Origin of the sequence: Streptomyces albidus (ex Kaewkla and Franco 2022) (assembly GCF_013870515.1) — a bacterium.
Taxonomy (GTDB): Bacteria; Actinomycetota; Actinomycetes; order Streptomycetales; family Streptomycetaceae; genus Streptomyces; species Streptomyces albidus.
Map to the genome: position 1 here is coordinate 1 of NZ_JACBXA010000023.1, position 45,097 is coordinate 45,097.

The window sequence follows — 45,097 nt, forward strand, 5'->3', positions numbered from 1 at the left end:
ACGCCCGCGGGGAGGCGCGCAGCGGCGGGCTCCTCATGGCCACCGAGGACATCAAGCCGAGCCCGAACACGGTGCTCAGCAAGGACGCCAACACCGAGTACCACGGCAGTGACCTGTTCGGGCGGCTGTTGAAGCCAGACGGTTCCAGCCCCACCGTGCCGCCCGGCGTGCGGGCGATACCGGCCCCGGGAGAGATGGTCGTCTCGCCGGCGCTGAAGGACCTGCTGGAGTCCCCGGAGGGCGAGCACCTCAAGGAGCGGCTCGACGGCAGGGTCGTCGGAACAATCGGCGACGCAGGCCTGCTGGGGCCGAGGGAACTGGCCTTCTACAAGGGCGCGGACGAACTCACCGTCAAGACGGACGCCCAGCGGCTCAGCAGGTTCGGCGGTCCTCAGGACGAGGACCCGATGGACCCGGTACTGCTGCTGCTGGTCGTGGTCGCCTGCGCGGTGCTGGTGATGCCGGTGGCCATCTTCATCGCCACGGCCGTGCGCTTCGGCGGCGAACAGCGCGACACCAGGCTCGCCGCTCTGCGGCTCGTGGGCGCCGACGCGGCGATGGCCCGGCGGATGGCTGCGGGGGAGTCGCTGGTGGGCGCCCTGCTCGGACTGCTGCTCGGCGGCTGGTTCTTCCTGCTGGGGCGCGTCTTCATCGGCAGGGTCGAGCTGTTCGGCATGAGCGTCTTCCCCGCCGACGTCTCACCCGGACTCGGCCTCGGTCTGCTGATCGTCGTCAGCGTCCCGCTGACGGCCGTGGCCGTCACCATCTTCGCGCTGCGCGGCGTCGCCATCGAGCCGCTGGGCCTTGTGCGCAAAGCCGAACAGCGGCCCAGGCGGCTGTGGTGGCGGCTGCTGCCGCCCGCCGCAGGTGCGGCGCTGCTCGCTCCGCTCGCGGGTTCGGTGGCCGGGGAGACCCCCGCCGTCAACGAGGTGCAGATCACCAGTGCGGTCGTGCTGCTCCTCGGCGGCATCGCGCTGCTGCTGCCGTGGCTGGTGGAGCGGATCGTGAGCCGGCTGCGCGGCGGACCCGTCTCGTGGCAGCTCGCCACCCGGCGACTCCAGCTCAGCAGCGGCAACGCCAGCCGTGCGGTCAGCGGCATCACCATCGCGGTGGCCGGGGCGATCGCGCTGCAGATGCTGTTCGCCGCCGCGGAGAAGGACCAGGCGGGGCTCCTCCTGGCGGAGAGGGGAGACAGGTCCACGACCAGCGTGTACGGGGGTCACGCGACGCTCGCCGGGGCGGAGGCGCTGACGGAGAGGCTCAAGCGGACGCAGGGCGTACACGACGCGGCGGGCCATCTGCAGACGTGGGCGATGCCCAAGGGCTCCGACGAAGAGGTCTCCATCACGGTCGGGAGCTGCGCCACACTGCGCGACGTGGCCCACCTCGGCGACTGCCGCGACGGAGACGCCTTCCTGGCCCGGCCCGAGAAGGGGGAGAGCGCCAACCCCGAGCCCGGAACGAGCCTGATCCTCGGTGAAGAGTCCGAAGAGGGCGGGTCCTCCTGGCGGCTGCCCGGCTCGGCCCGTACGGTCACGGGCGTCCGGGGGCCCGAGGGCGGCAGGATGGAAGGCATCCTGGCGACACCCTCCGCGCTTCCCGCGCAGCAGCTGCAGGACGCCATGTACCAGGGCTGGGTCGCCACCGACCGGTCCGAGGCGGTGATGGAGAACCTTCGCACGGTCGTCTTCCACGTCGACCCCTCCTACTCCCTCTTCGAGACCGGCAGCGGGGACGCGATGAAGGAGCTCGTGACCGTACGGCGCGCGGTGCTCGCGGCGGCGGTGGCGGTGCTGCTGCTGATCGGGGCCAGCATGATCGTCTCGATGCTGGAACAGCTGAGGGAGCGCAAGCGGCAGTTGTCGGTCCTGGTGGCCTTCGGAACCAAGCGCTCGACTCTGGGCGTCTCGGTGTTGTGGCAGACCGCTGTGCCGGTCGTGCTGGGAATCGGGCTGGCGACGGTCTTCGGGCTGGGCCTGGGCTGGGGGCTGCTGCGCCTGCTGGACGCTCCGACCACGGAGTGGCTGGCCTTCCTGCCGGTGGCAGGTGCGGGCGCCGCGGTCATCGCTCTGGTGACGTTCGTCAGCCTCCCGTTCTTGTGGCGGATGATGCGGCCCGACGGGCTGCGTACGGAGTGAATCGCTGACTCCGTAGCGGGGTCATCCACCGTCTCGCGGTTCCGGCCAGGCCCCCATGCTGGCCGGAACCGCGTTTTCGCGTTAAAGTGATATCACTTTGCTAGACAGTGATTGCGCCAACGGAGCGCGCCGGGCACCGAGCGGCCGCTCCGGAAACCGATCGAGAGACGGGGGACCCTGATGTCCGCTCAAAAGCCGAGCACGACCGAAATCGACGATGTACCAGACATGCCCGCACCGGAGGTGCGGGAGGTCGCCGCGCACAGCATTCCCGGCGGCCTCGCACTGCTGCTGGGGCTCGTCGGCGTCCTGATCGGCGTCGGGGGGATAGTGCTGGGTGGAGGGCTCGCCTCCGACGGAGACGCCGGAGTGGGTGCGACCTTGCTCGTCTTCGGCATCCTGCTGCTGATCGGCTCCATCTTCGCGATGTGCGGCCTGAACATGGTCGCGCCCGGTGAGGCTCGCGTCGTCCAGCTCTTCGGGCGCTACACGGGCACGATCCGTACGGACGGTCTGCGCTGGGTCAACCCGCTCACCAGCCGGGCGAAGATCTCCACGCGCGTGCGCAACCACGAGACCCCCGTCCTCAAGGTGAACGACGCCTACGGCAATCCGATCGAGCTCGCCGCCGTCGTGGTCTGGCAGGTGGCGGACACGGCGCAGGCGAAGTTCTCCGTGGACGACTTCATCGAGTTCGTGGCGACCCAGACGGAGGCCGCCGTCCGCCACATCGCCATCGAGTACCCGTACGACGCGCACGACGAGGACGGTCTCTCCCTGCGCGGAAACGCCGAGGAGATCACGGAGAAGCTCGCCGCCGAGCTGACCCTGCGAGTCAGTGCGGCCGGCGTGAAGATCATCGAGTCGCGCTTCACGCACCTCGCCTACGCGCCCGAGATCGCCTCCGCCATGCTCCAGCGGCAGCAGGCGGGCGCCGTGGTCGCCGCGCGCAAGACGATCGTCGAGGGTGCGTGCGGCATGGTCGAGGACGCCATCACCCGCATCGCCGCACAGGACTTCGTCGAGCTGGACGAGGAGCGCAGGGCGAACATGGTCAGCAACCTGCTGGTCGTGCTCTGCGGTGACCGCTCGCCGCAGCCGGTGATGAACACGGGGACGCTCTACCAGTGACGGACCCTCCCGAACGTGCGGCGTCCGCGGAGCCGGCCGGACCGGAGCAGCCCGAAGAGGGCGCGACGGGCACCGGTTCCGCGGACCCGCCGCGTGAGAGCGCCGGGAGACGGCCGCAGCGGCAGCGCAAGCAGCTGCTGCTGCGGCTCGACCCGGCGATACACGACGCGCTCGCCCGCTGGGCGGCCGACGAACTGCGTTCCACCAACGCCCAGATCGACTACCTGCTGCGCAAGGCTCTCGCCGACGCGCGACGACTGCCCGGCAACGCCCGTCCGCACCCACGCAGAGGCCGTCCGCCCCGCGAGGAGTGACAGCGGGCGCCCCGAGAGGTGACGGGCATCCCGCGAGGAGGCCCCGGCAGCCCGTGCTCGGTCCGCCGAACGGATCATCCACGTGGCCGCGACCCCGCACCCGCGCCGATACTGCCTCTGAGGAGGTCGTCTGCCTGCCGGCGCCGGTAGCACCGAACCGACGCACGAGGCGGGATCACCGGTCAGTCCTCATGCCGATGGAAAGGCGCGGAGCGTGGCTGACAACCGTGACTGGATGAGTGACCTTCTGGAAGCCGTGCAGGCGGCGCCCCCGGTGAAGTCCGTCGCAGTGATGGCACGGATCCTCCAGGAGGAGTTCTCCGCCGTGGAGGTCTCCTTCTTGATCACGGACCTCGGCGGCAGCGCCGTCGTGCGTCTGACGGGTTCCGACGACGAGGAAGTCACCAGCGAGCCGAAACGGCTCCCCCTCGCCGGCACCGTCTACGAGCGGGTGATCCGCTCCCAGCAGCTGTGGGTCGACAGCTGCGAGCCGGTGGGGGACGCCGACGGCACGCGTCGCGCTCACGTCATCGCGCCGGTGTCGGACCGCGGGGACGCGATCGGCCTGCTCGAACTGACGCTGCCGACCCCGCCCGACCGCCGGCTGCTGCAACGCATCACCGCCGCGGCACACGCCATGGCCTACGTGGTGGTCGTCAACAGGCGCTTCACCGATCTGTACGAATGGGGCCGGCGGACCACGCGGATGTCCTTGGCCTCCGAGATCCAGCACCGCCTTCTGCCCGAGTCCTTCACGTGCGACGCCGGTCCCTTCATCGTGGCCGGGTCGCTGGAGCCGGCCGCCAGCATCGGCGGGGACACCTTCGACTACGCCCTCAACCGCCGCGGCCTCCACCTGTCCCTCACCGACGCCATGGGCCACGACGTGCGTGCCGCGCAGCTGGCCACCGTCGTCGTCAGCGCCCTGCGCAACGCCCGCCGGGCGGGGCTCGGTCTCGTGGCTCAGGCCGAGGCCGCCAACATCGCCGTCGCCGAGCATGCAGTACGCGAGCACCACGCGGTCCTGGAGGAGTCCGCCCGGGTGCACAACGCCCTCGCGGAGCACGGCGCCCAGGCCATGGCCACCGGACAGCTCCTGTGGGTCTCCTTCGAGACGGGACATGCGGTCTTCGTGAACGCCGGGCACGTCTGGCCCTTGCTGCTGCGCCAGGGGAGCGTCGAGGAGATCACCCCCATCGTCGACCTGCCGTTCGGCGTCGACACCCGGCACTCGTACCACCTGCAGACCCTGGACCTGCGCCCCGGCGACCGTCTCGTCCTGATCACCGACGGCATGCTCGAACCCAACGGCGACAGCCGGCGCCTTCGTGAGCTGATCAAGGAGACGGCCGCCCAGCATCCGCGGGACGCGGTGCGCGCGTTCACCAGGTTCGTACTGTCGGCGACCGACCACGACCCCCGCGACGACGCCACAGTGCTGTGCCTGGAGTGGTCCGGCGTGGCCTGGTCCAGCAGCAACCGGTGAGCGGGGGCGGGATCAGCAGACGGCGCCGGGCCGCCCCGCCGTCGCCCTGAGCAGCTCCCGCAGCAGTTCGAAGTCGATGGTGTCGGGCTTGCGGAAGCGCAGGCAGCCCTTGCCCATGTTCTGTCCGGCCAGCTGCTCGGTGAACGCCTCCCGGACGTCGGTGCGCATCAGATAGAAGGAGATGTACTGCTTCTGGCTCGCGAACGCGATCTCCGCGACGCCGTTCCGTTCGTAGGCGGGCATGCCGTATGCCATCACCTCGTCGAAGCCCGGCAGTTCGGCCCGGCAAAGTGCGCGCAGCCTGATCAGGGCGTCCTTGCGCGCCGCGGGCACCTCGGTCAGATAGCCGTCCACGTCATTTGCCGCACTCTGCACCATTCCGTGAAGTTATGCGCGTACGAGGCTCCGAACAAGGCTTTGAGCAGCGGCAGCTGTCGGGGCCGGTGGGAGACGGGGTCCGCCGCGGGCGACCGGACCAGGGGCAGGGACAGCCTCACGAAAGGCGGAAACGACCTTTCCGGGAACCGGCGGCAGGTACGAACGTCGAGCACCGGCGCACGACCTGCCGCCGTCCTCACCCCGCCGGAAACTCCGCCTCGGAGGCGGGCACGAGGTTGCCCACTCCAGGGCCTGCCGCATCCACAGGGCCGTCGGTGTCGACCTTGACGCCCGAAGTGGTCGTCAGCCGCGGACGACCACGGCCCCGCGTTCGGTGACCCGCTGCTCCCGGGACCTGGTGAGCAATGCCGTGGGGCCTGCACTTCGCTCGCGCCCTGCCGAACTCGCCTAGCAGCAGGGCCACTTGACGGTCGGCTCCTACCCGGGGGTCCGACCGTGAACGCCGTTTCGCAGAAAAGTGCGCTTCCTCGCGATAAGGCCGTAGCACATGACGTGAGCTGTCGTCAGAGCAGTTGGACAAGCCTCTCGCAACCCCTGTTTCAGACACCCGCGCGGAGTAGATTGGCTCCGAATCCGGTCGACTTCGATCTCTGGTGGATCGCTGAGCCCGGGTCCGTCCCGCGCCGGAAGGACCGACGGCAGGTCAGGTGGCACACACATGCCGTACCGCTGCGGGCCGGGAAGTGGACTGTCACTGCTGCGAGTTCGATCCCGACGATCTGTCGGGCTCACGCTGCTGCGGTGACACGGCGCCACTGCCAGGCGATCCGGGGGCCGTTCGGCGACGAACGACCTCAGGCAGGTCTCTGCAGTATCGATCCATCACGGGGGTGATGACGGGTGACGAAGCCGAGCATCCGCGGGAGGGCGCGTCGCGCCGACTCGCGCTGCCGTCCCGGCCTGCTGCTGCGCGGCACCCGCCGTGGCCCCGGTGAAGCCCGGGCGCGGAAGCACCTGCAGAGGCACTCGGAGCCTCGATCCGCAACCGTCATGCGCGAGTTCGCATTGCCGTCGGCCGTTCCGGGACAAGGGTCGCCCTTGGAACGCGGAGAACGGACGGCGCCGAACGGTAGGGGGAAAGAGTGAGTGACGACGTTCAGCTGGTGCGGGAGAGCTTCGACCGGATCCGCAGACGCGCCGATCATGTGGTCCGGTACTTCTACGCCCACCTGTTCTTCCACTGCCCGGAGTCGCGGCAACTCTTCCCGGAGGACATGAGCGAGCAATTCGACCGTCTCTTCGGCGCGTTGGGGCACATAGTCAGCCAGCTGGACGATCCCGACCTGCCCGCGTTCCTGACCCGGCTGGGGCGGGACCACCGCAAGTTCGGAATCGCGCGGCACCAGTACGAAGCGGTGGGGCGCAGCCTCCTCGCCGCGGTGCGCTTCGGCAGTGGCAGCGCATGGGACAGCGCTACGGAAGCGGCCTGGTGTGCGGCGTACGAGGCAGCGGCGAAGGCCATGCTGCACGGTGCGGAGGAAGCAGAGGCGCGGTACGAGCCGGCGTGGTGGGACGCTTCGGTCGTCGGCCACCGGCTGCACGAGGGGCACACGGCCGTGTTGAAGGTCCGCACGGACGAGCCCTATCCGTACCGGGCAGGACAGTACGCCACGGTGCACAGCCCTCAACTCCCCGGCGTGTGGCGGCCCTACTCCCTCGCCTCGGCACCGGCTCCCGGCGCACCGCTGGAGTTTCATGTGGCACGGGCCGACGGAGGGAAGCTCAGCTCCCTGCTGTGCGACCGCACGGCCCCCGGGGACAAGCTGCAGCTCGGACCTGCCTCTGGAGCGGTGACCATGGGGGAGGTGCCGCAGGGGCAAGGGGTCACGCTCGTCGCGGCGGGCAGCGGCTGGGCCCAGATGAAGGCCATTCTGGAATCGCTCGTGGACCGTGAGCCGCGACCGGGTACGCGGGTGTACTTCGTCGCCAGGAGCCGGCGGCACTTCTACGACATCGAGGCGATGACCTCGTTCGCCGACCGGTATCCGGACCTGGAGGTCTCCTGGTGGTGTCCGGAATGGGGCGAGCAGCCGGGGAAGACCGAACAGCGCCTGCGGTCCGCCCTGGCCGTCCGTGACGACTGGGGCAGCCAGCAGGTCCGTATCAGCGGGCCGGCGCCCTTCGTGAAGCGACTCCGCGATCTCTTCTTCGAACTCGGCGTCGCCCGCGACCGCGTCATGCACGACCCGCTGCCTCCGAACGCGGCGCAGAGGAAACGGCACATCACCCCCGCCGAGCATTTCCTCGCCCCCCGGCCCGTTCCCTGGATCGATCCCACCGAGCGCGGCACGTCCACCGACGTCGAGACCGAGGTCCCGTACTTCCCAGCCGACTAGGGGGTGTCCGCAAGGTAGCGTCGTCCACCTCCCAGGCGGGGCTTTGCTTACACGCCCCAGGGTGAACTCGTACGGCGTCTGACGGGGGGGGGCACCTGTCAACGCCGGTGTGTCAGGAGGGCGTCAGGCAGAAGGGGTGGCCGGCCGGATCCAGGAGTACCCGCCAGCGTCCGTCGCCGGGCTGATGGTCCGGTTCGGCCGCGCCGAGTTCCAGGGCCAGCTCTTCCATCGCATCGAGGTCGTCAGCGCGGAAGTCCAGGTGGAACTGTTGTGGCACGTCCTGGCCCGGCCACTGCGGAGCCCGGTATCCGTCGACCTTCTGGAACCCCAGATCACAGCCGGAGTCGTCCGTCAGAGCGGCGAACTCGTCCGTACTGAAGAGTTCGCGCATCCCGGTCAGTGCACCGTAGAAGCCTGCCAGCGTCCGCGGGTCGGCACAGTCCAGAGTCACCCCTCGCAGTACAGCGCCTGGCACCATTCGCTCCTTCGCGTCCGCGTGTCTGTCTCCGTGAGCAGCCGCTGCACGCGATCACCGGCCGCAGCCACACCGTACTCGCCACATCCACCGCTGAAGTAGCGGTTTATCCCTGCCTCAGAGCAACGGGTGGTTGTGACCGGCGCTTTCGATACACGCCCCAGGACGTGTCCGCAGAGCAGTGTCATCCGCCTCACGCCCGGGCGGGGCCTTGCCGAATCCCTCCCGGGACGATGACGGGGGGCTGAGCGGGGCGCACATGAAGGCGCCGGGACGGAGTCCTGCCGAGGGTCGGGAAAGAAGGGGGTTTGGCCCTCGCCGGCCGGGACAAACGAAGGCTCAGTGCTTCGGAATGCAGGCACAACCGCGGGAGTCCGCCGGGCGTTGCGCCCGACATCCCAAGGCTGTGCCGAGTCTCCCGCGAGTGTCCGATCCACTTGTTCCGCGGGAGGGAAGCAGTCTCATGAGCGTCACCCCACTCCGTTCTGAAAGCCGTCGTCGTCACCAAGACGCGCCGGACACCGCCGCCGACTTCGAGCGGCTCGCCGCGCTGCCGGCAGGGCCGGAAGCGGAGGAGCTGCAGGAGAAGCTGGTCGCGGCTTGGCTGCCGATGGCGAAGCGCCTCGCCCGCAAGTTCCGCAACCGGGGTGAGCCTGTGGAGGACCTGGAACAGGTGGCCGCGCTGGGCCTGTTCAAGGCGGTCGGCCGCTTCGACCCGGCGGAGGGCTCCGCGTTCGAGAGCTACGCGATTCCGACGATCACCGGAGAACTCAAGCGTCATTTCCGAGATCACACGTGGGACGTCCACGTGCCCCGACGCGTCCAGAATCTGCGCAACCGCGTGCGCGAATGCATCAAGACGCTCAGCGCGGAAGGCAGTTCCCCGACAGTGGCTCGTATCGCGGAGCACTCCGGACTGTGCGAGGAAGATGTGCAGCTCGGAATGGAGGCCCTGGGAAGCTACAAGTCCCTCTCGCTGGACGCCCCCAGGGGCGAGGGCGAGGACGACTACTCGCTGCTGAACTACCTGGGGCAGACCGAACCGGGCTTCGACCTCGCTCTCTCCCGCGAGGCCGTGAAGCCGTACCTGAAGCGCCTGCCCGAGCGGGAACGCGAGATTCTCTATCTGCGCTTCTTCCGCGGCCGGACCCAGAGTCACATCGCGCAGCAGTTCGGCTGCTCGCAGATGCACATCTCCCGCCTGATCTCCCGCACTTGTGAACGGCTGCGCCGCCAGGTCGAGGATGACGCCGAGTACGAGATGCCCGCGGCCGCCGCGGCCTGAATCTGTCTGCCCCAGGCTCACCACGGCCCGGGTCTGGGGCAGACGCCCAACCTCTCGCCGCACCCGGCGGGCTCTTCTCCGGAGCACTCGACCCGCCCCGGGGCTCGCAGGCCGGGGGAGGGTGACCACCGGCGGGCCCGGCTAGCTCCAGACCTCGGGGCCGCCACCCCGCCACTCGATCAGCTCAGGGTCGTCCAGGCGTACGGAGCCGGCGTCCAGACCGGAACGGCGAAGGAACTCGGCGAACTCCCGCAGGTCGTGCGCGAGCCCGAGGATCCGTCCGTTCGTGGTCACGCGGCGCCCGCCGGACGGTGACGGCGGATGCACGACGATCGGCGCTGCCATACGACCAGAGTGCGCCCGGGCGGCGTCACGTGCATGCCGGAACTACTCCACGAGGGACCGGGCCGCGCCGAGTGCCAGATGCCACGGGTACGCCTTCCGGTCGCCCTCGCCGGGAGGATGGGGCTGGAAGCCGCCCTCTCCGAAGAGGACCCGCGCCCCGGAAGCCCTCAGGATCTCGATGCTGCGGCCGAACTGCGGATGCGTTGCGTATGCGCTGTTCACGCACGGCATCACCACCAGAGGGGAGCGCAGGCACAACGCCTCGGTGAGATGGCCCGCCACGAAGTTCGGCGTCAGTCCGAGTGCCGCGGCGTTGACCGTGTTCAAGGACGCCGGCGCCACGACCGTCACATCGGCGCGCGGCCATATCTCCCGGACCCCGAAAGCCTCCGCTGAGCTCCGCACCGGATATCCCGTCTGCCCCTCCAACGCCGGCAACTGGTCGTCGAGCCACTCGGCGGCGGTCGGTGTCAGCCCGACGCACACGGTCCAGCCTTCAGCCTGCGCATGCCAGACGACGTCCACGAGGTCGACCGCGGGGGGAGCGGCGGAGGCGAGGAGGTGCAGCACGCGAGAAGGCATGGTGGGTATCCCACCACAGAACGCCGCCCCCGAAAGAGTGGGGTGACGGAGTTCGTTGCCATCTCGCGAACGGCTGCTCAGGACGTGGGCCGGTTCCGCCTATCCGGCCCCGTGTTGGCCGGATTCCTCCCGCCGGGCCGCCCAGGCCGGCTCGGACAGCGCCGCCTGACGCAGGTGTTCGGCGAGTGCGGCGGTGGCCGTCGACGAGGTCCGGTCCTTGACCCCCCAGGCCAGCAGGTGGTGGCGGCGGGCCCAGGGATGCTGCAGCTCGCACACGTCGAGTGGCCGGCCGGGGTCGAGGGCGCGGCGCGGAACGACGGCGAGCCCGACGCCTGCGGTGGCGAGCGCGATGAGGACGTGGAGGTTGGCCACCGTGGTGCGGTATCGCACGAGCGGGGCGTGCGGGCCGAGGTGCTTCTCGATCCAGCGGCGAAGTGAGGAGTCGGCGTCGAGCCCGATGAGAGGGTGCTCGGCGACCTCGCTGTAGGTCAACGAGGTCCGGCCGGCGAGGATCCCGCCGGCCTGGGCGATCACCACGAGGGAGTCGTCCCCGAGGGGCTCCATCTCGAGACCGCTGTCCCGGGCCTCGTCGTCGACGACGACCCCCAGGTCCGCCTCGCCGTCGGCGAGCATCCGCACGGTCTGCGGGGTGCGGCTCTCGGAAACCGTGACGTCGACGTCGGGATGCGCCCGTAGGAATGAGACCAGAGCCTGCGGAACGAGCCGATGCATGGCGGATCCGCCGCCCAGCAGGGTCAGGGGAGCGGTCGGTGACCGGGTGTAGCTCGCGACGGCGCTCTCGAGCCGCGCCGTCTGGGCGAGGACGTCGCGGGCGTGGCGAGCGAGCGTCGTCCCGGCCGGAGTGGGCCGCACGCCCCGGCGGCCGCGGGTCAGCAGCTCCACCCCTGCGTGATGCTCGAGTGAGCGCACCCTGGCGCTGGCCGAAGGCAGGCTCAGATGCATCTGGCGGGCGCCCGCCGTGATCGACCCTTCCTCCACGATGTGGAGGAAGAGCCGAAGATCGCCCAAGTCGTAGCGCATCGCCTGAGCCTACGGCTGCGCCTTAGGCTGGGTACAGCGATTGCGCAGCGAATGCGCATTGTGGACCGGCGGGTGGCTGGGCGATGCTCGCCGTGTGACCGAGATACTGCTCGTCCTGCTCGCCGGCGTCGCAGCCGGAGCGCTGAACGCCGTCGGCGGCGGGGGAACGTTCGTGGCCCTGCCCGCTCTCGTCGCGTTCGGCCTGCCACCGGTGACGGCGAACGCGGTGTCGCGGATCGCGCTCGTACCGGGGGCGGTGGCCAGCACCTGGGTCTACCGACGCGAACTCACCCCGGTCGGGACGACGTCCACGAAGTCGCTGACAGTGGTCAGCGTGATCGGCGGCGGAATCGGCGCAGTCCTCCTGCTGGCCCTGCCGGCGTCGTCGTTCGACGCCGCGGCGCCGTGGCTTCTCGCGTTCGCCACGGTGGTTCTCGCCTTCGGACGACGGCTCTCCCAGGCGTTGGGCACCGCGCTGGGCCGCTCGGTCCACCTGAGTCCCCGAGCTGTTCTGATCGGCCAGTGCCTCATCGCCGTGTACGGCGGATACTTCGGCGGAGCCGTAGGCATCCTGATGATGGCCCTGTGGAGCGTCGGCGTCGGCCTGGACCCCGCCGCCGGCAACCCGATGCGGGTCGCGCAGCTGGCCGCCATCTTTCTCAGCGCGACCGTGCTGTTCCTCGTCGCCTCGGACGCCTTGAAGACTCCCCTTCTCCTCGCCGTCATGCTGGTCGGCGCGGTGACCGGCGGCTACGCGGGCGCCCATCTCGGCCGCCGCCTCCCCGCCCGGCTCCTTCGGGGCGTCATCCTGACCACGGCCGTGACCACGACCGTCCTGTACTTCCTGCGCGGCTGACCAGATGCAAGGCGGTGGCGGATCCCGCGCGGTACCACCGCCCCGACCGGCGACCACGGCCGAACCACGACAGCCCCGCCCGCTCGCCGGGCGCCCAACTGGCCGACGCCGCCGTCCTGTTCGAGCAACCGGGCGGGGCGCGCCCTGCAACTCATCGGCGCCGCCCAGGACATGGCGGCTCAAGCCGCGAGGGAACGCTTCGCGGCACCGGAACAATGAGGAGAGAAACGTGAACGCACCACCATCCGACGCGGTCCGGCTTCTACGGGCGTTCGCCTTACGCGCCTGGACGCTTGCCCTTCTCGTCGGCATCGCGGGCGACGCCCTGCTGACGATCGTCTTCGCGCTGGCCGGAGTCGGGCTGCTCCTCGCCCCGGCCGAGACGGTGGCCGGTTGCCGGCAGGGCCCGCTGGATGAGGTGCTCCCGCCCTCGCGTCGGACCCCGTAGTCCGAGTCACCCAGCTCGCCGCCGCTCAGCGACGTCTGGCGGAGCCTCCGGACCTACCATGCAGCATGAGCGTCGACCTTTTTGCGGGTCTGCCGGTCAACGACTGCGCGGCGGCCCTGGCCTGGTACGAGCGCCTGCTGGGATCCCCGCCCACGTTCGTCGTGAGCGACACGGAGGCCGTATGGGAACTCGCGGAACATTGCTCGGTGTTCATCGAGGAGCGGCCCGAGCACGCGGGCCACGCCATGCACACGATCTTCGTCGACGACCTCGACACCCGCGTCGCCGGGATCGCCGACCGGGGACTGGAGCCCGCAAAGCGTGAGACCTACCCGAACGGCGTGCGGAAGGTCACGTACCACGACCCCGACGGGAACGAGATCGGCTTCGGCGGCGCTCCCGTCTGAAAGCCCGCGTCGCCCGGAACGCCGCGTGACCCATGAGAGGTCCGGCCCTCAGCCGGCCTCGTCGAGGACCTCGCGCAACTTGTGCGCGAACGCTTCGGGCTGCCCCGCGTAGCCGAACTCGCCGCCGAGGAAGCCCCCGTGGTGGCTCGGGAACACCGTCGCCTGCTGACCGAGCAGTTCGGCCGTCGCCACCGAGGTGCGTCCGGTGAAGGTGCCCGAGGACTCCTCGCCCACTGCGATCACGACCCGTGTCCGCGCCGCGGCCAGCGCGCCGACGTCGGGCCGGTAGCTGCTGACAGCCCAGGACCGGTCGGACAGGAGCGGGTCCTCACGGAGGCCGTCGTCCTCAGAAGGCATCCCGAACGAGGCGGGATCCGGGGCGGGTCGGGCGAAGTAGCCGTCGGTGAATTCGCCTTGCCACGACGTCATCACGATGAAGGCCGCCATACCGGCACCCCAGCCCTTGGCCTCGTACGCCTCCCGGACACCGGACCGGGCACGCTCGGCGGCCTGGGCGTCGGGAAGCACGGGAATGAGCGGCGGCTCGTGCGCGACCAGGACGGTCACGTCATCGGGGTGGGCCGCGACGAGGGCGAGGGCCGTCACGGCTCCGCCGCTGCTCGCGAACAGCTCGACGGGGCCCGAGCCGAGCGCCTCGACGAGGGCGTGCACATCGACGGCCTGGGTCGCCGGAGCATGGTCGAACCGGCCGTCCTTGCGGGTGCTGCGGCCGAGGCCGCGCGGGTCGTAGGTGACCACGGTGCGGTCGGGGAAGTGGGATGCCAGCGCGGTGAATCCGGTGGCGTCCATCGGCTGTCCGATCATGACCAGCGGAGGGCGTCCGTCGGCGGTCGGCAGCGGGCCGTGGACGTCGTAGGCGAGGTCCACCTCGGGAGTTTCGAGTATCTGCGTAGTCATGACTGTCCGACTCCGTCCGCGTCGAGAACTCATCGGCCCGATGCCGGTCATATCCGGCATCCGATGCCCGGGCGCCCCGTCTCAACTCGATTGAGGCGGGGCGCATTCGCGTCCGACGACTGTGCGGCCCGTCGATCCGGATACTGATCGGCGTGCGGGCTCCGGCCTCCGCGATCGACGCGCAGGCGAGGGCGAACGATTCAGGAAAGCCAGTCGGCGTAGCGGGTGGGGGCGATGTGGGCGTCCTTGTCGGTGAGGACGTCACCATTGATGGCGGACAACATGCCGGCGTCGGGGTCGGTGACGACGGTGCGGTTGTCGGAGTCGTGGGCCAGGGTGATCCGGCCGAGCTCGTCCAGCGAGAAGATCTCGGGGCCGGCGATGTTGTGGATGCCGTTCAGCGGAGGGCCCGCGGCGACTTCCGCCACCGCCTCGGCCACGTCCTTTGAGGCGATCGGCTGGATCGGGGTGCTGGGAAGGCGCACGGTGTCGTCGACAGTGGTCCAGGACAGAACCGCCTTGATGAACTCCATGAACTGTGTCGCGCGGACGATCGAGTAGGGGATCGGTCCGGCCTTGAGGATGTCCTCCTGGAGCACCTTGGCCCGGTAGTAGTCCAGCTCCGGCACCTGTTCCGCGCCGACGATCGAGAGGATGACGAAGTGCCGGACGCCGGCCTTCTGCGCCGCCGCCAGAAGGTTGTCCATCGAGGCCTGGAAGAACTCCCGGGAAGACTCGTCGAAGGTGGGGGAGTTCGTCAGGTTGACGAGGACGTCGGCCCCCGCCGCCGCTTCGTCCAGCCCCTGGCCGCTGATGACGTCGATTCCGGTGGACTGGGAGTGCGGTACCGCCTCGTGGCCGGAGGCGTTCAGTCTCTTGACGACCTGCGACCCGATCAGCCCGGTGCCGCCGATGACCGCGATCTTCATGACATGCCTTTCGCTCGTCGGGAACACCCGGTGCCGGGCGTCGTGCGTGCCGTTCTGCAAGCGTGATCCGTGGCCACGTGCGGGACGCGCCGCGGTCGGTGGAGGCTCATCGGCCGGGTCGATTTCTGAGCGGACACTCTGTAGCGGGTGGCGCTGAGGCGCGATCCAGATTCTTTTCGGAGTTCGGCGGTCTGCGGATGTCGAGAACGTGCCGTCGGCTCCGTCCCAGGGACATCAGCGGCCACCACCGGCCGCACGAGGAAGAAGGAGAAGCCAGCATGGCGGTTCAGCGGATGGACAACGTCGGCATCGTCGTCGAGGACTTGGATGCCGCCATCGGGTTCTTCGTGGAACTCGGTATGGAGCTGGAGGGCAGGGCGGAGGTCGAGGGCCTCGTCGCCGACCAGTGCACCGGACTCGACGGCGTCCACTGTGACATCGCGATGGTCCGGACCCCGGACGGTCACAGCCGGCTCGAGCTGGCGAGGTACCGCAGCCCCGCGGCGATCAGCGCCCGGCCGCGCAACCAGCCGCACAACATCCTGGGCACGCACCGCGTCATGTTCGCCGTCGACGACCTCGAGGACACCGTTGCCCGTCTGCGCCCCCACGGCGCCGAACTCCTCGGCGAGATCGCCCGGTTCGAGGACAGCTATCTGCTCTGCTACGTCCGCGGCCCGGAGGGCATCATCGTCGGACTGGCCGAGCAACTGCGCTGACGAGGACGAATCGAACTGCGCCGAGAAGGACGAGCCGAACCGTGCAAGTCGCCCTGCCGCGCTGCGGATCCGTTGCATCGGTCGCATCGGTCGTCAGGACGTCAGGGGGATGCGCAGGGCCGCGGTGCCGCACAGATCGAGCCATGCGGTGTCGGGGGAGCGGACCACGCGGAGCGCCACGTGACCGCAGTGGGGGCAGCGCCCGACCAAGCCGGGTGCTCGGGTGTAGACGTGCAGCCGGGCCACCGGCTCGGTGACGCCGCAGCTCGCGCAGCGGCCGAGGGCGCTGGTCAGGTCCACGGCGAAGATCTCGGAGAGCGGGCCGGCGAGAGCGTTTCCGTCCTGATGTTCGTCGCTGTCTGGCTGGTAGTCCATGTCAGCCTCCACTGGGACCGAATCGTTCGGTGCGGATGTGATCGGGGTCGTGGCCCAGGTCGACGAGCAGGTCAGCCGCGTTCTCGACGAAACCGGTGGGGCCGCAGACGTAGCAGAGGGGGGAGGTCTCGGGTGGCCAGGCGAAGCCCGTGAGGTCCTCCCGGCGGATCCGGCCGGGCCGGCGGGGCCAGTCGTCGGGAGACGTCCGCGTGAAGAGGTACTCGGTCTCCAGGCCCGGCTCTCCACGTCGCAGCTCGGGCAGGTAGTACCGGTCGGCGGGTCCGCGTACGGAGTGCAGCAGCCTGAACGGTGTGGAAGCGGCGGTCGTACGACGGGCACGGATCATGGCCATCAGAGGCACCACGCCCGAGCCGCCGCCCACCAGCAGCACGGGGCCCACTTTTTCGGGGGACCACACGAACCAGCCACCGACCGGTCCGCGCAGCTCCACCGGGTCCCCCACCGCGAGTTGGTCGACCAGATACGGGGAGACCTCGCCGTCCGCGACGCGCTGCACCGTGAGTTCGACGAACTGCCCGCCGGGTGCCGAAGCCAGCGAGTAGCTGCGCTGTGCGCTGTACCCGTCCTCGGCGGTCAGCCTGACGTCGACGTGCTGCCCGGCAAGGTGACCGGGCCAGCCCGGCGCGTCCAGCACGAGTGTGCTTGCCGTCTCGTTCTCCGCGTGCCGTTCCAGGAGTGTGGCGACCTGCCAGCGCAGGCGCGTGCCTAGTCGCCCTGATACCGCTGTTCGCGCCATGGGTCTCCGTAGTCGTGGTAACCGAGGCCCTCCCAGAAGCCGGGCTCGTCCTCGGTGAGCAGCTGGATGCCGTGCACCCACTTCGCGGACTTCCAGAAGTACAGGTGGGGGACGAGCAGCCGGGCGGGTCCGCCGTGTTCCGGAGGGATGTCGTCGCCGTCGTAGCCGTACGCGATCCAGGCTTGGCCGTCGAGCAGGTCCTCCAGCGGCAGACTGGATGTGTAGCCGCCGTAGGAGCTGACGAGGGCGAAGTCCGCCGCGGTCTCCACCTCTGCAAGCAGCACGTCGAGGGAGACGCCCTGCCAAGAGGTGTCGAACTTCGACCACTTCGTCACGCAGTGCAGGTCGACGGTGGGACTGTCGCTGGGCAGCGCCGTCAACTCGGCCCAGTTCCAGGCATGCCGGGCCCCCGTCTCGGTGGTCACCGCGAACTCCCACTCATCCCGGGTGATCCGCGGTGTCGGACCGGCCGACAGCACCGGGAAGTCGTGCGTCTCGTACTGCCCCGGCGGCAGGCGGCGGGAGGACTCCCGCGCCCGGCCCCGGAAACCAGGAGAAACGACGCCCACGCTGGAGTCCTCCATTCGTATCGGTCACCGGACTCCGGCCGCCCCGCGCGCAATTGCCGGCGGAGAAGCAGGAGTTGTCGCATCGCGGGAAGAGCCGCCTCAGGCAGCGCCTCAGGCGGCGACGCGAGTGCGGAAGCCGCGGCCGAGGAAGTCGCGGATGTGGTGGGTGATGCTCTCCAGGTGGCTCTCCAGGGCGAAGTGCCCGGAATCGATCAGGCGGATCTCCGCGTCGGGCAGATCCCGTTGGAACGCGCGGGCGCCGTCCGGGCCGAAGATCTCGTCGTTCCGGCCCCATACGGCCAGCAGCGGGACCTGGGAGTCGCGGAAGTACTTCTGGACCGCCGGGTAGAGATCCACGTTGGTGGGATAGTCGCGGAAGAGCTTGAGCTGGATCTCGTCGTTGCCGGGCCGGTCGAGCAGCGCCTGGTCGTGGACCCAGTTGTCCGGGCTGACGAGTGTGGGGTCGGGCACGCCGTTCACGTACTGCCAGCGGGTGGCCTTGGCGGTCAGCGCGGCACGCGCCGGTCCCTCGGTCTCCGGGCTCGGGGCCTTGGCGTAGGCGAACAGGCCGTCCCAGAAGGACATCACGAAGCCTTCGGTGTACGCGTTGCCGCTTTGCGTGATGATCGCCGTGATGCGCTGAGGATCCTGCAGTGCGAGTCGCCATCCCACGGGTGCGCCGTAGTCGTGCACGTACATCGCGAACCGGTCGACGCCCAGGTGGGCGAGCAGCCCGGCGGTGATCTCGGTGATGGCCTCGAAGGTGTACGGGAACTCGTCGAGGCCCGGCATCGTCGACTGGCCGAAGCCGATGTGGTCGGGCGCGATGATCCGGTAGTGGTCCGAGAGGGCGGGGATCAGGTTCCGGAACATGTGAGAGCTGGTCGGGAAGCCGTGCAGCAGGACGAGGGCGGGCGCGTTCGAGTCGCCGGCTTCGCGGTAGAACACCTCCAGGCCGTCGATCGTGGCGGTGCGGTGGTGCACGGTTTGCGACATCTTGCTGGCCCCTTCGTTCCGTACGGCTGGTTACCGGTGAGGTCGACCACCTCGGCTCGGCCCGTCACGTGCCTCTGGGAGCCGGGTGGGGCGCGGATCGGTGTGGGAGTCGCTTGTGACGGCGGGGGTGGGAGTCTGCTCGACGACACCTCGGACGGTATCCACGCCCTCGCTCACAGCGCTCGCGCAGGAGGCGTTCGGGTGCCCGCTGCTCAGCGCCGGTTGCGTGAGCATGCGCAGACGTCCCGCGCCCGTGGACCGGCGAGTGTGCCGGCCGGGGAGCCCGTCACGTCTGACCGCGACCCTCCTGGATCGGGAACAGGCTCTGTCATGGCCCGAGCCCAGGGCACGGGACACGTCCGGCATGCGCAGCCGGGCGGCGTTTCGGCCCCCGGCGGGTAGCCGCTCCGGCTCGGTCCCACGGTCGGGCGGCCGACCGGACGGGTCGAGCCGTACCCGGCACATGCGGAGCGCAGAAGCTCAGGGTCGAGTCATCTCATCGGAGGATGTGCGGGGTGAAAGGGCACGTATAGCATCCATAAATGCCCTCCATAGACAAAGCGTGCAGCTGCGAGACGGCTGCGTCTGCGAACGAACTGCTTCGCCGCTTTGCCCGGGGACGGATCACGTGGAGCCCGGAAGACCTGGCCGAGTACGAACGCCTGCGGCAGCGCTGGGCGCGTGTCGTCAGCCGGGGCCCGCAGGCGGCACCTTGTGGCTGCACCGTGGAGCCGGGCAAGTGACCTGCCAGGCGAGCTGTGGTGGTGTAGCCGCCTTCGGCGACGGTCGCACTGAGAAGCAAGGGTCTGCCTGAGCACCCTGCAAGTTCGGGCTTCAGCTGGTTGTCGCGGGTGGTGCCTGTCCGTGTAGTGCTTGGAATGCCTGGTCCACGAGTGTGGGGAGGTGTTGGTTGCCGTCGCTGTCCACCCAGTGGGTGAGGGCGGTGGTCAGGGCGGCCAGCGATGCGGCTGCGAGTACGCGGGTGTTCAGGGTGACCGTGCTGTCTGTGCGTGCGGCGAGGGCTTCGGCGAACATCTGCTCGGTGGCGTATTGGTTCTCCCAGACGCGGGCCCGGAGCGCGGGCGTCTTCAGGACAAGCCGGGTGCGGACGAGCAGTGCTTCCTTGTCGGTTTCGTAGATGGCGGACAGGGCTTGGGTGAGCGCGTGGTGCAGGGCGGTGAGGGGGCTCTCCTCCGCGGGGCGCTGGGTGATGAGTTGGACGATCAGTGGGTCGTAGTCGTCGGTTTCGACGACGGCTTCCTTGGTGGGGAAGTGTCGGAAGAACGTCATGTGGGAGACGCCGGCTGCGGCAGCGATCTGTTCGACGGTGGTGTTCTCGTACCCCTGGCTCAGGAACAGCTTCAGAGCCTGTTCTTGAATGTTGTGACGCGTCTGGGCCTTCTTGCGTTCTCTCAGGCCCTTCGGTGCTGTGGGGGACGGTGCCATGTCGAACGGTGCCTCCGGTGCGTCACTGGGGGCCGGGAGCCTGAGCGCGATCGGTGATCAGGTCCGGCCGAGGGCCTGCGTCAGCCAGTGATCCAGCGACGCCGCTGACGTACCTCTCCAGGCAAGGTGCGCGTCAGGCCGCACCAGCATGACGTCCCGGCCGTTGCTGGCGCTGGCTTTGAGTACGGTAACTCTCCCTCCTGTGCCGAGATGGCGGCGTGTCACGGTCGCGCAGTCCCCGTCGGCGGGTGTCAGGAGCGCCCAATGGGCGCCGAGTTCGGCATGGAGTCGGGTCGGACTGCCGTCGGCCCGTTCGCATTTCAGGTCGGGGACGCGGTCGCCGGCGTGTGGCCCCGGTACGGCCCAGCTGCGAACTGACCGTCCTGCCAAGGGACTCTTGCGGTAGCTGACCTTCAGCTGGGAGGACTTCTCCCAGATCATGCGCTGCACGACGGGCCGGTTCATCAACGGGACGAATACGTGATCGCGGATGAGACGCGCCATCGGCGTCCCGCCGACGACCATGCGCGTCATCGCGCTGGTGGACTCCAAGACCTCCTCGGCGATCGGACGCCGTTCCGCCTCATAGGAATCCAGCAGTCCTTCCCCGGACTGGCCTGCGGCGACCAGGGACAGTTTCCAGGCCAGGTTCTCCGCGTCTCCCAGCCCGGTGTTCATGCCCTGCCCGCCGAAGGGGCTGTGGACGTGTGCGGCGTCCCCGGCAAGCAGCACACGCCCTTTCCGGTAGGTGGAGGCGAGCCGACGGTGAATACGGAAGGTCGAGGTCCACAAAGCTTCCTGGACGTCGACAGACGGGAGACGGGCATGGTCGTGCAGGAGATCGACGAGCAAGGCAAGAACCTCCTCGCCACCGAGGTCCGCTGCCGTGCCCGTGGGGGCGGGAGCCATCAGCCGCCACACGTCTGCGCCAGGCATGGGGAAGGCTCCGAGCATCTGATCTCCACGAAGCCAGACCGAAACCGCCCCCTGGGGCAGAGACAGAGGAACGCGCACATCCGCGAGCAGGAAGCGCTCGATGACGGCCACGCCGGGAAAGCCGATGCCCGCCGCCTTGCGCACGCCGCTGTGTGCCCCGTCGCACCCGACCAGCCAGCCGGCGTCAATGGCCTCATCATCGATCTGGACGGTCACGCCACCGATGCTCTGATCCGCAGCGAGCAGTTCCCGTCCCCACTCGACTTCGACGCCGAGGTCGCGGAGTCGGTGCCGGAGGCGGGCTTCCACTTCCGCCTGGGAAATGATCAGTCCGGGCCTGGTGACCAGCTTGGTGCGTTGTCCGACGTTCAGTCGTGCCATCGGCTCACCGTTGACGTGAGTGAGCACCTGACGGATGTGCACCGAGCCCTCCGGCAGATCTGCGAGGGCACCAAGACGATCCAGTACTTCCGCGCCTCGCGGCTGCAGCCCCAGCGCCCGCGACGTGGCAGCTGGCCCCTTCGCCTTGTCCACGACCCGGACCGGCACCCCGGTAGCTCGTAGACCACACGCCAGAGCCAGCCCTGTAGGCCCCGCTCCCGCGACAATCACTGTGGAGAGAGGCATCACGGACTCCTGACGTGTTAGTCACTAACTTATGTTAGAAGCTAACGCGAATCGAGTCTTGAGGCAACGCCCTTCATCGGGACCGTGCTGCGCCGCCCGACGTGGATCAGTGGAGGCGGCCGCTGCTTCTGGATGCGGCTCATGAAGACCGTCAGCCGTCCCTGCTTCAGGGCCCGTCTTGAGACTCGGTGCCGCCGGTGGTGCCGCGCTGGTAGATGTCGGGGATGTCGTCGGCGTTCTCGTCCACGTTCTCGGCTTCCCACAGGTGTCGGTAGATCCGGTCGCGGCGTTTGAGCAGTACCGCGGCCAGTGCGGCTGCCATCAGGGAACCGGCGAGGACGGCGGTCTTGATGTGCGCTGCGTCGGCCGGGTCGGGGAAGGCGAGTTCGCCGATGAGCAGGGACACGGTGAAGCCGATGCCGGCGAGCGTCGAGATGGCCAGGACATCGGCCCAGGCCAGGTCGGGGTTGAGCCGCGCGCGGGTGAAGCGGGCGGTGAGGTAGGTACCGGTGAGGATTCCGGCGATCTTGCCGATCACGAGGCCCAGCACGACGCCCAGCGGTTCCGGTCGCGTGAAGATCTCGCCCAGCCCGCTCACCGAGACGCTGACTCCGGCAGCGAACAAGGCGAACAGCGGCACCGCGACGCCGGCCGACAGCGGCCGCAGCAGGTGTTCCGTGCGCTCTCCCGGCGAGGCACGCTCCGCCTTCCGGCCAGGTGTCTCCTTGTCCCGGGTGGTGCGCAGGATGAGGCCCATGGCCACACCGGCAACGGTGGCGTGGATGCCTCCGTTGTAGGTCAGCGCCCAGATCGCGACGCCCAGGGGCAGATACCACCACCAGCCCCGCACCCGGAACCGCTGCAGCAGGTAGAAGACGACGAGTCCCGCTGCGGCACCTATCAGCGCGGGCGGGTTCAGGTCGCTGGTGAAGAAGAGCGCGATGACGAGGATGGCGCCCAGGTCGTCGACGACCGCGAGGGTGAGCAGGAAGGCCCTCAATGCGGAGGGGAGGTGGGTGTTGAGGACGGCCAGTACCGCCAGCGCGAAGGCGATGTCGGTGGCCATCGGCACCGCCCACCCCTTCGAGGAGCCTCCGCCCGCCGCAGCCGTCGCCAGATAGAGCGCAGCGGGCACTGCCATCCCGCACACCGCAGCGACTACCGGCAGTGCCGCTGCCGCAGGGCTGCGGAGCTGACCCACCACCAGCTCACGCTTGAGCTCGATACCGGCAACCAGGAAGAACAAGGTGAGGAGACCGTCTGAAGTCCAATGGCCCACGGACAGGTCCAGCCCGAGCGCGGGGATCCCGAAGTGAAGGTCCCGAGCAGCCGCGTAACCCGCGCTCCAAGGCGAATTCGCCCACACCAACGCGACGACAGCAGCGGCCAGTAGGGCAAGTCCACCGACCGTCTCGGTCCGCAAGGCCTTGGCGACCGCCGTGCGTTCGGGCCACGACAACACGCTCAGGAAGGTGCGTTGCTCATCACGGGAAGCGGGGCTCATCAACACGGGCTCCAAGCCATCGACGGTCGGACACAACGGTCCCCAGCCGCCGACCAGACTTCCCGGCACACCCCGCGCCCTCCGACGCGTCACGCACACCCTACGGGACGACTCGTAGGCGTGCCCGGGGGCGGATTCTGGCCGCCTCAGGACGGCTGATGCGGGGGAAGTCAGCAACCAGTGCAGCCGGAAGACTGCCGGGAACGGGACATGCGGCACTGCCGTGAGACAGCAAGGATTTGTTTCCCGACAGACCGGAAGACGGGGCGGAAACCAAGCACCGGTCGAAGAGCCCGGTCAAGTAGAAGCGATGCACATTGGCACGTCACGAGAGAGCGAACTCGAGTAGCAGCGCATCCCTTCAGCTGCCCCGGGTGCGGTCGACAGACTACGAAGGCGCGACCCTCCGACCGGTGGATTCCGCGCCTCTGGCACGACTCCTCGACTCATGGTCTACCGGTAAGAGCTCACGCACCGCCGACGAGCTGGCTCGGCTACTGGCTGAGAACGAGCAAGACGGTCCGATTCACCTCGTCCGCATCCTGGCTGCGATCGAAGCAGCTGCCCGCGAAACCGGCGGCAGCCTTGCCCACCTCACCGACACCCCTGCCATCACAGCCACCTGCGGTGGAACGCTCCACTACCTGGTCGAGATCCTCAACGGCAGCGGACTTCGCGCAGCCACCACAGCCGCCCGCACCCTGGACAACCACTCCCGCTACCTGGTGCTGACAGCCCTACGCCCCTACTGGGGCGCGCCCCTTCGGGTCATCACCGGCACACGGCCTCACGACGCGTATGTCATGTCGCCCAAGCGGCTCTGGAAATCCTGATTCGGCGAAAGCAGCTCGGCTCCGCAGGCCTCACTTTCATGGCAGGGGAGTTGGCGGTCAAGCCACAACGGGACAGCGGTTCCGGGAAGACTGCATGCCGCGCTGGTCACAGCCGCAACCTGCGGCGAAGCGGCGGTGTCGCTGTGATGATCCCTGCGACGCAGTTGCGGCTCATGCTTGCCCGGAGTGGTGACCGGTGGGACGCGGTACGCGTACCCGTCGTCATCGGTGAGGCGGTCATGTGCGGCCCGGTGCCGCCTGCGGCTACGCCATGTTCTCGATGTTCGGGGCGTGCTGGTTCGCGGACCCGCAGGTGCTGCTGCCGCTGATCGCCGATCGGCTGAACCCGGGCGGTGTCCTGGTGTTCTCGCAGCCTCCGGCCATCCCTGGCGCGTACGGCCCGCAAGGCATGTACAAGGGCGGATTCGCGGGCCCGGCGATGTTCACCTACCGCTACAGCTACACGCCGGAGCGGTGGGAGGGCTGGTGTCAGGCGGCTGGCTTCGCGAACGCGCAGGCGGCGGTGCTGGACGCACCAAAGCCGGGGTACATCGGGACGCTGCTGGTGCGGGCAGAGAAAGCCTGACCGGCGCAGGGCCGAGGGAGAGACATGCGCATCGGCAGGTTTCGAGCATCTCGCGGTGCAGGCGCCCGGAGTTGGCCTCCTATGGCCGAAATCAGACTGGTCGTCGCCCCGGACGTGAGCGGCCCACACTCAATCGCCAGCCTTTACCGCATAGCGGAAGAAGCCTTGCCACTCAGGCTCCCGATCGCCGGAGACCGGTGCAGGCCCAGGTCGTCCTGACCTCCGCAGGCATGGCCCTCTCCACACACGCATCGCATCCGCGCCGAGACCACCGTGAGTGTCGCTGACCTCAGCAGGCCCTGGGCTTCTTCTCGGCGTGCGTCCGGTTAGTTCGCCGTCTCGGTCGAGCGGGAGCTACGGGGTCTTCAGATCCTTCATTGCAGCCTCGATCTGTCGGCGCAGGCGCCCGTCTACGACGCCTTCCTGCGTGGTGGCGACGATCTCCTCGGCCACGGTGTAGAGCTTGGTGTTCGTCTGCTGGGAGACAGCTACCAGGGTCTTCCACGCGTCGTCTTCGGCCAGGCTGTAGGCAGCCATGAGCACACCCATGGACTTGTCGATGACTGGACGGGTCTCCATCGCCGTACGCAGCTGCTGCAGCTCCACGTGCTCATCGTGGGTGTCACCGCTCACGGCCGGCCCCCGCTTCCTTAAGCCCGTAGAAGTATCCCAACAGTGCCCTCGTCGGAGAAAGCTTATGTGCTGGTCCGGCAGCCGGGGCAGATGGACGCTGGATGGGCCGTCTCGGGTACGCACGGAGGTGACATGGGCGGCGGAATGGCCGCCTACAGGTGATCGATAGCCTCGGCCGCATTCCGGTCGCTTGAGGTTGCGGCCATACGGAGGCGCAGGCTAGGGCAGGTCCTTCGGCGGGCCGATTGACCGGCGCGTGCGATGGCTGGCGACGTTGGGGACGGTTGCCACCCACCTCGGGCATGCACTAGCGCCGGCGTCCGGCCTTGCTGGTGCCCACGAAGACGTACTGTGCACAGACAGTGCAGGAAGCCCGAAAGAAGCCCCGCCGAGGAAACGGCCCGCAAGCCTCGTCAGGAGCGCTGAGCCGACGATCGGCCGACGGCCTGCTCGAGGACGTCGCACGTGTGCTGGACTTCCTCCATCAGCCGTGTCGCCTCGCCCAACAGGATCCCGTAGGGCTCGGAGGGGTCCGCCAGCGGCAGAGGGCCCCCATTGGCGAAGTCGACAAGCCGCCCGTGGCGTTCGCGAGCCTCCTCCGTCCTTGAGCACAACTCCTGGGACTGATCGGGCAGGTGCTCCCCCTGAAACCTGCTGTAGACCTCGGTGACCCGCGCGAGGGACGCGATGAAGTCGCCGTAGTGTTGCAGGAAGTCGCGGTGCTCTGGATCCCCATCGCCGTCGTGCCACTGGACGAAACTTCGCGTCATGGATGCCACCTGGTACGTGACGCGCTCCAGGGCGTCGACCAGCTCTTGATAGCTGTCAAACGATGGTTCCCCGGAGTGCCCTTGCAGCTTGCGGCGGGGGTTGTAGTAGAGGCTCTCCCAAGCCGTATGCACAGAGGACTTCGCCTGTTCGGTGATCGAGCCGAGATTGAACGCGCGATGCCGCCAGTGCCGTGTGCGCCCCTCCTCCAGCTCGCCTTCCTTCAGAGCCGGATAGATGTCGCTGAACAGGTCGCAAAGGCTCTGTCCCAAGGTCTGGATACCGTACTCGGCGCCGCGGTATCGCATCGGCGGCAGCACCAGCACGTTGACGAGCACCCCCACGCCGCAGCCGATGAGGACGAGCAGGATGATCTGCCCGAGCTGCATGAACCCCTGACTGATACTGGCGGCGGAGATGTAGGTGGAGAAGGCGAAGAAGGCAGCCGTCGCCACGTTCGAGCCCTGCGAGCCCAGTGGCCGCCACCGCGCGATCGACAGCGCCGCCAGCGCCATCAAAACGAATGTCAGCATGTCCGGCCCGCCCAGCAGCCCCAGTGCTCCTTGCAGAAGCACTCCCAGCGCGACGGCACCCACATAGCGCAGCGCGTGCAACAACGACCGGTAGACAGTCACCTGCATGATCAGGACAGCTGAGAACGGGGCAAAAGCGGGGGTCTGAGCCTGCATCACATCGTGAGCCACGAACCAGGAAAGACTCGCGGCCAGAGTGCTCTTGCCGATGATGATCAGCACGTCGCGCTCGTGACCTCCACGCGCGCCGAGAGCTCTCCGCATCCACTGCCGCGCCCTGGCGACACGGCCCTGCGGCGCTGGTCGCTCGCCGTACGGCGACGCGGCTTCCTTGGACACGTATGCCTCCCCTAAACGGATGCGTGAAGTCGGGCCGCTCCCCTGTACCCCGGCACGAAAGACCTGAAGCGGGCGGTTCAGGCCTTGACGACGGTTCATCGCTGCGGTTCACGTGATGAGGGGTGCACCTCGCGCGCAGCTCAACTCGCACTGCCCCCGCTTGACGGGCATTGGCGAAGGGTCGAGTCCTCAATAACGAGTTCAGCCCGTTAGAGCTCTCCGGCAGCCAGCGTGTGCCTCCACCCCGTGCCGCCTGCCCGGCCCGCTGCTTCGCGGCCGCAGCCAAGCACCTCGGATGTGGGGGCTCTCCTCCTGCTGCTACCCGGGGCCAGGGCCCTCGCGGGGGTCGTGTGGCGAGAAGCGCTCCGGTCTCCGCATCGGCCCCCACGCACCCCTTTGCCGGGCGACCTCGGACTCGGCTTCGTCGATCACGCTCTGGGCGAGCCAGGCCACCGGGCGGATCCTGCGGACGAGTGGCTCGTTGTCTGGACCGCGTCCAGCCGCTTCGCCGAGGAGAACCCACGGGTGGATGCCCGGGCCTCTTGTCCTCGCGGAGGTGGCTGTAGTCGTACAACCTGCGCGCAACCCACAATCTCGTCGACTGATCGCCCCACCACTCCTCGGGGCGCAGAGGGTTCGCCGAGAGGCCGGGCATCTCTACACCGGTCAGTTCATCTCTACTTCCCGGACTGCCGCGACGGTCCGTCTCCGGCCCGCGGGACCACCGGACGAAGACCGTTTCCCCTCGCTCGATGAGTTCGACCAACTGCCGGAGGAAGGCGAAAGTAGGCAGATCGCGGTTCACGACGCCTCTACTACCCCTGGCGCTATAGCCCAGTCATCGAGGTTCCTGGCGCGGTACCAGAGGGGTGTGGAGTCCGAGGGCGAGGGAACCCAAAGGCCGTACGCCCTAAAACAGAGGAGGAGTCATGCCGGCGGGATCGAATTCCAAGCGTGAACGACAGTACGAGCACGTCAAGGAAGGCGCCAAGCAGCGCGGAACCTCCACGGGCCGGGCCAAGGAAATCGCGGCCCGCACGGTCAACAAGGAGCGCGCACGTACAGGCGAGGCCGACCAGAAGAGCCGCACCTCCTTGAAAGGCAAGTCCGCCCCGGCGCGCGGTGGAAAGCGCTCCGGCAACCGCCTCGCTCCCAGCGGCGGACCCACACGGGACCAGCTCTACAACGAGGCACGCCAGCGCGGCATTAAGGGGCGTTCCTCCATGAACAAGCAGGAGCTCGAGAAGGCCCTCGGCCGCTGACCGCCTGCTGCACCGGCAGCGCGGACCGGGCAGCACCGATTCCGTGACCCCCTTTCGGACACCGGCGGCCGTGGTCAACGTCCTCGGTTATCGACGAGGGCCTGCAAGATGCCTGCCGTGTTGCGAAGTTCCTGCCCGGGGGCCTCTCGGTCCCCAGCATGGCGACGAGATCCTCACGTGAGAGCAGGTCGACCGCTCCGGGCCAGCGGTCCTTCGCCGTGGCCGCGTCGACAATGAGCACCCTGCCCTCCACTTGTACGAGCCGGGGGCCGGGCCCTTCAGTGGCGAGCAGGGCGCGCAGTTGGATTTCGCTGACCACAGGTTTCCCCTCTCAGGCCGGACAGCTTCGGTGGGCTCGAATGAGGTGTCAGTCGCACTCGCTAGGAGGGCGGAGTCCACGTTCCGGCCTCTCCGGCACCGCATTGTGAATCGCCGGTATCGGTGACGTCAGCGGAGGGCCAAATACTGTACTGGCACGCCAAGGGCCAGCACTGCCAGGGCGATCAGAGTGAGATGACAGAAGAGGCGTCGGCGCAACTGCTCGTAACGGGCGGTGTATTCCCCCCGAAGCTCTGAGCAGCGCTCTACGACGCCTTCAAGTACGCGCCGGGTCAATGCCATTCGGTTTTCGGTGTAGATCCTGACGACATCCTCGTGCTGAGCCGTGGTGAGCCACGGAAGACGCTCGGCGAATGCTTCCGCTTCAACTCGCGCGCCCTTCCTGTACGTCTGGGCCGCCAAGTACCCCTCCAATTGCGCAAGACCCGCTGCGGTCTCACTACGGCTGGTCTTGAGGGTTGGCATGGCTGCTCCTGCTCCCTTCAGTTGTCGCTCTGACCGGGTACGGCTGGAGCACCGATGTCGCCTCGCTCGTTGTCGTGACGTTGAACGGCGGCGATTTTCGGGTGGTGGAGGTCGAATGCGGGGGACTCGGAGCGTACGCGCGGCAGGCTGCAGAAGTTGTGCCTGGGCGGCGGGCAGGAGGTCGCCCATTCCAGGGACCTGCCGTATCCCCAAGGGTCATCGACGACGATCTTGGTGTCGGTAGTGGCGGTCTTCCAGACGTTGTAGAGGAAGGGAAGCGTGGACAGGCCCAGCAGGAACGCGCCGATGGTCGAGACGGTGTTCAGCGCGGTGTATCCGTCGGCGTCCAGGTAGTCCGCGTAGCGCCGCGGCATCCCCTCGGCACCGAGCCAGTGGTGCACGAGGAAGGTGGTGTGAAATCCGATGAACAGGGTCCAGAAATGGATCTTCCCCAAGGTTTCGTCGAGCATCCGCCCGGTGAACTTCGGCCACCAGAAGTAGAAGCCCGCGAACATCGCGAAGACCACGGTGCCGAACACGACGTAGTGGAAGTGGGCGACCACGAAATAGCTGTCGGTGACGTGGAAGTCCATCGGCGGGGAGGCGAGCAGGACGCCTGTCAGACCGCCGAAGAGGAACGTGACGAGGAAGCCGAGACTCCACAGCATGGGGGTCTCGAACGACAACGATCCTCTCCACAGGGTGCCGACCCAGTTGAAGAACTTCACGCCTGTGGGCACGGCGATGAGGAAGGACATGAACGAGAAGAAGGGCAGCAGGACCGCACCCGTCGCGAACATGTGATGGGCCCAGACGGTGACCGAGAGACCGGTGATGGCGATGGTGGCGCCGACCAGGCCCACGTATCCGAAGATCGGCTTGCGGCTGAAGACGGGGAGGATCTCGGTCACCACCCCGAAGAAGGGCAGGGCGATGATGTAGACCTCGGGGTGGCCGAAGAACCAGAAGAGGTGCTGCCACAGCAGCGGCCCCCCGTTGGCGGCGTCGTAGATGTGGGCGCCGAATTTGCGGTCCGCCTCAAGTGCGAAGAGCGCGGCGGCCAGCACGGGGAATGCCATCAGGACGAGCACGCTGGTCAGCAGGATGTTCCACGTGAAGATCGGCATCCTGAACATGGTCATTCCCGGCGCGCGCATGCAGATGATGGTCGTGATGAAGTTGACCGCGCCGAGGATGGTTCCGAAGCCCGACAGCGCCAGTCCCATGACCCACAGGTCCCCGCCGAGTCCTGGAGTGTGCTGCCCGTCCGAGAGGGGCGTGTACGCGAACCAGCCGAAGTCGGCGGCGCCGTTGGGGGTGAGGAAGCCGATGACGGTGATGAGTCCGCCGAAGAGGTAAAGCCAGTACGACAGCATGTTCAGGCGGGGGAAGGCCACGTCCGGAGAGCCGATCTGCAGCGGCATGATGGCATTGGCGAATCCGGCGAAGAGCGGTGTGGCGAAGAACAGCATCATGATCGTGCCGTGCATCGTGAACGCCTGGTTGTACTGCTCGGCGGAGATCAACTGCATGCCCGGCCGGGCCAGTTCGGCTCTCATCACCAACGCCAGCAGCCCCGCGAAGAGGAAGAAGACGAAGCCGCTCACCATGTAGAGCGAGCCGATCTTCTTGTGGTCCGTCGTCGTCAGCCACGTGACGACCACAGCCCCCGGTGTGCGCTTGGTGACCCGCTCCTCCTGGGGCCTGGTCAGCAATGCCATGGGGGCCTGCCCTTCGCTCGCCGAAACTCGGATGCGTCTCGGCCGGGGCCTAGCCAGCGCGGGGGCGGTGCCAGGGCGTGGGCCGGTGCACGACGTTCGTACCTGCCGAAGGAGTCCGGACAGGTGCTTTCAGCCTTTCGTGGGCCCGGCATACAGCCGGTTTACGGCGGGAGCCGCCAACCGTGAGAGAAACTCGATGTGACAGGGGCCCTCGTCTGTTGTTGGGAGGTCACGCCAACGAGGCGAGCGACGGGCGCGACCTCTACCAGCGCGCCTGTAAACAGAAGGTCCTCGGTTCGAGTCCGACAGGCGGCTCCCTGGGCACAGGCCGGTTCCGATCATGGAAGCGGAATTTTTGATCTTGATTGCTAGCACCTGTGATCGACGCCGTCCCTTGTCCCGTCGGAACTGCAGCGCACGCGCAACATCACATTGCTCCGCATGCAGCACAGGAAACCCGCCCCTAGCGTGGAGACGAAGGTGCACAGCAAATGGCACGTGTGCGCAGCCCCACGCAGCTGCGGAGGAGGTTCGAATGTCTGCATCGGAGCCCGCATCACCGGGCGGTCCCGAGGAACGTCCCGACAGGCAGCGCGAAGGTCCGGCACCGGAGCCAGCCGCTGAGGGCCCCTTCGAGAAGCACACCGGCCGAGAGGCCGGGGCTACCGAGCGCTCGGCGTCCGTGAGCCACCTCGACGAGAAGCGCACCGGCCGGCAGCCCGAGGGTCCCGCCCATCCCAGGAAGGCGGGACTGGGGCAGACGCTCAAGCGCACGCTCAGCGAGTTCAAGGAAGACAATCTCTCCGACTCGGCAGCGGCCCTTACCTACTACGGGGTGCTCTCCATCTTCCCCGCGCTCATCGCGCTGCTCTCCCTCGTCGGTCTGATCATGAGCCCCAAGAAGATCATCAGCGCCGCCACGGACCTGGTCAGCTCGATCGGGCCCGCCTCCGCGGTGAACACCCTCAAGGGGCCGATCAGCAGCCTGGCGGCGAGCAAGGAAGCAGCCGGGGTGCTGCTCGTCGTCGGTGTCGCCGCGGCTTTGTGGACGGCGTCGGGTTACGTCGGTGCGTTCATGCGGGCCTCGAATGTGATCTACGAGGTGGAGGAAGGCCGGCCCGTCTTCAAGCTCCGCCCCCTTCAGATGCTCGTCACGCTCCTTCTCGTCCTGCTGCAAGCCGTCGTACTGATCTCTCTGGTGGTCAGCGGACCGCTGGCCACCAAAGTCGGCTCGGCCATCGGGGCCGGAGGCTCCGCAGTGACAGCCTGGAACTTCGCGAAGTGGCCGGTCCTGCTGCTGGTCGTCGTGCTCATGTTCGCCGTCCTGTACTACGCCTCTCCCAACGCCCGGCTGTCCGGCCTGAAGTCGGTCCTTCCAGGCGCACTGCTGGCACTGGCCATCTGGCTCGTCGCATCCGTCGGCTTCGCCGCCTACGTCGCCAACTTCGGCTCGTACAACAAGACATACGGAGCGCTCGCCGGAGTGATCGTCTTCCTGGTGTGGCTGTGGATCACGAACCTCGCCATCCTGCTGGGCGCGGAGTTCAACGCGGAGCGCGAACGCAGCCGGCAGATCGCAGCCGGAACCCGCGGCGCCGAACGCGAACTCCAACTCGACGAACGCTCCAAGCCCAAGCGGAAGAAGCGCTCACGCACCGCATGAGTGGCTGATGCGCGAGTGCCGACGATCGGGCCGCCATCGCCACAAACCCCTCGCGTCGGGGAATGACCGCTCAGCAGCGGGTCCTCCTTCATTGCCCCGACTGTCGAGGCCTCCCCGTCTACCAACCGTCACCAGTGGCGGGCGCGTAGACGGGGACCCCTCTGCTTGAGAAGCGGTCTGTCTGTCAAGACGGACAAGGACAGGTGTCGGCACCAGGCAGGACGCTGCAACTGTCGTCGACGGGCACTCGCCTGCTGTGATTTTTGTGATCAACGCTCGATATGGCACTGTGGGTGACTCGATCAACCACTAGGAATGTCATGCAAGTTGGTCATTCCGTCTCGCAAGGAGTGCACGTTGCTCACCGTCGGTGACAAGTTCCCCGAGTTCGATCTGACCGCCTGCGTCTCCCTGGAGAAGGGGCAGGAGTTCGAGCAGATCAACCACAAGACCCATGAGGGCAAGTGGAAAGTGGTCTTCTTCTGGCCCAAGGACTTCACCTTCGTGTGCCCCACCGAGATCGCCGCCTTCGGCAAGCTGGAGGAGGAGTTCGCCGATCGCGACGCCCAGATCCTCGGCGTCTCCGGCGACTCGGAGTTCGTGCACCACGCCTGGCGCAAGGACCACGAGGACCTGCGCGACCTGCCCTTCCCGATGCTCGCCGACTCCAAGCACGAGCTGATGCAGGACTGCGGCGTCGAGGGTGAGGACGGCTTCGCGCAGCGCGCGGTCTTCATCGTGGACCAGAACAACGAGATCCAGTTCACGATGGTCACAGCCGGCTCCGTCGGCCGTAACCCCAAGGAGGTCCTGCGGGTGCTCGACGCCCTGCAGACCGATGAGCTCTGCCCCTGCAACTGGACGCAGGGCGAGCAGACACTCGACCCGGTCGAGTTGCTGGCGGGGGCGTGAGGCCCGATGGCACTCGATGACCTGAAGGCGGCCCTCCCCGCATACGCGAAGGACCTCAAGCTCAACCTCGGCTCCGTCATAGGCAATTCGCAGCTGCCGAAGCAGCAGTTGTGGGGGACGGTGCTGGCCTGCGCGATCGCTTCGCGGTCCGGCATCGCCCTGCGCGCGCTGGAGCCCGAGGCGAAGGAGAACCTGAGCCCCGAGGCGTACGAGGCGGCCAAGTCCGCCGCCGCCGTGATGGCGATGAACAACGTCTTCTACCGCACCAGGCATCTGCTGTCGGACCCGGAGTACGGCAATCTGCGTGCAGGTCTGCGGATGAACGTCCTCGGCAACCCCGGTGTGGACAAGGCCGACTTCGAGCTGTGGTCCTTCGCCGTCTCCGCGCTCAACGCCTGCGGCCAGTGCCTCGACTCGCACGAGCAGGTGCTGCGCAAGGCGGGTGTGGACCGCGAGACCGTCCAGGAGGCGTTCAAGATCGCGGCCGTCGTCCAGGCGGTCGGTACGACCCTGGAGGCAGAGGCGCAGCTCGCGGACTGACCTCCTGCTGTTCACGAGGGGCCCGGTGAGCCTTCCGGGCCCCTCATCGCGTTCTCACGACGGGCCCGCCTGCCCGCGTCGACCGAAGTACCGAAAGCTGTCGCGGCTGTCGTCCGAAAGTCTCGCGCCGTGCACTCGGTCTGCCGCCGACGGGTGCCCCGCAGTACATTCCGGACGTGCGCCGTACCGCGGGCGACTGGTTCGCCGACCTCAGCCTCTTCCTGTTCGCGGCATGCTTCGCCGTGCTGACCGCCGACGCGGTGCTGCTGGGCAAGCATCCGTCGCCCGGCGTGCTGCTCGCGGACCAGGCCGTCGGGGCGCTTGCCTGCGCCGCGCTGTTCCTGCGCCGGCGCTGGCCCGTGCAACTGGCCGTCTTGCTGCTGGTGGCGGGGACATACTCGCACTTCGTGACCGGTGCGACCGTCGTCGCCGTCTTCACGGTCGCCGCCGGGCGCACGCTGCGGACGACGGGGTGGGTCGCCGCGCTGGCGTTCGCCCCGGTGCCGCTCTTCCTGGCCCGCGGGCCCGAGTTGGAGGACCCGGCGACCGTCTCGGGCATCACCTACTTCGTGCTCCTCACCGGGTCGATCGGCTGGGGGCTGTACGTACGGTCGCGGCGTCAGCTCGTCGCCTCACTGCGGGAGCGGGCGGACGGGGCGCATGCGGAGGCCAGGCGCCAGGCCAGGGAGGACATCGCGCGTGAGATGCACGACGTGCTCGCACACAGGCTCTCGCTGCTGAGCGTCCACGCGGGGGCGCTGGAGTTCAATCCGGGAGCGCCGGAGGAGGAGATCCAGCGGACCGCCGGTGTGATCAGGGACTGCGCGCACGAAGCGCTCGAGGACCTGAGGGAGATCATCGGCGTTCTCCGCGCGTCGTCCGCCGAAGGGTCCCGTCCACAGCCTGTGCTGGGGGATCTGACGCCGCTGACTGAGGAGTCCCGTGCGGCGGGTACGGACGTCGTTCTCGACGTGCGGATCGCCGGCGTCGAGGAGAACGGCGAGGACGGCGGGAGCGCCAAGATCCGCGAGTCCAGCGGGAGTCACGACAGCGGCGGGGCCCGCGAAGACGACGGGGGAGGCGCAGCCACCGCCGAGGCACCCGCATTCGTCGGCCGCACGGCCTACCGCATCGTCCAGGAGGGCCTGACGAACGCGCGTAAGCATGCACCCGGTACTCAGGTCACCGTGGAGGTGTCCGGCGGCCCGGGGCAGGGGCTGACCGTACGCGTGAGCAACCCGGTCCCGTCCGAAGTGGAGCCCGCGGCAAGGGAGTTCGCCCTCGATCCCGGCAGTTCGGGATCAGGGGTCCCCGGTGCCGGACAAGGCCTCATCGGGCTTGCCGAGCGTGCGAGACTCATCGGCGGCCGGCTCGAACACGGCCGGTCCGGCGCGGAGTTCCGGCTGCTGGCCTGGCTGCCGTGGGCGGCGCGCCCCCGCTTGCCGGAGGCAGCCGCACCGGCCGCCGGCCCCGGTGTGTGAGCGGGGGCGGCCCGCACAGCCCGACGCGACATGATTCCGAGGCCCCTTGGTGAACGCGCCAACCCCGATCCGAGTACTGCTCGTCGATGACGACCCCCTCGTACGTTCCGGGCTCCGGCTGATGTTCGGAGGCGCACCCGATGTGGAGGTGGTCGCCGAAGCGGCGGACGGCAGCGAGGTGCCGCCGCTCATCGACGAGCACTCGCCGCAGGTCGTTCTGATGGACATCCGCATGCCGGTGGTCGACGGGCTGGAGGCCACCGAGGCGTTGCGCAGGCGCGAACAGCCCCCCGAGGTCATCGCGTTGACCACATTCCACACGGACGCGCACGTGCTGCGAGCGCTGCGCGCCGGCGCCGCCGGCTTCGTGCTGAAGGACACAGCACCCGAAGAGATCGTGGACGCGGTGCGGAAGGTGGCGGCGGGTGAGCCGGTGCTCTCCCCGGAGGTGACACGGCAGTTGATCGACCGGGTCTCGGAGGGTACGGGCCGGGACTCGCGGGCGATCTGGGCACGTGAGCAGCTCGAAGCGCTGGGCGAGCGCGAGCGGGAGGTGGCCGTGGCGGTCGGCAGGGGCAGGTCCAACGCCGAGATCGCCGCCGAGCTGTACATGAGCCTGCCCACCGTCAAGACCCACGTCTCGCGCATCCTGACCAAGCTGGCTCTCAACAACCGCGTGCAGATCGCCCTGTTGGCCAACGACGCCGGTACGGACGGGACAGCGGACCAGTCCGGCTGAAGCTCGCGGGCACACCAGGCCCGCGACAGGTGCCGGGGAAGGTCCCGGGAAACGGAAGGCCGGGGTGTTCCCCTTCGAAGGGGAACACCCCGGCCGACGTTCGTCCGGCTACGCGGAATCCGTTCAGGACACCGGCAGTTCGAACCACACCACCTTGCCCGTCGACAGCCGCGTGGCGCCCCAGCGCCGCGCCAGCCGGTTGACGAGGTACAGGCCCCGGCCGCCTTCGTCCGTGGCCCGTGCCTGCCGCAGACGCGGCAGCTGCGGCACGTCGTCGCCCACCTCGCAGCGCAGCGTGTCCGTGCGCAACAGCCGCAGGGTGATGGGACGTTCGGCGTACCGGACGGCGTTGGTGACGACCTCGCTCACCAGCAGCTCGACCGAGTCCGACAGCTCCTCCAGACCCCAGCGGGCAAGCGCGCGCCGCGCGAGCCTGCGGGCCTGCCCGGCCGTCTGGGCCCGCGGGTCCAGGAACCAGTACGCGACATCGCTCGGGGCGATCCCGTCGAACCTGGCGGCGAGAAGCGCGATGTCGTCGTCGCGGTCGCCCGGGCCCAGGATGTCCAGCACCTCGTCGCACAGGGGCTCCAGAGGCGCCGAGGAGCCCGGCCTGGTCAGCCGCGCGGTCGCGGTCAGCTTCTCCCGCAGATGCTCGATGCCGGTCCACACGTCCCGCTGGCGCGACTCGACCAGCCCGTCGGTGTAGAGGAGCAGCGTCGCGCCGGCGGGCGCGTCCAGCTCCACCGCCTCGAAGTCCACGCCGCCGACGCCGATCGGAGCACCGGCTGGTATCCGCAGCACCTCCGCCCGGCCGTCGCGATGCAGCAGCACGGGTGGCGGATGTCCCGCGTTGGCGATGACGATGCGGTGGGCGACCGGGTCGTAGACCGCGTACAGGCAGGTCGCCATGCGGTCGCTGCCCAGGCGCTGAGCCTGCTCGTCGAGGTGGTGCAGCACTTCCTGCGGAGGCAGGTCGAGTCCGGCGAGCGTCTGTGCAGTGGTGCGCAGCTGTCCCATGATCGCCGCCGACGTCATGGAGTGGCCCATCACGTCGCCCACGACGAGGGCGACCCTGCTGCCCGGCAGCGGGATCGCGTCGTACCAGTCGCCGCCGACGCGGGCGGTCTCGGCCGCGGGGAGGTAGCGGCTGGCGAGGTGGCAGCCGGTCGGCTGCGGCAGCTCGTCGGGCAGCATGGTGCGCTGCAACTCGTCGGCGATGTACGCCTCACGCCCGTAGAGCACGGCCTTGTCCACGCCGAGCGCGGTGTGCGTGGCGAGCTGGGCGGCGATCAGCAGATCGTCGGGTTCGAAGGCGGCGCGTTCGGGCCTGCGGAGGAAGACGGCGGCCCCGATGACCCTTCGGCGGCCACGCAGCGGAGCGAGTATCACCCGGTGCCCGGAGGGGACGTCGGGGTCGGTGCCCAGCAGCTCCGGGAGGGCGTCGCGTGCGGCGGGCGCGTCGGCGAAGACGGGGCGTACGCCGCGCAGAACCTCCGCCAGCGGTCCTCCGGAGAGCACCTCGACGTATTCGGCGGCGCCCGCCGTGCCGTCGGAGATCGCCGAGAGCGACACCCCCGACGTGCTCGCAGGCACGGCGCCGAGGGCGTCGCCGTCCTGCCCGTGCTCGCTCGCCGCCGACGCGGCGGCCACCATGGCGCTCGGGTCGTCGGGGATGCGGTCGCTGCGGCGAAGCCGAAGCACGACCGGGCCCGTCGGCCGCTCGTCACCCACGGGCAGCGGGTCGCGCAGGTAGACGAGGATCGCGTCGGAGTAGGCCGGCACGCTGGCCCGGCACAGGCCGAGCACCGTCTCGTCGAGGTCCATGCCGCGTGCGATACGGCGGGTGGCCGCACCGACGAAGCGCAGCCGGTCACCGCCGCGCCGCTCGCGTTCGGCGGCGTCGCCGTCGACGGCGGACACCTCGCGTACGGCCGTGGGGTCCGACGGTGGGTCCGAGGCGGAGGCCGACGAGGAAGGTGGCATTTCGGCGGCCGTCATGTCGCCGGTGGTCGGATGTGACACGGCACCGCTCTCCGCGGTCGAGGGCTGCTGTGAGGGGGCCTGGGCCGCCTTCTGGGGGGCTGACTTGGGGCCGTGCGAGGGCTCGGGGACGGCTCGCCCCGCGCCGCCGCGCGCGCCGGCGCCCGAACCGCGTGCGGACTCGGAGCGCTCCTGTCCGGACGCGTGCCCGGACTCGGGCTGCGGACGTGAGCCGGGGCGCACCTGCTCCACCCCGTCACCGTGGGACGCCTGTGAGGCGCGAGGTTTCCCGGTCTCCCCGAACTCGCCGGGGGGTCCGGACAATTCGGGCAGCCGGTCGTTCTCGCTCCCCGTGCCTCCGGAATGCGCGGGCGTGCCGGACGGCATGCCGGAGGGCCCCGTCGCGGGTCCACTGCTCGGGGGTGTCCCCACGGGCGGTGGCGGCGGCACGGCTGTGCTGGTCGCAGGCTGTTGGTGCTCCGTCACGCGTTCGGTTTCCATCCATCCGGGGCTGCGCGTCTTGCGCGCGTAGCGCTCACTGCTCCGCTGCTACGGGCGTCGTCGGCACTGCAGGAAAAGCTGGATCTCGGGTGGCACATCCGTACTTGCCGGTGCGTAGGCATAAGCATCCTCCCCGGCGATCTCGAAACCCCCGTCGTGTACGACCCGGCGCAAGTCGTCCCGTAGATAGCCGGATACCCGGATCGTGTTCCCCAAGAACGGCAAAGTGAAGTCATCCACATCCGCTTCCACCATCGACAGGGCCATCGGAGCACCCTCTCGCAACTGTTGGTGCAGCATGCGCAGCGCGTACGGAATTTCGACCCTCGGCAGCATCAGCAACGAGAAAAACACGGCAGCGCCGTCAAAAGGCCCCAGACCGTGCTTCTCCACATCGGAGATGTCCATACGGCGGAAATCGCCTTCCGGAACATTCTCGCGCGCCAGCTTCACCATGCCGGGCGAGAGGTCCACTCCGACGACCCGGTGCCCCGCCTCGGTCAGTTGACGTGCGGTGGGCAGCCCCGTGCCGCAGCCGAGGTCGAGGACGCGGGAACCGGCGGGCAGTTGCTCGGCGAGCCAGGCACCGCAGGAGATCTGGCCTTCCTTGTGCGGGAAGGCCTCGTCGTAACGGTCCCCGATGGCGTCGAAAGCCTCGGCCTGTCCGATTCGGTCGATTCCGTTCCAGTCGAAGTCTTTGTAGACCCCCCCGGCCTGCGGTTCCGAGGAACCCCCGCCGTTTCTGTCATTGCTGCTCACGGTCGATCTCCTCTCTCTGGCCACATGCCAAATCCCCGAGGGGGGAGGGGAGTTGTTGCAGCAGTGCGCCTACGGAGGTTGATCCTACGTTTGCAGTATGGGGGCGCAGCAAGAGGGAACGGGAGGTCGAACCGGGCGCGTGTCGCGGGACAGATGCGGCACATACCGGCAAGTGCGGAACAAGACGGTCTCGGCGGGGCCCCCGGACCCGCTCTCCCGGGTGTCGAATCGAGTGCGGGAGGGGGCCTGGAGGCCCCTCCGGCCGGGTCCGCGACCGCATTCCGGACGGGCGGACGCCGGCGGGTCCGCTTCACGGACGTCCCTCACCGCTTCCGGTGCCCGATCCCGCCCGTGCGACGGACGCGTGCTCGTCGGCACCCTCGGTCGCGGTGAAGCCGTTCGTTCCCGCCGCGCGGCCCGGCGCAGGCCAGCCGTCCCAGTCCCGCGGAAGCTGCGGAAGCTGCCAGTGCGGGTCGGGGCGCCAGTTCTCCCAGCCGTCGCTGAACGGCGGTGCCCAGGCACGGATCTCCTCGACGACGGCCCGTCCGGCGGCCCGTACGCGGGCTGCCAGCTCGCCGTCCACGAGCCCCGCGTGCTGCGCCGCGGCGAACTCGTCCTCGTCCCGCCACTCCCAACTGCGGTCCGGATAGACGGCGATGTCGAGGAAGTGGTCCTCGGAGTCGATGCCTCCGGCCCAGCGGCGCCGCGGCTCCTCCAGGTTCACGTACCAGTTCTTGAACTGCCAGTCCCGTTCCCAGAACAGCCACACGGACCAGGGCTCGCCGGGCCGGGCGAGCTTCAGTACGCCCGTGCCGAACCAGCGCGAGAGCACGGTCCTGCGCGGCTTGGTGTAGCGGGTCTCCAGCGGCTCGTGGTGCACGGGCGTGCCGTCGGCCATCTCCGGCTTCACGCAGATCGTGCCCGGCGCCACCCAGGCGGCGAGCAGGTCGGGGGTGTCGCGGACGACGGTGACGGGACGGCAGATGTGGGGGTGCCCTTCACCGTTGGCCCGGTAGCGCCACAGGATCCGGGTGCCGGGCGCCCAGCGGTCGTCCTCGCCGCCGTCTCCGCCGCGCTCGCCGGTCGCTCCGCGCGTGGCTGCGTACCCGTCGTACCCGTCGTCCAGGCCGTTTCCGTCGCCACGCGTGCCGGCTTCTCCCGTCGTTCCTGCCGTCTCCGCTGTCATGCGCAGATCTTAGGTGCGACGACCCACCACCGCCGTGAGCTGCGCCCCAACGGGGTCGTGCGCGCAGCGTGAACCTCACCACCGTGGACCGGCGGTGCCCCGTCAGGGCCTCTCCCGCGTTCCGCCGGCCGCCCGTCGGCTCCGGTCCGGATTCATCTCAGGGATGTGTCATACGGAGGACATCGAGGGCCTCGTCGAGCTGTTCGAGGGTCAGGTCGCCGCGGTCCACGTGTCCGGCCTCCAGCACCGCCTCACGGATCGTCATCCTCTGGGCGAGGGCGGCCTTGGCGACGGCCGCCGCGTTCTCGTACCCGATGTATTTGTTCAGGGGGGTGACCACGGAGGGAGAGGACGCAGCGTATTCGCGCGCCCGCTCCACATCGGCCACGATGCCGTCGACCGTGCGGTCGGCCAGCAGCCTGGAGACGTTGGAGAGCAGCCGCACGGACTCCAGCAGGTTCTTGCCCATCACCGGGAGCATCACGTTCAGCTCGAAGTTGCCGGCCGCTCCCGCCGCCGCGATCGTCGCGTCGTTGCCCGTGACCTGCGCGGCGACCATCAGAGTGGCCTCCGGGATCACCGGGTTGACCTTGCCGGGCATGATCGAGGAGCCGGGCTGCAGGTCGGGCAGGGAGATCTCCGCGAGGCCGGTGCGGGGGCCGGAGGCCATCCAGCGCAGATCGTTGGTGATCTTGGTGAGGCTCACGCCGATCGTACGGAGCTGGCCCGAGGTCTCCACCAGGGCGTCCCGCGCGCCCTGCGCCTCGAAGTGGTCGCGGGCCTCCGTCAGCCGAAGCCCGCTGGAAGCCGCGACGCGGTCGATGACGGCGGCGGAGAAGCCGGGAGGGGTATTGATGCCCGTGCCCACCGCCGTACCGCCCAGCGGGAGTTCGGCGAGGCGGGGGAGCGTGGAGCCGAGCCGTTCGACGCCGTGACGGATCTGGGCCGCGTAGCCCGCGAACTCCTGCCCGAGAGTGACCGGCGTCGCGTCCATCAGGTGCGTCCGCCCGGACTTGACGACGTCGGCGAACTCCTCCGCCTTGCGGGTCAGCGACGCCGCCAGGTGCTCCAGCGCGGGGATCAGGTCGCGGGTGACCGCCGCCGTCGCCGCGATGTGGATGGAGGACGGAAACACGTCGTTCGAGGACTGGCTCGCGTTGACGTGGTCGTTCGGATGCACGGGCGCACCCAGCCGCTCGGTGGCGAGAGTGGCGACGACCTCGTTCATGTTCATGTTGGAGGACGTACCGGAGCCCGTCTGGAAGACGTCCACCGGGAACTCCTCGTCCCAGCGCCCCGATACGACCTCTTCAGCCGCCGCGCGCACGGCCTCGGCCAACTGCGGCTCCAGCACTCCGAGTTCGGCGTTCACCTGGGCGGCCGCAGCCTTGATGCGGGCCAGGGCCTCGATGTGGGCGCGCTCCAGGCGCTGCCCGCTGATGGGGAAGTTGCCCACCGCCCGCTGGGTCTGCGCACCCCACTTGGCGTGCGCGGGCACCTGGACCTCGCCCATCGAGTCGTGCTCGGTCCGGTACTGCGTGCTGCCTGTGCTGTCCGTGGTGCTGTTGTCGCTGGCGTCGCCGCCGGTGCTGCCGGTCATGAACCTCCACCTCCGTACGGGGAAGCGTCCACGGTCCGCGAGGACATTCCCACCCCGGCGAGTACCCAGCAACGCGCAGCGCACCACGGGTGTACCGCTGCGCGTCCGGTGAGGCGGTGGCGGCGCTAGGGCGTGTCCGCAACGCCCCCCCCGCCTTGCAGGCGGACGACGCTACTTCGCCGACACCCCCTACGCCGTGCGTACGGGGATCGAGGTCACGAACGGCTGTGCCGGTCCGGGGTCGGTGAAGAAGTCGTTGCCCTTGTCGTCCACGACGATGAACGCGGGGAAGTCCTCCACCTCGATCCGCCAGACGGCCTCCATGCCCAGCTCCTCGTACTCCAGCACCTCCACCTTCTTGATGCAGTCCTGCGCGAGCCGGGCGGCGGGACCCCCGATGGAACCGAGGTAGAAGCCGCCGTGGGTGGCGCACGCCTCGGTGACCTGGGGGCTGCGGTTGCCCTTGGCGAGCATGACCATGGAGCCGCCCGCCGCCTGGAACTGCCCGACGTAGGCGTCCATGCGGCCGGCCGTCGTCGGGCCGAAGGAGCCGGAGGCGTAGCCCTCGGGGGTCTTGGCCGGGCCGGCGTAGTAGACGGGGTGGTCCTTGAGGTACTGCGGCATCTCCTCGCCCGCGTCGAGGCGCTCCTTGATCTTCGCGTGGGCGATGTCGCGGGCCACGACGAGCGTGCCGGTCAGCGACAGCCGCGACTTCACGGGGTGCCTGGACAGTTCGGCGCGGATCTCCGCCATGGGGCGGGTGAGGTCGATGCGCACGGCGTCGTCGTTGTCCGCTCCGGCGCCCTCCGTCAGCTGCTCGTCCGTCGTCTCCGGCAGGAAGCGTGCCGGGTCGGTCTCCAGCTGCTCGAGGAAGACGCCCTCGGCGGTGATCTTCGCCTTGGCCTGGCGGTCGGCCGAGCAGGAGACGGCGATGGCCACGGGGCACGAGGCACCGTGCCGGGGGAGGCGCACCACGCGCACGTCGTGGCAGAAGTACTTGCCGCCGAACTGGGCGCCGATGCCGATCTTCTGCGTCAGCTCGAAGACCTGCTCCTCCAGCGCCTTGTCACGGAAACCGTGGCCGACGGGGGAGCCCTCGGCGGGGATCTCGTCGAGGTAGTGGGCCGAGGCGTACTTGGCCGTCTTCAGGGCGTACTCGGCGCTGGTGCCGCCCACCACGATCGCCAGGTGGTACGGCGGACAGGCCGCGGTGCCCAGCGAACGGATCTTCTCCTCCAGGAACTTCATCATGCTCGCCTCGTTGAGCACGGCCTTCGTCTCCTGGTAGAGGAAGGACTTGTTGGCGCTGCCGCCGCCCTTGGCCATGAAGAGGAACTTGTACGCGTCGCCGTCGGTGGCGTACAGCTCGATCTGCGCCGGCAGGTTCGAGCCGGTGTTCTTCTCGTCCCACATGGTCAGCGGCGCCATCTGCGAGTAGCGCAGGTTGAGCTCGGTGTACGCGTCGTAGATGCCGCGGGAGAGCGCTTCCTCGTCGCCGCCGGAGGTGAGCACCTGCTGGCCGCGCTTGCCCATGACGATGGCGGTGCCCGTGTCCTGGCACATGGGGAGCACGCCCGCGGCGGCGATGTTCGCGTTCTTCAGCAGATCGAGTGCCACGAAGCGGTCGTTGGCGCTGGCCTCGGGGTCGTCCAGGATGCGGCGCAGCTGCGCGAGGTGTTCGGGCCGCAGGTAGTGCGAGATGTCGTGCATCGCCTCCGCGGCGAGCTTGCTCAGTGCCTCCGGCTCCACCTGGAGGAAGGTCCGCCCGTCGGCCTCGAAGGTGCGCACGCCCTCGGCGGTCACGAGTCGGTACGGCGTGGGGTCCTCGCCCAGAGGAAGCAGGTCCGTGTAGTCGAATTCCGGGCGGGACGGGCGGGAGCTGGCGGCCATCGGTGGGGTCTTCCTCTCGTACGGCTCATACGGCACTCGGCGGTGCGCGCGCGTCAAACAGCGTAGAGCGCCGAGGCGGTGGTGTGGAGGTGAGGTCGAACTCACCGGATCGGCCCGGTTGATGCCGAGTTGATGCCCACCGCGGTCTAGTCGCGATCTATCGCGTTTGGGTAGGCTGCCTCCGTGACTGATTCTCCGCTGGAAAACCCGCTGGAAAAGAAGCCCGTGGCCAGGCCCGAGGCGAAGGAGGCCAAGGCGGTCGAGACCTCCGTGCGCGCCTCGGACGCCGACCGTGACCGGATCGCGGACATCCTGCGCGAGGCCCTGGCGGAGGGCCGGCTCGACGCTGCGGAGCACTCGGAGCGGATCGACAGCGTGTACGCCGCCAAGACGCTCGGCGAGCTGGAGCCCCTGGTGCGCGATCTGCCCGCGGGCCGCCCGTCCGAGCAGCGCTACGACGCACCGGCCCCGGTGGATCACGGGCAGTACCAGGGCTGCGGCCCGAAGGACAACCTGGTCGCGATCTTCAGCGGATCGATTCGGAAGGGCCGTTTCCGGGCCCCGGGCAAGATCAACGCCTTCGCCTGCTTCGGTGGCATCGAGATCGACCTGACCGAGGCCGTCTTCGAGCAGCAGCATCTGGTCATCAACGCGACGGCGATCTTCGGCGGCATCGAGATCCGCGTCCCCGAGAACGTCACCCTGCGGCAGAAGGGCGCCGGAGTCTTCGGCGGCTTCGACGTGCGCACCGCTGAGGCAGAGGATTCACGCGCGCCGGTGGTGCTCGTGCAGGGCGCGGCGATCTTCGGCGGGGTCGAAGCGAAGCCGAAGCGCGGGAAGACGCTGCGCGATCTACGGGACCGGCTGCGCAAGGAACTCTGAGGCGCCCGGCGGGAGTTCACGAGGCTTCTCCGACACCACCCGTCCTGGGGGCGCACGCGGGCGCGAGTTCGTGTGACGGCGTGCATTCCTACGGTATGCATACCGGTGCACACAGCGGGTAGAGCCTGGGCATCGTCTCTCGTACGGCGGCAGCGCGAACTGCCGTGCGCAGCGAATCGGGTCTTGGTGAACCCACCCGCCGTCTCGTCAGGAGTAGACCGTGCTGCAACCGCCGCATCAGTCCCTTCAGGCAGCCGTCCCCGTTCCCCTCCAGCGTGCGTCCACGCGTGGGGACGAGGCGGGTCCCTGGCACTCGGAGGCAGTCTGCCGCCGGGATGAGGCGGGGCTCTTCTTCGCTCCGTCGAAGGAACCCACTGCGGCTCGGCTCTCGCGTGAGCAGGCCGCCAAGCGCGTCTGCGCCCGCTGCCCCGTGATGGTCGAGTGCCGCGAGCACGCTCTGGTGCTG

42 protein-coding genes and 2 pseudogenes are annotated in these 45,097 nt (G+C 68.9%); 20 read left to right on the top strand and 24 right to left on the bottom strand.

Annotated elements, in window-relative coordinates; genetic code table 11:
• The 4 genes from H5J26_RS06455 to H5J26_RS06470 form a co-directional block, all read left to right on the top strand.
• On the top strand, positions 1-2,138 hold a 2,138-nt coding region (locus tag H5J26_RS06455; protein ID WP_181764739.1), incomplete at its 5' end, for an FtsX-like permease family protein.
• Between the two features lie 228 nt (positions 2,139-2,366).
• Positions 2,367-3,269 (top strand): SPFH domain-containing protein, encoded by a 903-nt coding sequence (locus H5J26_RS06460; protein ID WP_419183756.1) that lies wholly within the window; start codon positions 2,367-2,369, stop codon positions 3,267-3,269.
• A complete protein-coding gene (locus tag H5J26_RS32385) occupies positions 3,266-3,583 on the top strand; it encodes a hypothetical protein (RefSeq protein WP_181764741.1) in 318 nt (105 codons plus the stop codon). The genes H5J26_RS06460 and H5J26_RS32385 overlap by 4 nt, the downstream gene beginning before the upstream one ends.
• A 214-nt stretch (positions 3,584-3,797) precedes the next feature.
• Positions 3,798-5,069 (top strand): PP2C family protein-serine/threonine phosphatase, encoded by a 1,272-nt coding sequence (locus H5J26_RS06470; protein WP_309237803.1) that lies wholly within the window; start codon positions 3,798-3,800, stop codon positions 5,067-5,069.
• A gap of 12 nt (positions 5,070-5,081) precedes the next feature.
• Here H5J26_RS06470 and H5J26_RS06475 read toward each other — a convergent pair whose 3' ends face one another.
• On the bottom strand, positions 5,082-5,447 hold the full coding sequence (locus H5J26_RS06475; protein ID WP_181764742.1) for an iron chaperone: 366 nt from the start codon (positions 5,445-5,447) through the stop codon (positions 5,082-5,084).
• A 1,103-nt stretch (positions 5,448-6,550) separates the two neighbouring features.
• On the opposite strand from H5J26_RS06475, the gene H5J26_RS06480 reads away from it, so the two are divergent.
• On the top strand, positions 6,551-7,804 hold the full coding sequence (locus H5J26_RS06480) for a globin domain-containing protein (RefSeq protein WP_181764743.1): 1,254 nt from the start codon (positions 6,551-6,553) through the stop codon (positions 7,802-7,804).
• A 112-nt stretch (positions 7,805-7,916) separates the two neighbouring features.
• Here H5J26_RS06480 and H5J26_RS06485 read toward each other — a convergent pair whose 3' ends face one another.
• On the bottom strand, positions 7,917-8,264 hold the full coding sequence (locus H5J26_RS06485; protein ID WP_235980442.1) for a VOC family protein: 348 nt from the start codon (positions 8,262-8,264) through the stop codon (positions 7,917-7,919).
• A gap of 478 nt (positions 8,265-8,742) precedes the next feature.
• On the opposite strand from H5J26_RS06485, the gene H5J26_RS06490 reads away from it, so the two are divergent.
• The gene (locus H5J26_RS06490; RefSeq protein ID WP_181764745.1) at positions 8,743-9,564 is read left to right on the top strand and encodes a SigB/SigF/SigG family RNA polymerase sigma factor; all 822 of its coding nucleotides are present in this window, start codon (positions 8,743-8,745) and stop codon (positions 9,562-9,564) included.
• 141 nt (positions 9,565-9,705) lie between these two features.
• Here the strand turns inward: H5J26_RS06490 and H5J26_RS06495 are convergent, their stop codons facing one another.
• From H5J26_RS06495 to H5J26_RS06505, 3 genes are all read right to left on the bottom strand, one after another.
• Positions 9,706-9,909 carry a hypothetical protein gene (locus H5J26_RS06495; RefSeq protein ID WP_181764746.1) on the bottom strand — a complete coding sequence of 68 codons (204 nt, stop codon included), beginning with the start codon at positions 9,907-9,909 and terminating at the stop codon, positions 9,706-9,708.
• A gap of 42 nt (positions 9,910-9,951) precedes the next feature.
• A complete protein-coding gene (locus tag H5J26_RS06500) occupies positions 9,952-10,491 on the bottom strand; it encodes a flavoprotein (protein WP_181764747.1) in 540 nt (179 codons plus the stop codon).
• Positions 10,492-10,590: 99 nt separating this feature from the next.
• Entirely contained in the window at positions 10,591-11,532 is a 942-nt protein-coding gene (locus H5J26_RS06505; protein ID WP_181764748.1) for a LysR family transcriptional regulator, read from the bottom strand.
• 94 nt (positions 11,533-11,626) lie between these two features.
• Here H5J26_RS06505 and H5J26_RS06510 point away from each other — a divergent pair, with 94 nt between their 5' ends.
• From H5J26_RS06510 to H5J26_RS06520, 3 genes are all read left to right on the top strand, one after another.
• Positions 11,627-12,388: a sulfite exporter TauE/SafE family protein gene (locus tag H5J26_RS06510; RefSeq protein WP_181764749.1), complete on the top strand. Its 762-nt coding sequence runs from the start codon at positions 11,627-11,629 to the stop codon at positions 12,386-12,388.
• A gap of 229 nt (positions 12,389-12,617) precedes the next feature.
• Complete coding sequence (locus tag H5J26_RS06515; protein WP_181764750.1) at positions 12,618-12,836, top strand: hypothetical protein; 219 nt, start codon at positions 12,618-12,620, stop codon at positions 12,834-12,836.
• Between the two features lie 65 nt (positions 12,837-12,901).
• The gene (locus H5J26_RS06520) at positions 12,902-13,243 is read left to right on the top strand and encodes a VOC family protein (protein ID WP_181764751.1); all 342 of its coding nucleotides are present in this window, start codon (positions 12,902-12,904) and stop codon (positions 13,241-13,243) included.
• Between the two features lie 48 nt (positions 13,244-13,291).
• Here H5J26_RS06520 and H5J26_RS06525 read toward each other — a convergent pair whose 3' ends face one another.
• Together H5J26_RS06525 and H5J26_RS06530 are read right to left on the bottom strand one after the other, a co-directional pair.
• Positions 13,292-14,161 carry an alpha/beta fold hydrolase gene (locus tag H5J26_RS06525; protein WP_181764752.1) on the bottom strand — a complete coding sequence of 290 codons (870 nt, stop codon included), beginning with the start codon at positions 14,159-14,161 and terminating at the stop codon, positions 13,292-13,294.
• Between the two features lie 200 nt (positions 14,162-14,361).
• Complete coding sequence (locus tag H5J26_RS06530) at positions 14,362-15,090, bottom strand: SDR family oxidoreductase (RefSeq protein WP_181764753.1); 729 nt, start codon at positions 15,088-15,090, stop codon at positions 14,362-14,364.
• Positions 15,091-15,368: 278 nt separating this feature from the next.
• Between H5J26_RS06530 and H5J26_RS06535 the strand changes: the two genes are divergently transcribed.
• Entirely contained in the window at positions 15,369-15,809 is a 441-nt protein-coding gene (locus H5J26_RS06535; protein ID WP_181764754.1) for a VOC family protein, read from the top strand.
• A gap of 93 nt (positions 15,810-15,902) precedes the next feature.
• Here H5J26_RS06535 and H5J26_RS06540 read toward each other — a convergent pair whose 3' ends face one another.
• The 7 genes from H5J26_RS06540 to nhaA form a co-directional block, all read right to left on the bottom strand.
• Positions 15,903-16,184 (bottom strand): DUF6510 family protein, encoded by a 282-nt coding sequence (locus tag H5J26_RS06540; protein ID WP_181764755.1) that lies wholly within the window; start codon positions 16,182-16,184, stop codon positions 15,903-15,905.
• A gap of 1 nt (position 16,185) precedes the next feature.
• Entirely contained in the window at positions 16,186-16,941 is a 756-nt protein-coding gene (locus H5J26_RS06545) for a ferredoxin reductase (RefSeq protein WP_181764756.1), read from the bottom strand.
• Positions 16,911-17,510, bottom strand: a complete 600-nt coding sequence (locus H5J26_RS06550; RefSeq protein WP_181764778.1) for a sulfite oxidase-like oxidoreductase — start codon at positions 17,508-17,510, stop codon at positions 16,911-16,913. Before H5J26_RS06550 ends, H5J26_RS06545 begins: the two co-directional genes overlap by 31 nt.
• Positions 17,511-17,621: 111 nt before the next feature.
• Positions 17,622-18,506, bottom strand: a complete 885-nt coding sequence (locus H5J26_RS06555) for an alpha/beta fold hydrolase (protein ID WP_181764757.1) — start codon at positions 18,504-18,506, stop codon at positions 17,622-17,624.
• 834 nt (positions 18,507-19,340) lie between these two features.
• Complete coding sequence (locus tag H5J26_RS06560) at positions 19,341-19,952, bottom strand: TetR/AcrR family transcriptional regulator (protein WP_181764758.1); 612 nt, start codon at positions 19,950-19,952, stop codon at positions 19,341-19,343.
• A 57-nt stretch (positions 19,953-20,009) separates the two neighbouring features.
• The gene (locus H5J26_RS06565) at positions 20,010-21,515 is read right to left on the bottom strand and encodes an FAD-dependent monooxygenase (protein WP_181764759.1); all 1,506 of its coding nucleotides are present in this window, start codon (positions 21,513-21,515) and stop codon (positions 20,010-20,012) included.
• Between the two features lie 166 nt (positions 21,516-21,681).
• On the bottom strand, positions 21,682-23,019 hold the full coding sequence (gene nhaA / locus H5J26_RS06570) for a Na+/H+ antiporter NhaA (RefSeq protein ID WP_181764760.1): 1,338 nt from the start codon (positions 23,017-23,019) through the stop codon (positions 21,682-21,684).
• Positions 23,020-23,432: 413 nt separating this feature from the next.
• Here nhaA and H5J26_RS06575 point away from each other — a divergent pair, with 413 nt between their 5' ends.
• The gene (locus H5J26_RS06575; protein ID WP_181764761.1) at positions 23,433-23,852 is read left to right on the top strand and encodes a hypothetical protein; all 420 of its coding nucleotides are present in this window, start codon (positions 23,433-23,435) and stop codon (positions 23,850-23,852) included.
• 268 nt (positions 23,853-24,120) lie between these two features.
• Positions 24,121-24,438, top strand: a pseudogene (locus H5J26_RS06580) (SAM-dependent methyltransferase); the annotation flags it as partial.
• Positions 24,439-24,792: 354 nt separating this feature from the next.
• On the opposite strand, the gene H5J26_RS06585 reads toward H5J26_RS06580, so the two are convergent.
• The 3 genes and pseudogenes from H5J26_RS06585 to H5J26_RS31295 form a co-directional block, all read right to left on the bottom strand.
• Complete coding sequence (locus tag H5J26_RS06585) at positions 24,793-25,071, bottom strand: ANTAR domain-containing protein (protein ID WP_181764762.1); 279 nt, start codon at positions 25,069-25,071, stop codon at positions 24,793-24,795.
• A gap of 413 nt (positions 25,072-25,484) precedes the next feature.
• Entirely contained in the window at positions 25,485-26,711 is a 1,227-nt protein-coding gene (locus H5J26_RS06590; protein ID WP_309237804.1) for an aromatic acid exporter family protein, read from the bottom strand.
• 318 nt (positions 26,712-27,029) lie between these two features.
• Positions 27,030-27,516, bottom strand: a pseudogene (locus H5J26_RS31295) (DUF6098 family protein).
• A 124-nt stretch (positions 27,517-27,640) separates the two neighbouring features.
• Here H5J26_RS31295 and H5J26_RS06595 point away from each other — a divergent pair.
• Complete coding sequence (locus H5J26_RS06595) at positions 27,641-27,973, top strand: plasmid stabilization protein (protein ID WP_181764764.1); 333 nt, start codon at positions 27,641-27,643, stop codon at positions 27,971-27,973.
• Between the two features lie 447 nt (positions 27,974-28,420).
• Here the strand turns inward: H5J26_RS06595 and H5J26_RS06600 are convergent, their stop codons facing one another.
• Together H5J26_RS06600 and ctaD are read right to left on the bottom strand one after the other, a co-directional pair.
• Complete coding sequence (locus tag H5J26_RS06600; protein WP_181764765.1) at positions 28,421-28,777, bottom strand: hypothetical protein; 357 nt, start codon at positions 28,775-28,777, stop codon at positions 28,421-28,423.
• 17 nt (positions 28,778-28,794) lie between these two features.
• Entirely contained in the window at positions 28,795-30,498 is a 1,704-nt protein-coding gene (ctaD, locus tag H5J26_RS06605) for a cytochrome c oxidase subunit I (RefSeq protein WP_181764766.1), read from the bottom strand.
• A gap of 535 nt (positions 30,499-31,033) precedes the next feature.
• On the opposite strand from ctaD, the gene H5J26_RS06610 reads away from it, so the two are divergent.
• The 5 genes from H5J26_RS06610 (at position 31,034) to H5J26_RS06630 (ending at position 35,833) form a co-directional block, all read left to right on the top strand.
• Complete coding sequence (locus tag H5J26_RS06610) at positions 31,034-32,161, top strand: YihY/virulence factor BrkB family protein (RefSeq protein WP_181764767.1); 1,128 nt, start codon at positions 31,034-31,036, stop codon at positions 32,159-32,161.
• A gap of 357 nt (positions 32,162-32,518) precedes the next feature.
• Positions 32,519-33,073, top strand: a complete 555-nt coding sequence (locus H5J26_RS06615; protein WP_181764768.1) for a peroxiredoxin — start codon at positions 32,519-32,521, stop codon at positions 33,071-33,073.
• A 6-nt stretch (positions 33,074-33,079) separates the two neighbouring features.
• Positions 33,080-33,613 carry an alkyl hydroperoxide reductase gene (locus H5J26_RS06620; RefSeq protein WP_181764769.1) on the top strand — a complete coding sequence of 178 codons (534 nt, stop codon included), beginning with the start codon at positions 33,080-33,082 and terminating at the stop codon, positions 33,611-33,613.
• A gap of 176 nt (positions 33,614-33,789) precedes the next feature.
• Entirely contained in the window at positions 33,790-35,094 is a 1,305-nt protein-coding gene (locus H5J26_RS06625) for a sensor histidine kinase (RefSeq protein ID WP_309237805.1), read from the top strand.
• 49 nt (positions 35,095-35,143) lie between these two features.
• Positions 35,144-35,833: a response regulator transcription factor gene (locus tag H5J26_RS06630; RefSeq protein ID WP_181764770.1), complete on the top strand. Its 690-nt coding sequence runs from the start codon at positions 35,144-35,146 to the stop codon at positions 35,831-35,833.
• 123 nt (positions 35,834-35,956) lie between these two features.
• Here H5J26_RS06630 and H5J26_RS06635 read toward each other — a convergent pair whose 3' ends face one another.
• The 5 genes from H5J26_RS06635 to H5J26_RS06655 form a co-directional block, all read right to left on the bottom strand.
• Positions 35,957-38,200 carry a SpoIIE family protein phosphatase gene (locus H5J26_RS06635; RefSeq protein WP_419183757.1) on the bottom strand — a complete coding sequence of 748 codons (2,244 nt, stop codon included), beginning with the start codon at positions 38,198-38,200 and terminating at the stop codon, positions 35,957-35,959.
• 162 nt (positions 38,201-38,362) lie between these two features.
• On the bottom strand, positions 38,363-38,992 hold the full coding sequence (locus tag H5J26_RS06640; protein WP_309237806.1) for a class I SAM-dependent methyltransferase: 630 nt from the start codon (positions 38,990-38,992) through the stop codon (positions 38,363-38,365).
• A gap of 391 nt (positions 38,993-39,383) precedes the next feature.
• Complete coding sequence (locus H5J26_RS06645) at positions 39,384-40,259, bottom strand: DUF402 domain-containing protein (protein ID WP_181764773.1); 876 nt, start codon at positions 40,257-40,259, stop codon at positions 39,384-39,386.
• 157 nt (positions 40,260-40,416) lie between these two features.
• The gene (locus H5J26_RS06650) at positions 40,417-41,859 is read right to left on the bottom strand and encodes a class II fumarate hydratase (protein WP_181764774.1); all 1,443 of its coding nucleotides are present in this window, start codon (positions 41,857-41,859) and stop codon (positions 40,417-40,419) included.
• Positions 41,860-42,048: 189 nt separating this feature from the next.
• On the bottom strand, positions 42,049-43,749 hold the full coding sequence (locus H5J26_RS06655; RefSeq protein ID WP_181764775.1) for a fumarate hydratase: 1,701 nt from the start codon (positions 43,747-43,749) through the stop codon (positions 42,049-42,051).
• A gap of 210 nt (positions 43,750-43,959) precedes the next feature.
• Here H5J26_RS06655 and H5J26_RS06660 point away from each other — a divergent pair, with 210 nt between their 5' ends.
• Both H5J26_RS06660 and H5J26_RS06665 read left to right on the top strand, forming a co-directional pair.
• On the top strand, positions 43,960-44,631 hold the full coding sequence (locus H5J26_RS06660) for a DUF1707 SHOCT-like domain-containing protein (RefSeq protein WP_210771068.1): 672 nt from the start codon (positions 43,960-43,962) through the stop codon (positions 44,629-44,631).
• A 220-nt stretch (positions 44,632-44,851) separates the two neighbouring features.
• The coding region (locus tag H5J26_RS06665) for a WhiB family transcriptional regulator (protein WP_181764776.1) at positions 44,852-45,097 on the top strand (246 nt) is incomplete at its 3' end.

Excerpts from the sequence above, each read along its gene's own strand:
- H5J26_RS06560 (WP_181764758.1), bottom strand. The coding sequence starts at position 19,952 with ATGGCACCGTCCCCCACAGCACCGAAGGGCCTGAGAGAACGCAAGAAG.
- H5J26_RS06475 (WP_181764742.1), bottom strand. The coding sequence starts at position 5,447 with ATGGTGCAGAGTGCGGCAAATGACGTGGACGGCTATCTGACCGAGGTG.
- H5J26_RS06520 (WP_181764751.1), top strand. The coding sequence starts at position 12,902 with ATGAGCGTCGACCTTTTTGCGGGTCTGCCGGTCAACGACTGCGCGGCG.
- H5J26_RS06650 (WP_181764774.1), bottom strand. The coding sequence starts at position 41,859 with ATGACCGGCAGCACCGGCGGCGACGCCAGCGACAACAGCACCACGGAC.
- H5J26_RS06500 (WP_181764747.1), bottom strand. The coding sequence starts at position 10,491 with ATGCCTTCTCGCGTGCTGCACCTCCTCGCCTCCGCCGCTCCCCCCGCG.
- H5J26_RS06555 (WP_181764757.1), bottom strand. The coding sequence starts at position 18,506 with ATGTCGCAAACCGTGCACCACCGCACCGCCACGATCGACGGCCTGGAG.
- H5J26_RS06460 (WP_419183756.1), top strand. The coding sequence starts at position 2,367 with ATGCCCGCACCGGAGGTGCGGGAGGTCGCCGCGCACAGCATTCCCGGC.
- H5J26_RS06495 (WP_181764746.1), bottom strand. The coding sequence starts at position 9,909 with ATGGCAGCGCCGATCGTCGTGCATCCGCCGTCACCGTCCGGCGGGCGC.
- nhaA (WP_181764760.1), bottom strand. The coding sequence starts at position 23,019 with ATGAGCCCCGCTTCCCGTGATGAGCAACGCACCTTCCTGAGCGTGTTG.
- ctaD (WP_181764766.1), bottom strand. The coding sequence starts at position 30,498 with ATGGCATTGCTGACCAGGCCCCAGGAGGAGCGGGTCACCAAGCGCACA.
- H5J26_RS06505 (WP_181764748.1), bottom strand. The coding sequence starts at position 11,532 with ATGCGCTACGACTTGGGCGATCTTCGGCTCTTCCTCCACATCGTGGAG.
- H5J26_RS06565 (WP_181764759.1), bottom strand. The coding sequence starts at position 21,515 with ATGCCTCTCTCCACAGTGATTGTCGCGGGAGCGGGGCCTACAGGGCTG.
- H5J26_RS06610 (WP_181764767.1), top strand. The coding sequence starts at position 31,034 with ATGTCTGCATCGGAGCCCGCATCACCGGGCGGTCCCGAGGAACGTCCC.
- H5J26_RS06530 (WP_181764753.1), bottom strand. The coding sequence starts at position 15,090 with ATGAAGATCGCGGTCATCGGCGGCACCGGGCTGATCGGGTCGCAGGTC.
- H5J26_RS06545 (WP_181764756.1), bottom strand. The coding sequence starts at position 16,941 with ATGGCGCGAACAGCGGTATCAGGGCGACTAGGCACGCGCCTGCGCTGG.
- H5J26_RS06525 (WP_181764752.1), bottom strand. The coding sequence starts at position 14,161 with ATGACTACGCAGATACTCGAAACTCCCGAGGTGGACCTCGCCTACGAC.
- H5J26_RS06490 (WP_181764745.1), top strand. The coding sequence starts at position 8,743 with ATGAGCGTCACCCCACTCCGTTCTGAAAGCCGTCGTCGTCACCAAGAC.
- H5J26_RS06600 (WP_181764765.1), bottom strand. The coding sequence starts at position 28,777 with ATGCCAACCCTCAAGACCAGCCGTAGTGAGACCGCAGCGGGTCTTGCG.
- H5J26_RS06620 (WP_181764769.1), top strand. The coding sequence starts at position 33,080 with ATGGCACTCGATGACCTGAAGGCGGCCCTCCCCGCATACGCGAAGGAC.
- H5J26_RS06540 (WP_181764755.1), bottom strand. The coding sequence starts at position 16,184 with ATGGACTACCAGCCAGACAGCGACGAACATCAGGACGGAAACGCTCTC.
- H5J26_RS06535 (WP_181764754.1), top strand. The coding sequence starts at position 15,369 with ATGGCGGTTCAGCGGATGGACAACGTCGGCATCGTCGTCGAGGACTTG.
- H5J26_RS06645 (WP_181764773.1), bottom strand. The coding sequence starts at position 40,259 with ATGACAGCGGAGACGGCAGGAACGACGGGAGAAGCCGGCACGCGTGGC.
- H5J26_RS06635 (WP_419183757.1), bottom strand. The coding sequence starts at position 38,200 with ATGCCGTCCGGCACGCCCGCGCATTCCGGAGGCACGGGGAGCGAGAAC.
- H5J26_RS06595 (WP_181764764.1), top strand. The coding sequence starts at position 27,641 with ATGCCGGCGGGATCGAATTCCAAGCGTGAACGACAGTACGAGCACGTC.
- H5J26_RS06655 (WP_181764775.1), bottom strand. The coding sequence starts at position 43,749 with ATGGCCGCCAGCTCCCGCCCGTCCCGCCCGGAATTCGACTACACGGAC.